The following is a 57,671-nucleotide window of genomic DNA, read 5'->3' as shown; positions in this document are numbered from 1 at the left end:
GATTCTTTGACGGTATCGGCTACCGCTACAATACCCCCGTACCCTTTCTCGATGGCAACGAGCATCGCGGTTTTGCCCGCTTCCTCCAGCTGCGCCATCGCGGTGAAAGCTTCTTCCGGCACGGAGATGCCTTGCTGTTCCATCAAGCGCCGCGTGCCGACCAGCAGCGCCTTCCCTTCGATAACGGCCTGGATGCCATAGCCGGGAATCGCTTCGAAAGATGCCGCCTCCGGCAGCTCCAAGCCTCTCGCTCGGGCGCCGGCGACGATCGCTTCCGCGAGCGGATGCTCCGAACCCCGTTCCGCCGCGCCTACCAGTCGCAGGAATTCCGCTTCCGAGGCGCCGCTAGCCGCTACGATCACATCCGTGAGCTCGGGCTTCCCTTTTGTAATCGTGCCCGTTTTATCCAAAATCATCGCATCAATCTTATGCGTCTGCTCCAAGTGCTCACCGCCCTTGAACAGGATGCCCAGCTCCGCGGCGCGGCCGGAACCCGCCATGATGGACGTCGGCGTCGCCAGACCGAGTGCGCAAGGGCACGCGATGACGAGGATCGCGATCGCTTTCTCCAACGCTCCGGCAAAATCCCCCGGTGTCACAAGGAAATACCACACCAGAAAAGCGACGAGGGCAATCCCGACGACAATCGGGACAAAAATGCCCGAAATCACGTCCGCCACCCGCTGAATCGGCGCTTTGGAGCCCTGCGCTTCTTCCACGACTTTGATGATTTGCGCCAGCGCGGTGTCTTTACCGACCTTTGTCGCGCGGAAGCGCAGGCGGCCGTTGCGGTTGACCGTCGCGCCGATCACGGCATCGCCGGGGCGCTTCGACACCGGCAGACTCTCGCCCGTGAGCATCGACTCGTCGACGGAGGATTCGCCTTCGAGCACCTCGCCGTCGACCGGGATTTTCTCGCCGGGACGGACGATGACGATGTCGCCGGTGTGTACGGTCTCGACCGGAACACTGAGCTCCTCACCGTCACGGATGACTAGCGCTGTTTTCGCCTGCAAGCCCATCAGCGATTTGATCGCTTCGGACGTGCGGCCTTTCGCCAGCGACTCCAGCAGTTTCCCCATCACAACCAGCGTGATCAGGATCGCGCTGGTTTCATAATAGAGCTCAGGCGCGCCATGATGCATGCTGCTCCCCTCCGCGTACCAATCCAACGTCTGGTATAGGCTGTAAAAGAACGCCGCCGACGTGCCGAGCGCCACGAGCACATCCATATTCGCGCTGCCGTTCCGCAGCGCTTTGTACGCGCCGACGTAGAACTGGCGGCCAATGTAAAACTGCACCGGCGCGGCCAGCACGAGCTGGAACCACGGGTTCATGAACAGCTCCGGCGTCCACAGCCACGAGGTAAAAGAAAAGTGCCCCGCCATCGCCCACAACAGCGGGAGTGACAGCACTGCGGACAGCAGCAGCTTGCGCTTATGCCGCTTCAGTTCCAGCTCGCGGCGCTCGGACGCATCCGCGCCCTGCTCTTGCTTCAGCGCCGCGCCGTAGCCGAGCTTTTCCACCCGCGCGATCATGTCGGCGGGCGTGACTTCCGCCGGATTGTACGTCACACGCGCGGCTTCCGTTGTTAAGTTCACTGCAGCGGTTTCCACGCCCGGCAGCTTATTCAGCACCTTCTCGATCTTCGCTGAGCAGGCCGCACAGGTCATGCCCGTCAGCGTCAGATCGACCGCTTCCTTGACGGTGTCGTAGCCCAGCTTCTGCACCGTCTGCTCCATTTTCGCAACATCGATGCGGCTAGGATCGTACAGAACCGTCGCGCGCTCCAGCGCGAAGTTGACATTGGCTTCGGCGACGCCGTCGAGCCGGTTCAGGCCTTTTTCAATGCGTGTTGCACATGCGGCGCACGTCATGCCGGTCAACTGCAGCGATGTCGTCTTCGTGCTGACTGTTTCCGCGTTTCTCAGTTCCATACGAGCCTCACCTCACTTTTTATACATCGTAGCCTTGCTCTTCAATCGCTTCCTTGATCGTGTCGACCGCCAGCTTCGTTTCGTCAAAATCCACCGTCACCGTACCGCCGGCCAGATCGACCTTTCCTGTCGCGCCTAGCGCTTTAACCGCGCCCTCCACAGAACTTACACAGTGACCGCAGGACATTCCGCTAACTTTTAAAGTAATTTGTTGCATGATATATCGCTCCTTGAAATGGGATGATGTTTTCTTGATTTTTAGTATACCCCCCTACCCTATATAACGTCAAGCTTATTTCTAAAATTTTATATTCCCCTGACTAGGCAGGTTTCAACCACAAGCATAGCTAGGCTCGAAAACTAGCGGTGTGCAAGAAGCATGAGGTTCAGCCGGGTGTCATTGGAGATACATCCGACTTGAACCCGTCACGTTGCCTTACGCAACAAGCTACCGGAGGGGCGGCATAGACGACGGTTTCTCCCTTTTCCGATTGCAAAAGCTGCAAAAAGGCAGGCATTGGGACGATTTTCTTGCGCTTTCAAGAAATACCTGCGTATCGGCAGGCATTTTCTGAGAAACGCCCCGCCTGGAGCATAAATGAAGGAAAAAACTGCTTATTTGCAGGCTCCCCCCCGTTTTTCCGTCAAAATGAGGAAATTCCTGCTCTTTTGCAGGCTTCGGTTTATTCGAAGAACTTGCACCGGCTGTACAGGCTTTAGCCGAGCTTTTAACAAGCTTTTAACAAGCATCCCTCCGCATGACAAAAAAGACCCAACCCCTCACAGGCCAGATCTTACTTCATCAGCTTATTAATCGTTGTCAGCAGTTCCGTAATCACATCTTCATCGCCTTCGTGAATGCGTTCGATGACGCAGCTTTTCATATGGTGCTCCAGCAGCTGCTTGCTCACGCCGTTCAGCGCCGATTGAATAGAGGAAATCTGGTTCAGGACGTCGTCACAATACGTGTCCTTCTCAATCAATCCCTTCACCCCGCGAATCTGCCCTTCAATGCGGTTCAATCGCGTGATCAGATTGCTCTTCGCCTTGTCGGAGTGGTGGCTCTTGCGTTCGCTCGGGTTTGCACACGATTCATGGCCGCACGCTTCAGTTTCAGACATCGCGATCCCTCCTTCCTGTTTGCATTGTAACATAGCCCCCTCCCCTATGGAAAGGGGACGTCGTCACACTATCCAAGGATCATCGGTTCCCATGCGTCATTCACCATCTATGGCTCCTGAGTATCTATTTGCAGGAGGTGGGGCGGAGTTTCTTTCATAAACTCCTCCATATCCCGGTCCGCCTTCGATTGATTGCAAAGCATGCAGGCGCAGACGCAGTTATCCGGGGTCGTATGCCCTCCTTTAGCGCGAGGCAGCATGTGGTCGATCGTGTCGCCATATTGTCCGCAAAACCGGCACGTATAATTATCCCGCTCCAAAATCAACTGGCGGAACTCCTTGTTGCTGTACAAGCGGCGGATCGTATAGCGGTTCACCACAACGGCCGCCCGCTCCTTGACGAGCGTCAAAGCCAGCTCCGGATCGACCTCTTGATGCCACTTGCGGCCGTTGTCCGTTTTGCCGCGCATGCGGATGAACCCATTGCGATTCGGCAGCAAGCCCACGGCTTTCAGTTCCCGAATCGGCACTGGTTTCTTCTCTGGCGTCTTCTTCTCTTGGACGGCCACTGGCATCGCATGCGGCGCAGCCGTCACAGGGATTACAGCTCCCTTCGCCTTCTTCTTGCGCCGGCGTCTTCGCTTCTTCTTGCCTTTCACTTCTTCCGCATTGCCCGCTGCTGCCGCATTGCCTTCATCCAATTCTGCCGAACTCGCCAGAAACGTCTCGTCCACACCGTCCACGATTACCGCCGGCTCCAGACGTTTCTCCCGGCAGTCTCTGCAAGCGCCCCGGCGCGACGTGGCCCCGCGGCGTTTGCCCGTCCTCCGCTTGAACGCAGCCAACGGTTGGGATAGCCCGCAGTAGGCGCACAGCTTTTCCCGTGCGACAGCCTTGTCCGCGTTCGGCAAAGCATCGAGCGAAGTCCCTCTCTCTCCTGCGCCGCTTATCTCTTGATGTCTCCCTTGATGGGCTCCATGCTCATCTTCCTCGCCGCTGCGCACTTTCCCGTCAATCTCCATTCTGCCTTGTCAGCTCCGCTCCCATATGTTGTCTCTATCGTATCACATTCCAGGCTGTCGGGAAAACCCGGATTGCCCTTCCTGAACTTTAGCGGTTTTTCCCACAAGAAAAGCAGCCTCTCCACATAAGAGAGACTGCTTTGGTTCTACCGACTATTTCGCGAGTTTGGCTTCAAACTGGTTGACAAAGATGGAGCCTCCCCCTAAGATGTTACGAAAATCGAATTCGAGAGACTGCGCATATTTGCTGGTTCCTGTAATTGCTAACAGCATAGGCATGGGAGCGTGGCCTTCCGGCTTCCATGTCGCGGATATTTTGTAGCGACCTAGCGGGATGTTATCCACGCCGTGACCGCCTGTTTCAAGTGCTTCTGCATTTGCCGTTATCGTTTTGCCGGCGCTTCCGTCAAATAATTGGCCAACAGGCGTGAGCGTAATTTCCAAGTCGGTCGTGTCGAATTGCGGCATATCGTCGTCAAACGAAAAGAAATCAGGGTGGATTTCAATATGCCCTACGACATCCTTCAGGGTAAAATTGCGAATGGCCCCTGCACTCCCAGCGAACGATTTATCGCCGTCAGCCTGTAACCAAAAATCGAGCTTTTTGCCGTTATAATCGAGGGAGAATCTTGTCGTCATGCGCCAGGTTGCAGGAATAGGAGCCAATTCAATCCGATAGTATCCGTTTTCGTCCGTTTCCCCTTGCATATTGCTGTCATAGAGCAATAAGTTATCCGCATTGATCGTAACGCCCGAAATCGGCTGTCCGTGCTCGTTGAGCAGGTAGCCTTTCACGACGTAGGGTTCAACTTCCCCGGCAGACGGTACGGGTATCGGTTCCGGTGTTGGCGTTGGGTCAGGCGTCGGTGTCGGTACTGGCGTCGGTTGCGGATTTGTGCCAGGGACGGCATCCTCAATTTGAATCGTCCACACATTGCCGCTGCTTGAGAATCCCACATCGTAGCCGCTGCTTTCCGATACAAATCGGAGAGGCACCATGGTGCGGCCGTCAATGATTTGAGCCGGTACGTCCAGAACGACCGTCTTGCCATTCACACTCGCATTGACGCTTTGAATCGTGAGCTCAATCGATAATCCATCTTTGGTGCCAATTGCTTTTTGCACCGAGCCTTCTTCGACCCACTTTACGGTGAAACCAAGCGTTTCAAATAATTGACGGAATGGAACGAGTGTTCTCCCATCCTTCACGACAGGCTGTGCGTCTGCAAAGTGAAGCTCATTTCCTTTGAAGAAAACACGGATGTCCATATCCTTATCTCCCGCCGCAGGAGCTGGAACAGGTGCAGGTGCAGGTGAAGTCGTAGGCGATGGAACCGTTGGCGTAGAGGATGGCGACGGGGAAGGACTCGATGCCGGCGCAGGCGTCCCCTCCACGATCATTGGCTTCTTGTACTTAATGGGCTTCGAAACCACAGTGCCCTGCGGCGTCTCGATCTCCAATACATAGGATTGTGTCTCCTTAATCGTGCCGTTATTGCTTGCATATAAATCCAAGGTAAGATTGCCTTCAAATTCCCCCACAGGTTCTTTGACATCCTTCTGAAAACCCGGATTGATAATGTTACTTTCATGGGTAACGCCGGTTTCCGTTGTTATGAGCTTATCTTGCACAATACCGAGCAGCCAGCCGGTGGTTGCCCGATTGGTCCGCCATACGCCTTGATAGTTATCCTTCCCGTAATCGTCTGTAGAACGCAGCACGACTGCGTTAATGGTTGTTTTCTTGTTCAAACCGAGCTGCAGTCTGAAATGACCGTCCTTATTGCCCTCCGGCGTAAAATCCGCTGAACCGACGATATCGGACGACGTGTCCAGCAAACTGAATTCCTTTATGGTCACACCTTCAGGTACCGTTTCACCGAATGCCCCAGCAATACCGGAAATCGCAAGACTGCCTGCAAGCAATAGCGCTGCTCCTGTCAATTTGATTCCTTTACCCATTCTGATCATGATTCCGTAACACTCCTTTTTATCCATGTTAGCGAAGTGCCGGCTTTCACAGCTTAACTGTCACTGTGCCCCGAATCATTCGCGCCTTAGCATCTTTATCTTATCGCGGCGCCGATTGGGTTGCATGAGTCATGGACGGGAAATGCGATGGGAAGCTTTTAGGATGATTTTGGGAATTATTCAGGAAGCTGTCGTCTAGCGACGGCGAACGATGGGTTCAGTTGCCGCCTTGGACCCGATACTCACTCGGCGCCACTCCATACGCCCGCTTGAACATCCGTGTAAAATGTAGTTGGTTCAAATACCCCACTGAGTAGGCAATCTCCTTAATCGACAGCGAGGTGTCCGTCAGCAATTCACACGCCTTGCGAAGCCGCAATTCACCCAGGTACTGCTGCGGCGGTGTGCCCGTTACGGCTTTGAACAGGCCTGCCATGTATTTGCGGTTCAGCCCCAGGCTGTGTGCCATTTCCTCAATGGTCATCGTCCGCATGTAGTTGTTTTGCAGAAAGGAAATTACCTGCGCCACATACGCGTCCTTCATGCTCCCGTTTAACGCGGGCGAGGGCTCTTTTCGCGCCGTTTCCAGCACAAGCGCGAGAAACGCGTACAGGGCCGACGTCATCTGCAGCGGCTTGCTGTAGTAGCGCTGATTCGCATCAAACAGCTGATTGAAGCACTCCCTGATCTCTTGCTCCCGATCGCAAGTAATGACGGGAGAAGACGGCGTGAAGCCCGCCTGTTCCAGATAGCTTTTGACAATGCCGCCGTTAAAAGCCACCCACGAAAAGCTCCACGGCTCCTCCAGATCCGCCTGAAAAAAAGACACCACATACGGAGATATGAGAAAGACGTGCCCTCTACCGAGCCTAAATGTCTCTTCCCCGACACGATAGATGCCTTTTCCGCTATGTATAAAAAAGATTTTGTAATGGTCCTTGATCGCCGGCCCCCAAGCGTGCCCCGGAACGCACTGTTCCGTACCTGTGTAGTAGAACTGAATGTCCTGCTGAGCCTGAATCCGGTGCTGCGCGATGGTATGCTGCGCCATATGCCGCTCCCTCCTATCCGCTTTTCCCGTGCACCGCACAGAAAGAAAAATGACATTATGCTATATACTCCTGCCATTCTAGTATAGCTGGGCCGCCGAAATTAGACTAGAATGAAATCATTAAACAAGACATTACAAGCGAAAGAGGCGATCCTTTCCATGGAATATAACTACTTAGGCCGATCCGGCCTCCGCGTCAGCAAACTGTGTCTGGGTACGATGAATTTTGGCGTCGATACCGATCAGGCGGAAGCGTTTCGCATCATGGACACCGCGCTCGATGCGGGGATCCAGTTCTTCGATACAGCGGACATTTACGGCTGGGGGCAAAACTCCGGCACCACCGAAACGATCATCGGCAACTGGTTCGCGCAGGGCGGCAACCGTCGTGAGCGCGTCGTGCTGGCGACCAAGGTGTACGAGAAGCTCCATAATTCTCTCTATGGTCCGAACGACGAGAGGGGGCTCTCTACCTACAAAATCCGCCGCCATCTGGAAAATTCACTCCGCCGCCTGCAGACGGACCACGTCGAGCTGTACCAGATGCATCACATCGACCGCCGCACGACGTGGGAGGAGATTTGGGGCGCTTTTGAAGGGCTGGTGAATCAGGGCAAAATCGACTACATCGGCTCCAGCAATTTTGCCGGCTGGCATTTGGTGAAGGCGCAGGCAGCCGCCAAAGAGCGCCATTTCCTCGGGCTCGTAAGCGAGCAGCACAAATATCATCTGCTTAATCGCCTGCCCGAGCTGGAAGTGCTGCCGGCCGCGCAGGATCTCGGCCTCGGCGTCATCGTCTGGAGCCCGCTGGCGGGCGGGCTGCTCGGCGGCCATGCGCTCTCGGCGGACAAGGGCACACGCCGGAGCCGCCAAAGCGAAACGGTAGTTGCGAAGCACCGCGAGCAGCTTGAAGCATTCGCCGCCCTGTGCGGCGAGCTGGGCGAAAAGCCCGCCCACGTCGCGCTCGCCTGGCTGCTGGCAAATCCGACCGTGACGGCGCCGATTATCGGGCCGCGTACGGTCGAGCAGCTGCAGGACACGCTCCGCGCCGTCGAGATTAAGCTGGACGCGGCGACACTCGCCGAGTTGGACCGCATTTTCCCGGGACCGGGCGGTGCGGCGCCGGAAGCGTATGCGTGGTAAGCCGTCATCCCCAACCTTCACGGCATTAATCTTTTACCTCATCAAAGAAAAAGAAGAGGAGCATGCGATATGAACGATATTCGCTGGGCGTTGGTCACCGGCGCCGACCGCGGGCTTGGCCTTGCGCTGACGCAAGGCTTACTGGATCAAGGCTTCCACGTATGGGCAGGCCAATACGCCGAGACGAGCCCCGCTCTCCAAGAGCTTGCGGCCGCCCATGGAGATCGGCTCCGCCCGCTTCGCCTGGACATCAGCAATGCCGAAAGCATAGCGGCGGCGCTGAATGCCGTCAAAGCGGAGACCGATCGGCTCGAACTGCTCATCAATAACGGTGCAATTCTGGGCAACATCACCGCGACCGTGCAGGATGAACTGGATTTTGAAGAGATGGACCAGGTGTTCCGCGTGAACACACTTGGCGCGCTGCGCATGACGAACGGGCTCATCGATCCCATTCTGAACAGCACCGGCAAGCTGATCGTGAACATCTCCTCCGAGGCGGGGAGTATCAGGGCGTGCAAGCGTACCGCCTGGTTCGCGTACTGCATGTCCAAATCAGCGCTGAACATGCAATCGCAGTTGATTCACAACCAGATTGCCCCGCTGGGCGGCAAAGTGCTGGTCGTCCATCCGGGCCATGTGCAGACCTACATGCAGGGCAAGCTGGATACGTCCGGCAGGCTCACCCCGGCGCAATCGGCGCAGCATATTCTCGGGCTTGTGGAGCAGCGGCTCAGCCCCGACTGGTCGGATGAGCAGCTCGCACTGATCGACTACCAAGGAGAGCGTTGGCCGTGGTAGAGCCACAACGGCACCCCTGCTTACCGAAAGGAGATGTTTTGAAATGACTTCTACAATCCCCACCCTGCTGCTCGGCAATAACGACGATGCGCCGTACCATCCCCTCCGGGCTGTGCAGGAGCGAATCATCGCGATTCTCGGGGCCGGCTATGACGTAACGGCGGCAGAGGGCACCTCCCATTTGCGGCCCGAGACTTTGAAGCCATATTCGCTGGTCATTTCCTACCTCGACATCTGGAAAAAAGTGCCCGCACCCGCCGAAGTCGCTGGCCTGCTGCACTATGTCGCCGGCGGCGGGGGCCTGCTCGTCGTCCACAACGGCATCTCCGTCCAGGGCAGTCCGGAGCTGAGCCAATTGATCGGCGCCCGTTTCACTGGGCACCCGGCTTACACGACGCTGCCGTTCGCGCTCGCGGGCGGCGACCATCCCCTCACGGCCAGCCTCCAGCCGTTCGTGATGGACGAAGAGCCGTACCGCTTCGAGCTGGACCCGCTCGCGCAGATCGACGTGCTGCTGACCTACGCGCACGAAGGTCAGGACTGGCCGGCCGCCTGGGTGCGGCCGTACGGGCTCGGCCGGGTGGCCTATCTGGCCCCGGGGCACCACCTGCCCTCCTTCCAGTCCGAGGCGTACGCTGACTGGATCCGCGCCGCCGCCAAGTGGGCGAGCGGCACCGGCCTCGCCTAAACGCCGCGAAAACCTCCGCCGTCCTTTTGGACGGGGAGGCTTTCGTTTTGCCTATCTCCGTTGGTTCTTGGCTGAGCGCTAGGTACATCCCAATGTGCTGAACGCTGCCCTATGGCAGCCTCCCCCTCGCAACCTGCAGAACGTACAGCTAATTAGTCGCTAAAAGCCCACATTGAAAGGAAATCCTGTATTTCCTACAGCAAAATTCGGGGCAACTTAGGTCGAAAGCCCTTACATTTCATTTCTCGCCTATTTTATCTGTACATTTTGCAGGTCATTGCGTAGATTTCGCCTATATTGTGAATTTAGCTGTACATTCTGCAGGTTCTTGTGGGAGCTTTCGCTGCAATCGCGAAATTACCTTTGCATTGGGCAGGCTCTCCCTCCAGTCCACGCCTCTCCGACTTCATCCTCTCAGCGTACAGGTAAAGAGCCCACACCAAGACACAATAACGTCTCATGGCGGAGCTCTCTCGATTATTCACCTGTACACACACGCCTACTTCTCAACTCACTCTGCGTGCCTTTACGCTCATTTTCTCTTAAGCAACTCCGCACTCCCACACACCTAATACTCATTGAACTCACTCCGCGTACCCTTACGCTCATTTCCTCTTACTCAGCCCTACGCACCCATACACTCATCTCGCCCTCGCCACGGTTCCCCCATAAATAGTAGGGAATCGCCTTCCAGGTGAACGGCTCAGCGGCGCCGCCGGCTTCAACCGGTCGATAGAGCCGCTCATCTTCGACTGCCCCGCGATCAGCAAACCCTTCGCCGTGAATCGTAGTCGCGCCGCCCGGCAGTTCGTTGTCCATCTGCTCCGACAGCCTGCCGTTTACCGACACGGCCAACGACGTCAGAGGACTCCGGTTGTCGGCTGCTTCCAAGCAGTAGACGAGCGGCCCGCGCTGCAGTGCCACTTTACCGCTACCCGCGCGCACGGACGGATGTGCAGCGATCCACGCCGGCCTCATCGCCAGCGTCCAAGTCACGCTGTCCCCTGCCTGCCAGTCGCGTGTCACGCGGGCATAGCCGTCGCGCGTTTCATACACTGCCGGCTGTCCGTTCACAGCCAGTTGCGCCTGACCGCCGCACCAGTCCGGGATGCGCAGCGCCAGCGTGCTCTCTCCGGCGGTATTGCCGCGAATGTCGAGCTGCACACGGCCTTCCCATGGCAGCGCAGCGCTCATCTGCATGGACAGCTCACCATCGCCCAGCCCGAACGACGCTTCGCTCCCGATGAACAAATGTGCATACACTGTGCGCTGCTTTGCATCCGTCGTGTAGATGTAATCGTTCAGCGAGCTCAACAGTCTCGCCACGTTCGGCGGACAGCAGGAGCAGCCGAACCACGGCTGCCGGACCGCTTTGACGTGGTGGCGGCCAGGGTTTTTCCGGCTGGCTTCCGGCCATACCTCCAACGGATTAACGTAGAAGTAGTGCTTGCCATCCTGCGACATGCTGCCAATGACGTTATTGTACAGCGCCCGCTCCATCACATCCGCATACTCACTGCGAGCCTCAAGGCGAAGCATGCGCTGCGCGAAGAAGATCAGCCCGATTGAAGCGCACGTTTCCGCATACACGGTATCGTTCGGCAGGTCGTAATCGAACGAGAATGCTTCGCCATGATGCGTCGAGCCGATGCCGCCGGTGATGTACATCTGCCTGCGGGTGATATTTCCCCACAACGTCCTGCATGCGGCTGCCAGCCCCTCATCCTCGTTCAACCGCGCCAGATCGGCCATCGCCGTATACATGTACACGGCCCGCACCGCATGGCCGACCGCTTCCGTCTGCTGCCGCACCGGCAGATGAGACTGCGTGTACGCAAGATCCGGCTGACGCGTTTTCACGCCGGGCTGCCAGTAGCCCATTCGGCCCCTGCGCTCCCACTCTTCTATGAAATAAGAAGGCTCCTGCCCCCGCTGATCGATAAAATAGGTACTGAGCTTCAAGTATCTCGGCTCGCCGGTCACCTCGTACATTTTCACCAAAGCCAATTCAATCTCCTGGTGCCCGCAATAGCCCTGCATTTTCCCTTCTTCCGTACCAAATAGGCTGTCAATATAATCGGCGAATTGGCACATCATATCGAGCAGTCTGCGTTTGCCCGTTCCCTGATAGTACGCCACGGCGGCCTCCATCATATGCCCGGCGCAGTACAGCTCGTGGCAATCGTGCAGATTCGTCCATGCTTTCCCCGGCTCCTTGATCGTATAGAACGTATTCAAATAGCCGCTCTCCTGCTGCGCCTGAGCAATCAGCTCAATCGCCTCATCCGCGACTCGCTCCAGCTCCGGGTCGGGGTGCGCAGCAAGCGAATGTCCTACCGCTTCGAGCCATTTGGCCAGATCGCTGTCTTGAAATACAAATCCACCAAACTCGCCCTCCGCCAGCCCCGCCGCTATCCGAAAATTGCGTATGGCATAGCTCGGCTCCGCACCTTCCACTCGATCATTTAGAGCTTCCCATTGATAGGGAATCACCGTCCCTCGCACCAACGTCGTATACCGATTCCAAAAGTCGTCGCGAACTCGAACCTGCCCCATCCATCTCGCCTCCAAAATATCAGAAATAAAACCTTCATCTTCGACAGTATATCTTTTAAAATAAAGATGGAGAACGAAGAAAATCACCTATATTTTATAAATTCACACACAAACGAAGGAGGTCTGTTAACGATGGAGAATCAACAGCATTACGCGTTTGAACTGCCGCCCGCTCCTTATTATTTGGGCTGCGGCAAGTCCGACTACTCGCCCGGGGAGCAGCATCCGAACCGTCGGCATTTGGGAATTTTCGATTTGCTGTTGGTCGTCAAAGGCACGCTGCTCATAGGCGAGAACGGCCGCTCTTGGGAACTCGCCGAAGGCCATATGCTGCTTCTGAGCCCGGATGGCCACCACTATCCCACTGGGCCGTGCACGTCGGAGACCGTGTTTTATTGGCTGCATTTTGAAAACGCTGGTCCCTGGACGCTTCCGGAGGAGACGACGACCCTCTATCCGCCGAGCGGGCAGCCTTTCGCGAATCGATACACGCTGCGCATTCCACAAGCTGCTGGGCTGGCTCAGGTAACGGCAGCATGTCGCATCTTCGACGAATTGCTGGGGCTTGCCGCCGTTCAGCGCTCGAGCTCCTTCTGGCAGGAGATGACATTGTTCATGCAGCTCTTGCAATTGCTGGAACAGGAAGGCCGTCCCCACCACTCTTCCCCCGTTCGCCAATTAGCTGAGAAGACGGAAGCATTCATTAAGCAAAATTACCAGAAGGAGCTGACGAATGAGACGCTTTCCGCTGCGCTGCACTTTCATAGCAATTACATTGTACGCTGCATGAAGGACGTCTACGGCTGTACGCCGATGGAATATCTTCACGACTACCGGATCGATCAGGCGAAGCGGCTTCTCATTAACACCGCTTGGCCGATTGCCCAGATTGCGGAGCACGTCGGGTTCGCGTATACGCCTTACTTCTCCTCCTGCTTCCATCGAAAAATCGGTGTATCTCCGCTGCGTTATCGCAAGCAGTATGTGCATTGACGATTTTCCATCTCGGCGTTTTATTTAATTTTAAAAATAGCAACGGATTGTTGGAGATCTTCCGCCAACTGGGCCAAAGACTGAGCTGTGGCTGCTGTTTCTTCACTGCTGGCCGCCGATTCTTCTGTTACTGTTGAAATGCTTTCAACCGAGATTAATACCGTAGAGGTTTGAGCAGACTGCTCTTCACTTGCAGCAGCAATCTCGGTTACCTTTTGTCCAGCTTCATTGACCATCAAGGCAATTTGCTCAAAAGATTCGCCGGTTTTCTTGGATAAATCTGAACTTTCCTGAACGGCAGCGACGCTTTGCCGTGTATTTTCCTGCATCCCTTTAATGATTGTTGTAATTTGTTTAGTTGCTTCTCCGCTTCTTTCAGCAAGTTTGCGAACCTCATCAGCCACAACGGCAAACCCGCGTCCTTGTTCACCCGCTCTTGCTGCCTCAATTGCGGCATTTAACGCGAGTAAGTTTGTTTGATCAGCGATATCTTCAATGACCTCAATGATATCTCCCACTTTTTGTGAATCACTCTCCAACCGGGACATCTGAGTACTAACCGCATTCATACTTCTCATGGAGGATTGAATAACTTCGCTGCCGACCTTGGCTACTTGAATGGTATTGTTAGAAAGCTCGGATGCTTCTTCTGTATTCTGCGCCACATTATGGATAACGATGGATAACTCTCTAAATAATTCACTGATGGTTTGTGCAGCGTTTGCCTGACTTGCGCTTCCACTTGCGATCTCTTGTGTCGTGGCGGAAATTTGCTCAGCTGCTGCGGCTACGCTTTGGGATGAATTCAAAATATTTCCGATTGTGCTGCGTAAGTTTTCAATCATGTGATTAATAGAAGAAGCCAGCAAGCCAACTTCATCCTTCGTATTGATGTCGATGTGATCACTCAGATCGCCTTTCGCCACTTTGGAGACGAGAGACACCACACGGTTAAGCGGTCTGGCAATGAGCTCTGAGATAAAGTAGCCTAATCCAATGCTTAGGAGTATCGCAATTACGATAACGGCAATCGTAATCGTTTGTGCATTTTTATACATAATGTGGCTATCGTTACTGGCAATATCTGCATCTTTTAAATTCGCTGCCACAATATTATTCAGTACATCCCGTACTGCATCTCCTTGCGTGAGCAAATCACCTTTAATCAGTGCGAGAACCTGGTCATTATGCTGAGCTAAACTGGCTTCAATTGCTTTTTCATACGTTTTTTTATACACAGACCATGTTGAATCGAAGGGTTGAAGCGCTTCTTTGTCAATATCCGTTAATTCACTTGCTCTAAATTTGGCAATTGCTGACTCAATCGATGTCTTGGTCTCTTGATAGGATTCAGCAAGTTTTTTCTTTTCATCTAATGTTTCAGCAATATATAAATCTCGAATAGCAACTCTCATTCGCGTATAACTTACCTGAGCATTCAATACATCATTAATCGGAATTGCAATCCCGTCATACATGTAATCTATGCGTTCGTTCATTTTATTCAAGTTGCTCAATCCATAGTATCCGACAAACCCCATTATGACTGCGATTAACATAAAGGCTGAAATTAATTTTGTTTTTGTTTTTAAATTTCTATACATCCCCATGGCTATTGCCCCCTAGCTTATTTAGCATTCGTGTGACCATTCACTAATTTCATTATGCCGCCGACCTCAAGTATTAAGGCGACTCGACCATCGCCAAGAATCGTCGCTCCGGATATGCCATCCAAATTCCCGATATATGTACCCAATGATTTTATAACAACCTCTTGATTCCCCAGCAATTCATCTACAGCGATCGCCAGGCGCTTTTCCGCTCTTCCTATAATGACAATCGGCACATATTTCGTTGTTTTATGCGTTCTGGAGTATCCAAAATAATCGTGCAGCCATATGACTGGAATAATTTGGTTCCTAATCGTAATTACAGGAAGCCCTTTTACCTTTTGCAGGCTTGAAGGCTCCACACGAACAATTTCCGTTACATTGCTCATCGGCAGAATAAATGTCCTACTCCCGATATTCACTAACAAACCGGTAATAATCGCCAACGTCAACGGCAGCTTAATTTTAAACGTAGTTCCTTTTCCCAATTCCGTTTCAATGTCGATAAGGCCGTTCAGCCGCTCAACATCCGTCCTTACAATATCCATGCCGACACCGCGACCTGATATATCACTGAGTTGGGAAGCTGTGGAGAAACCTGGATGAAAAATCAAATGAATCGCATCCTGATCGGATAGTTGCTTTGCCTTCTCTTCACTTAATACGCCTTTACTCACAGCCGCACGGCGAATTTTGTTAGGATCGATACCCGCACCATCATCCGATACGGTAATGGCGATCTGGTTGTCCTCATGCGCAGCCTGAATACGAATTGTCCCTTTGTCCGGTTTCCCGGACGCTCTCCGAATTTCGGGTGTTTCAATGCCATGATCGATCGCGTTTCGAATCAAATGAATCAAAGGGTCGCCAATTTCTTCAATCAGCGTCCGATCTAGCTCGGTTTCCCTTCCCTCCAACACAAGTTCAACCTCTTTATGAAGGGATTGGGACAAGTCCCGAATCATCCTTGAGAAGCGGCTAAACAACTGATCAATTGGAAGCATGCGCACTTTCATAACATTTTCCTGGAGCTCCCCGACAATCCTTGTCAAATGGTCAGAAATATCCCCAAGCTCTTCAACGGATTTCTCCGAGCCGAATCTCTGACGAAATTGCTTTTCCACTTGCTGAATCCGCGTCTGCTCAATAACCAACTCCCCTACAAAATTCATTAATTGTTCAAGCCGTTCAACATTGACGCGAATTGTACTGGATTTATATTTTTCTACCTGTTCTAACGCCGCCGGCTCCGGATTATCAGCAGCATAAGGCTGGGCAGGTTCTGAACCTTGTGCAGCCGGTAGATGGTCAAATTGAAACCCTTCAATTTCAACGTCTTGTACATCCATTAGGGATGCCACAACCCGCTTGATTTCTTCCTGCTCACATTGCGATGAGATCAGCCAGTATGCATTCAGGATCTGTTCATCATCCAGTTCACTGCCGATATCGGGGTCTCTCCAGTACACCGTACCAAGATTCGTGAATTTCGCGTTGATCACGTTCAGCCTAGCCAGCCTCATCACGGCTTCATCTGACAAGCGGACACGAATCAATAGATGCTCTTGCCCATCCGCCTGCTGCAAAGTGTTGAGAACTTCCTCCGGTATTTGCGGCTTCTTGTCAGAGTCACGCTGCTTGGATCCGGAAACCGTATGCAGCGCTTGCAGCTTGCTTAGCAGATCTGCGATATCGGACTGCTCCCTGTGATGCTCAACAATCTCGGCTTGTAGATTTTTCATTCTATCCAAACAAGCGAAAAACAAATTAATCAGGTCAGACGTTACCGAAGCCGTCCGATTTCTGATTTTATCCAAAAAATGTTCCATTTCATGCGTGAGCGACTTCATTTTATCGAAGCCCATTGCAGCAGACGATCCTTTCAAGGTATGAGCCGCCCGAAACATGCGCTGAATCCCCGCATCACTTCCGCCATCCATTTCCAACGACAATATTTCCTGCTCCATCATTTGAAGCTGTTCTTCCAATTCCTCTAAGAAGACTTCACGAAAATCCGATAAATCGAGCATGTGTCCCCCTCCACTCGTTAATTCCGAAGCAGCACTTCATCCAGCTTCAATATACCGACTAATCCCATTGGCGTTATGCCAATCCCTACAAAATAGTCTCCACTAATGCCGCCAATCCGGTCAGGCGGAGGTTGGATATCGGCAAACATGGTGACCTTATTAACTCGGTCCACAATAATCCCGATCGATTCCTCCTGATGATTGACAACAACGATGCGTGTGGACTTAGATTCTGGAGCATCATGTAAGGAGAACAACTTTCTCAAACTTATAATAGGAACAATTCGTCCTCGCAAATTAATAACACCACGGACATAGGGTCTGCTATTAGGTATCTCCGTCATATCCTGAATGCGAATAATCTCCTGAATCTCAGAAATCTTAATCGCATAATCTTCATCTCCGACTCCAAATTCAACATATTGCTCTTGACTCGTGATCTGCATGGATAACCTCCTTTAATCAGATTGTAAATTATATCTTACAGAGCATTAGTTACGGATCCAATCACGCGATTATTATGGAAAGGTTTAACGATAAAATCAATTGCCCCCGCCTCCATGGCTTTTATGATCATTTGTTGTTGTCCCATCGCTGAACACATGATGATCTTTGCTTTTGGATCTAATTCCTTTATCCCTTTCACAGCTTCAATTCCATCCATATCCGGCATTGTAATATCCATTATAACAATGTCCGGTCGATATATTTCGTAAGCATAGATGGCTTCTTTGCCAGTCTGAGCTTCTGCAACCACCTCCAAGTTATTGGCCGTCAAGATCTGTTTTAGTGACAATCTCATAAATGCTGCATCATCGACAATCATTATTCGCGCCATTTTGGATACTCCTCGTCTCTTTAAAATATTTGTAACAATTTATTGCAATTTGTCGAATTATAGTCCTATTTTACTACGTAATTCCATATATGTACATGGAAATAGTTTTAATTACCTATTCGATACCTATACACTAGGAATCGGCCTCCTAATTAATGTTCTATCCTCTGGTCAGCACCTCCTTCAATTAGGAATATAAGCACACCGTTGCCTAGTCCGCTGCGTTATCGCAAGCAGTATGTGCACTGACGATTTTTCATCTCGACTGCCTTTTTTTCACACGACCTCTTGAAGCTTAAGAAAATCCCATCCATGTGAAAAAGAGAGCGTATCCGCCCTCCGCAAGCTCGGGCTACAATAGGAACCGGAAGCCAATAGCCGCTATCCGGCGCGTGGCAGAAGAAAGGGGGAGCGATGGCGCGAACAACCTGGCGCACGGCTTCATCCCGCAAAGGGAAAGCGTTTCCATTTTAGAAATCTCAGTTTATGAGGAGGTAATGGTGTGCGTTTTAAAAAGAAACTGAAAGTCACTGTTCCACTTGCCCTGCTGACACTGTTGACGGCTCAAGCGTTCGGTGGAGCGACGGCGGCACTCGCTGCCGAGAAATTCCCCACGTATGTTCAGAATGGGCCCGTTCCGAACCTGTCCGCCGGCACGGCCGATATTGCCGCTTCGGCCTTCGTCGATAAGGACGGCGATTTCCACTGGATGTATTCGCTGGCGAACTACGAGCAGGCGGACAACGGCGGCTCCTGGATCAAGTACAATACGAACACCGATCTGGGCAAGCTGAATACGAACTGGGGAACGACGACGGTGTACAATTCGTACTGGAACCGATCGGGCACCATCAATTACAAAATCGATCAAACGTACGGCATCCCTACGCCGTATCAGGATGATCACAACGACGGCATCGGCGTCTGGATCGACCCGGACACAGGCTACTGGTACGCGCTAACCAACGATGAGTATCAATTCTCGCCTTTTGCGACGAACAACCCGACGACCAATCAGCGCATTGCCACAGGCGTTCATAACAACCGTGTCCTGGCGACCTACTCGACGGATAAGGGCGCGACCTGGCAGCTCATCGGGCAAGTGGCGACCTCGCCGTGGAACGACAGCAACGAAGCGGCGACAAGCACGAACTTCCCAGGCACCACCTGGTCATACGGCGTGGCGGGCACCCGCTTCTTCGTCGATAATGTGAACGGTTATTTTTACGTCCTGTACAATAACCACATTAACTGGAAGCCGGGCTACAGCAACATCCTGACGTATTTCAGCCTGGCCCGCTCCCCGATCAGCGCCAAAATGGCGGAAGGCTCCTGGGACGTGTGGTACAACGGCACGTGGACCCGCTCCGCGCTCAAAGGCTACGCCGGCTGGATCGGCAGCCCGATGGGGGCCGGCAGCGACCATAATCTGACCGTCAATTATACGCCGTCGACGGACAGCTTGACGCTGACTGGCACGGGCATGGACGGCTCCTCGCTGAACATCGGCTTCTTGAAGGTGCCGAGCAGCGGCGACTTTACGTTCAAAGACGTTGCAGGCAACACCTATACGGCCAATACGGTCAACGGCACGATCAAAAATGCCGGCGGCACCTCCCTGCCCTCGGTCACCTACTCCGACCCGGCGCTGGATGCGACCATGACCGTCAGCATTCAAAGCAGCCAGGTCGTCATCTCTCAGGAAAACAACGCGACCGGCTACCTGACGACCGTGAAGCCGAGCGCCGGCTCGCCGATTTTCAAAGAGAACACGACAGGGCGGCTGTTCCTGCCGGTCAACACGCAGTACGAGAACGCGTTCTCGTATAACGCCTACAGCGGCAAATACCGCTCCGTCGGCTATGACGGCTACATGTACGAAACGGACGATCTCGGTAAGCCCGACACGTTCAAAGTCGTCGGCAAGCTGCCTGCGACCGTCGGCAGCTACTTGTCCCAGATCGATACCGGCAGCTTGACGAACCAGCAGGTGAGCGGTTACTCGTTCCGCACGATTTCCGACCTGTCCGGCGTGCAAAAGAACTACTCCGCCGCCACGCCAAGCGCGGGTCAGACCTATTACTCGGCGTATAACGCGCCGAAAGATCAGAACGGCACGGCGATTGCGCCGGGAACCGCCTACACGATTTCCATCGGCGGCAATGCGTTGAAAGACGGCACAGCAAGCCAGTGGCAGTTCGTCCCTGTGCCTGACGAGTTCGATCCGACCAAGAACAGCGGCTTTTATCGGCTGCAAAACGTGGCCACAGGCAAGTTCTTGAAGGTGTCCGGCTCCACTGCTTCCGCGACGCGGGCGATGGGCGCTTCCGTCACCACGGGAGCTGCCGACAGCGGCGCGGACCCGACCGGCAATGCGGGCAACGGCTCGGCTGTGGGCAGCGATCAGTGGTACCTGCTGCCGATCGGTGCTGCAACGCCGGCCTATCTCACGCCGTCCTCTTCGTCGACGACGATTGCGGCTGCAACGAACACGAGCCTAAACGGCCTCTCGTCCTACCGCCTCGTGAACCGCACCAGCGCGCTGGGTGTTGAATTTGCGTCCGGCCAGGCCAAAATTCAAAGCATCAAATTCGGCGCAGGCAACGCCCAAGCGATGGCGATCGCACCGGTTGCCGCGAATCCGAATATCCCTGCGGCGCCAACCGGCTTTAACGCGGCAGCGGCGGGGACTTCTCAGATCAACGTGAGCTGGAACAGCGTGTCGGGGGCGACCGGCTATGATTTGCTCGTCGACGGCACACTCGTCAGCGGCGTGAGCAGCCCGTACAGCCACACAGGCTTGGCAACCGGCTCTACGCACACGTATCAGGTGCACGCCAAGAACAGCAATGGCACCAGTATTTGGACGGTGCCGATCAGCGCTACGACATCGACAGGCATTATCTCTACAGGCAAAACGGCGACCGCCAGCTCCTACCAGACCGGCAACGATGTGGCGAACGCGAACGACGGCAATGCCTCGTCGACCCGTTGGGCGGCTGTGACCAACACCTATCCGCAGTGGTGGAAAGTCGACCTTGGCAGCGCGATGAACGTCACCAAGCTGGATAGCTATTGGTACAACAGCACAACCTATCCGCGCTACTATCCGTACAAGATCGAGGGCAGCAACGACGATGCCACGTATACAACCATTGTGGATAAGTCCAGCAATACGACGCAGGGATTGACCACCGATACACTGACCGGGACATACCGCTATATCCGGGTGACGGTTACCGGCTCCAGCTACAGCGGCGGCAGCGCTTCGGCTTATGAGTTCAACGTCTATGGGGATGCCAACCCGACAGGCCAACTGGTCTCACAAGGCAAAACGTCGACCGCCAGCTCGGTTCAAACCGGCAACGACGTAGCGAAAGCTAACGACGGCAACACGACGTCGACCCGCTGGGCCGCTGTCACCAACACCTATCCACAATGGTGGAAGGTGGATCTCGGCAGCGCGACGAGCGTCAGCAAGCTGGAGAGCTACTGGTACAACAGCACGACGTATCCGCGCTACTACCAGTACATCATTGAGGGCAGCAACGACGACGTCACGTATACGACGATTCTGGATCGTACCAGCAACACGACGCAGGGGCTCACGACGGACACCTTCACAGGGACTTACCGCTACATTCGGGTGACGGTGACCGGCTCCAACTACAGCGGCGGCAGCGCTTCGGCGTATGAATTCAAGGTGTATAATTAACTATCAGCCTAATTTCTGCGATTGTGAGTTTTCTCACATCGGGAACTTTTGCCAAGTGGTACAGTTAAGTCATCAAGGAAACAACAAAAACTTGGCAGGAGATGATGACTTATGTTCATCAATTGGGTAAGAACTAACAAGTATGCAGGCATTGCGCTTCTGATCATTCGGCTGTATTTGGGCTTCCAATGGTTCATTCACGGCTGGGATAAACTTCGCGACGGCTTCGACGCCAAAGGCTTTCTCACCAACGCCGTGACGAAGCCTGTCATGGATAAAGCGACGAACGAACTTGTCTATCCGACCTTCACGAAATTCGTCGAGCATTTCGCTGTGCCGAACGTGAAGCTGATTAACCTCTTGATTCCGCTCGGCGAGTTCCTCGTCGGACTTGGACTGATCTTGGGCGCTCTGACAACCGCCGCCGCCTTCTTCGGACTGCTGATGAACTTCATGTTCATGTTCGCCGGCACCGTAAGCACGAACCCTTGGTTCATTCTCGTGGGCGTCGTCCTCTTCATCGGCGGTGCGAACACCGGCCGCTTCGGCGCCGACTACTACTTGCTGCCGCTGATCCGCAATTGGGTCTTCCGCAAGAAAGACCCTGCTGCTCCGAAAACGGGGCCAGGCGCAGGCGCGGCGCATCTCCACTAGGTAAATTTAAAAGAACGCCCCGCGAGTTGACTCGCTAGGCGTTCTTTTTTGCAATAGGCTGCCGCTGAGAAGATGCGTAGCGGTTGCCACAGGGCTAATTTAGCTTAAAATGCGTCATTTCAAATTGTAACGGTTGCTGCAACGCTTATTTGCTAAAAAACGAACGAAATCTGGCCGATTTGACCTCAATAGCCACTGCTGTGAGACTGTCGATTAATTGTGGACAGTTTTATCCGTGAACGGACACGCGTAGAGAATGTGTATGATTTTTCGAATACATATTCAAAATCAGGCCTCAAATCACGAAATGTGTATGATTTTTCGAATAGAATTGATTGATTTTATGTGAATGCAGCACATTATACATGATTTTTCGTATACATTTTGTGTTCTCTCGCAGATTGCCAAAGTATAAACAATTAATCGACAGTCTCGCTGTAACCGTTAGCCTTGGAAAAGTGGCGTTTGGCACCAAATAAGCGCCAGGGCAACCGTTAGCGGTGGGATGTATCCCAACCGAATTTCATTTTCCGGAACACCGCGGGGCAGGCATGGACATTTGCGCCCTTTAGCGACAATAACGCGCCGTCATTCTCCCCACGGAGCCGCCGCTCCGTGCTCACGTTGCTGACACCCCCGTCACCCCTACGCCTTCCGAATCTGCAGCGTCACCGTCGTTCCGACGCCGGCTTCCGACTGCAGCGAGAATCGGGCGCCGATACTCTTGGCCCGCTCCTCCATCGCGAACAAGCCGACGCCTTTCCCTGCTGTCTCACGATCAAAGCCCTTGCCTTTATCCTCGATGCGTACTTTCACGCCATCTGCCTCATCCAGCACGAACACGCCGGCTTCCGACACATCGGCATACTTGGCGATATTGGTCAAGGCTTCCTGGATGACCCGGTAGATCACTGTTTCTTCCAGCGCACCGAGCCGTCTCCGCAGGGTACCGGTCAGCTTCACGTGGATGCCATAATACTCCGTGTAATTCTCGATATAGGTGCGAATCGCGGGCAGAACGCCGAGATCGTCCAGCACGGACGGCCGGATCTGCCAGGCCAGACTCCGCACCTCTTCGATGATGCCCGAGGTCATCTCCCGCAGCCGCACAATCTCCTCGCTGCCGTCCTCTCCGATCAGGCGGTCCATCTGAATCAGCAGCGAGAATAGGCTTTGGCCGATGCCGTCATGCAGCTCGCGCGAAAACTTCCGCCGCTCCTCCTCCTGAATCTGCAGCACCTGCGACATCATGAGCTGCAGCTCTTCTTCCACCTTTTTGAGCCGCGTCACTTCGTTCCGAATCGCCAAATATTGATAGGGCTTCCCTTCCTCATTCACAAAAGGAACGATCGTCGTATCCACCCAGTAATAGGAGCCGTCTTTCGCCTTGTTCCTGATCTCGCCGTGCCACACTTGGCCGGAGGCAATGGTGTTCCACAGCTGCGCCATGAAATCCTTGCCATGATAGCCGGAATTGATAATCCGGTGGTCCCTCCCCAGCAGCTCTTCGCGTGAATATTGGGAAATGGAACAGAACTTGTCGTTCACATAGACGATTCTGCCTTTATCGTCGGTCACCGCCAGGATGGACGATTCGTCCAGCGCGAACTTCACGTTCGACAACTGCTTCAAGGTCAGCCCCAGGCTTTGCCGGTACTCGGGGTCCGTCACATGTTCGCCGATGCGGGCGATCAGCCCCTCTACATGCTGCCCGATCACTTCCGGATAGGCGCGCCGATCGTTTTTACTCAAAGGTCAGCCACCCCTTCTGGGCCGCATATTTGACAAGCTCCGGCCGCGTTTTCAGTCCAAGCTTCTCCATCGCATTGCTTTTGTGGGTTTCGACGGTCTTGACGGAGATGATCAGCTGTTCAGCAATCTCTTTATTGGAAAAGCCTTTGGCAAGCAGCGCGATGACTTCCTTCTCCCGCTCGGAGAGTGTCTCGTACGTGCCTGTCGGCTCCCCGGTCTTCAAACGTTCCATATATTCATGCATCAACCGTTTGGTTGCTGTCGGGTATAAGTAAGCTTGTCCCCTGGACACCGATTGGATCGCAAGCAGCAGCTCCTCATGAGGCGCGCTCTTGAGCACATACCCCGAGGCCCCGGCGTGAATCGCCTGAAACAAATATTCGTCGTCATCATGCATCGTGAGCACCAGCACCTCTACCTCCGGCATCAGCCGCTTCAGCTCAGCCGTCGCCTTCAGACCATCCATGCCCGGCATATTCAAATCCATCAGCACCACATCGGGCTTCAGCATCAGTGCGGCTTGAATGCCCTCTTCCCCATTCGTCGCTTCACCGATCACCTCATTGCCATGCTTGCCGCTGAGCAGACTCATCAAGCCCGAACGAACGACCGCGTGATCGTCCACCACCACAATTTTAGGCATCGCCATCCTCCTTCCACAACCGCAGATCAACGGTATTACTATCCCGATCCCCTTTATCATACGCAAAAAAAATGAATTCCGCGAATGGAACTCATTTCGATATGTGCTGCTGATTTACCTTTAAAATGCAAGCAAACTCGGGCAAAATCGCCTCGATCTTCGCTACATCGTTCGGCGTATAACTGTCCGCCTGCCTTCTCCCTACATAGACCAAGCCGAGTGGCTGAGCCGATCCTCCCGGATCAGGGATGGGGAACACCGCAGCAGCAAGCAGCTGCTCCGCCAGCATCAAAGGGCACCGCAGCAGCTGACCCGCCGCGAGAGCGCCACCTTCGTCCAGCTTCGCCCATTTGCCGTGGCGCAGCACTTCGCCGGCTAAGCCTTGGCCCGCTTTTACAACCATGTGCGCATAGCGTTCATTGCGATTGCCGGCTGCCATCTTCCATTGAATGCGCGGCTGCCCGCCCGTTATCGGCGCCAAGGCGGCGAAATCGCTCGCAGCGGCACGCTGCACGCTTTGCAGCGCCTCCATAAGCGTTGATGTCTGATGCTCTGACATACCTGATAGCCACCTCCACTTGCTTGGCGCCAGAGTGAAACATGCTCTACTGCTATTGTAAACGGTCCAGCCCCGTTTGTAAGTCAGGGAATTCCCTGATTTTTCGCTCAGGTTAGAGGCGCTGCCGCTCCTCGGGGATGAGAGGGAATCAGGATTTTCTCCCCCCATAATCAGTGAATCTCCCGATAACCGAAAACCGTTAAACGCTCTACAATAAACATATCAAGTATTGAACGAGGAGCTGGTACGGATGATCAAGCAATGCCCCACCACCACACAAGGAATTCGGCAATTTTTTTCTGAGGGAAATTTTCATAGATTAGAAAGTATCATGTACAGCAAACAAGCGAAAAAAGGGGATTTCCTCTTCCGTGAAGGGGATCCCGCCGAGCGTCTGTATTATATCGTAAAAGGCAGCGTCCGCATCACCAAGCTGTCAGATACCGGCAAAAGCTTCGTCCTTTATCTGCATCAAACCGGCGACCTTTTCGGCCAGATGGACCCGTTCCAGGATTCGATGCAAAGCTTCAGCGCGGAAGTAACGGAAGATACGACGATCGGCGTAATACAGCGCAAGGATCTCGAAATTCTCCTGTGGCAGCACGGCGACCTGGCTGTTGAATTTATGAAATGGATGGGTCTTATGCACCGCATGACGGAATCCAAGTTCCGCGATCTGATGATGTACGGCAAGCCTGGCGCGCTCTGCTCCCTGCTGATCCGGCTCAGCAATTCGTACGGCGTTCCGAAAGAGGATCATACGCTGATCACCTACAAGCTGAACAATACCGAGATGGCGGAAATGATCGGAACGACACGGGAAAGCGTCAATCGCATGCTGCATGAGATGAAAAAAGAAGACGCCATCGACTTCCGCGACGGTCACATTATGATTAAGGACGCTAATTATTTGCGCGACATTTGTCACTGCGAGAATTGCCCCAAAGAAATCTGCCGCATGTAGCGCCGGAACGCGTCCACCACGGCTGTACAGACGGCCTTTCTGCCCGTGTGGGAGAAGGGCCGTTTTTGCGTCATTGCAGGGCGGTTCATGCGGTTCTCATTCTCGTTCTCGTTCACCCTCGGTCCCTTCAGCCGCGCTCCGCTAAAACGTTACGCCTGCCGCCCGTCTCTCCTCTGCAGCAGACGGTCTGCAATCGGAAGCAGCATCTCCCCTTCCGATGTCAAATGCTCGGTCAGCATACTGCAAGCCACGTCCAGCAGCGAAATCGCCTTGATCATACGCACCCGATCCGGCCCCTCCTCAGCGCTAGCCTGCTCCAGAAAAGCGCGCAGCATTCTCCCCGCCTGCTTATGATCTTCCTCAATGATCCATCCCGCCATCGTGAATCCAGGCTCCATGTCGCTATGTGCAAGCCCGGCAAAGAACGGGAAGGCTTCCTGCTCTTCCCAAGCTTCGTGCGCCTCCAACTGCGCCATAAAATCGCACGCCTCCTGAAGAAGCGACTGAAAGACGTCTTCTGCGTCCACCTCCGTCCCGCTTAGCGTCACCAACAGATGACTCATGCGCTCAAGCAGGTGCTGCAATCGCTGCTGCAAAATGCGATGCTCCTCTTTCAAACGTTCCACGATACGTGCCAACTCCTCGGCATGCGCATGTTCCAACGAATAGGAATTACCCATCATGCTCTCCTCCTTATTGCCCTGTCTATATCTATGAAAAAAAGTAATCGAGATCGGTCAACACTTGCTCCGTGATCGGGTACACCAACTGCTCCTCCATCGTCAAGTGGTCGTTCAAAATCAGGCACGCCTGAATCAGGTTGGCCACAGCCTCCTCCAGGAGCGGCTTTGCAAAGGGCGAGATCGCCTTCGCCGCAGCCTCACGGAACGATTGCAGGAACAGCAGCGCCAGCTGGTAATCTTTTTCCAGCACCCAGAATGAGGGCACAATTGACGGCACGGCATATCGATGATGATAAGCGAGGAGAAAAGGGAACAGCTCTCTCTCTTCCCACCCGGCGTGGCGATCCAGTTCTTCCTCTAAGACCGACGCCTGCTCCAACAGCTCGCGAAGCGCCGTAACGCCGCTCGCCGCCGCGTGCAGCTGCTTGGCTTCCTTGGCCTTCGCTTCAAGCGTTTTTAGCTGCAGCCGCAGCCAATCATGCTCCACCCTCAGGCGATCCGTCGCAAAAACAAGCTCGGCTGGATTAGCCGAAGCTAATCCTAGTTGGCCTCCCATATTGCTTAACATCGTCATACGAATCCTCTCCTTCCAAATCGCCGCAGCGCCCCCTGACGCAGCCCTCGTCCGCCCGACAATCGGGCTGCGCCGCCAGGTGTTACCATGTCACGAACCCCCGGGACCCCGCCCCCGGATTCATCATCATATCCATGAGCGGAATCGTATACGCAATCAGAATCAGAATGGCCGACAAGCTGATCCAGACGCCCCAGCGCTCCAGATAAGCCGGCGTCGCCTCGGCATTTTCCATCGTTTCGCCGATCGGATACGCGGTCTTGCCCTTTGGCGCCATCAACAGCGCGACCACGTTATACACCATGAGCAGCACGCCGATAAACAGCACTGTACCGCCAACCGCCATGAAGACGTAATACGGCATCCAGCTCAGCGCATCGGGATTCGACTCATAGGTCGTATACGCCGTTCTGCGCGGCGCGCCGAACAAGCCAACCAGATGCATCGCGCCGGACATCAGGAACATCCCGACGCACCAGAGAATGGTCTGCACGATGCCAAGCTTGTTCATTTTCGGCGTCAGTACGCGGCCCGTCACGGTCGGAATGAGCCAGTAGGTGATACCGAAGAACGTCAGCGCCACGCTGGTCGCCACCGTCAGGTGAAAATGCCCCGTTACCCAGAGCGTATTGTGTACCACGGCGTTCATTTGATTACTGGCATTAATTAATCCGCCCGCTCCAGCAGGGATGAAAATCAGCATCCCCATGAAAGGCGCGAAGAAACGCACGTCTTTCCAGGGCAGCATTTTGAACCAGCCAAACAAGCCCTTCGCTCCCCGCGCCCGGCCGTACAGTTCAAACGTCGCGAAGAGAGAGAACGCCGTCATCAGCGAAGGCACGACGACCATGAACGTCAGGACGACCTGAAGATATTTCCAAAAAGGACTGATGCCCGGCTCCATCAATTGATGGTGAAACCCGACCGGAATCGAGAACAGAAGCAGCAGGATAAACGCGAGACGCGCAAGGGCGTCGCTGTAGATTTTGCCTCCGATAATCTTCGGAATGACGACGTACCAGCACATATACGCAGGCATCAGCCAGAAATACACCAACGGATGGCCGAAATACCAGAACAAGGTGCGGCTCAGCATGACGTTAATCGTCTCCACCCAGCCGAACGACCATGGGATGAGCTGAATCAATACTTCGGCGGCCACGCCCAGTGTCGCGATCTGCCACATCAGGAATGTGATGACGCCCATGAAGGCGAATAGCGGGGAGATTTTGCCGGTATGCGTCTTTTTCCAGAACTTCAGCTGATAGAACAGCCCCCAGCCGCTCACCCAACTGCCAACCACGAGCAGCGCCAACCCAATATAGAAATACGGAGACGCCTTCATCGGCGCATAAAAGGTATACAGCACGCTCGCCTTGCCGGTCAGCACCATCGCCACACCAAGCGCGGTTCCGGCGGTCATGAGGGCGAAGCCTAGCCAGCCTGCGCGGCTAACACTCGGCAGCAGTTTACCCCCCAGGGTATGCGATACGCCCGAGTAGATAAAACCGATAATAAAAAACGTCGTAAACACGATCGCCATCAATACGCCGTGCGCGGTGAGCAGCTCGTAGTACCCCATACCGTAAGGCAGCTTGATTGAGCCGCTTTTCACCATCGTTTGCAGCAGTCCCGCAATGCCGCCGATCAGCAGCGCCGCGAACGCGACAATCAGATACGCGATAACGAGCTTCGCATCCTTGGGATCGAAGGGATGATGCTCCTGCTCACCCTGCTGCGCAGCCGCGTATATAGTCAATTTCCTATTCATATCCGTGTCCTCCTCTTTCCTCTGACGAACGTTACTTCACGATCAGCGTCGTTTTCATAAATTCATGGGCACCGCCGCAGTATTCGTTGCAGAGAATCAAGTAAGTCCCCGGCTGCGTAAACGTGTGACTGACATGGCTGACTTCTCCCGGCACGAGCATCATATTGACGTTCGTCCCCGGAATCTCAAAGCCGTGCACCACGTCCTGACTAGTCACCATAAAATCAACCGTCGACCCCACCGGCACTTCCATCGCATCCGGCGCATACCCGAACGTAAACGCGGTCATGACGGCCTCGTAGCGCTTCTCCCCGGTTTGATGAAGCCCTGGCTTATCGAATGGTGCCGTCTCCTTCACCTTGGCGGGATCGATCTGGTGATGATGCTCGCTCGGCGGCTTCACCCCCATGGCGAATGCCGAAACGCCCAGCACCGCCAGAAAAACAAACAGCATTGCAATGCCGATGGTCAGCCAAATCTTTTCAAGTTTGTGAATGTGCATCGTGCAACCCCCTTCTCGTGCTTAACCCAACTACTGTCGATGCAGAAACAGAAAAAATACCGCCAGCCAGCTCGACACGAGCATCGCCATCATGATCAGCACCGCGGCAAACGTCCCCCTCAGCGCCTGTTCCGTCGGGTTCTGACGGGCATCGCCCGGCTTCTCTATGTTCTTCTCTGTGATTTTCTCTGTCATCTTCATTACGGCTTCGCCTCCAACGTCCTTGTTCACTGTCTACTCCCATTATAAAAAAGGAGACCCGCTGCACACTGTGAGGAATATCACAGGAATCGTGAACATTGTGTCACACGCCTGTTTGACACAGCCGCAGCAGCCGTTCGTAGTCGGCTGGCGTTTTGATGCTCGCGACGGCATCCAGCGCGATGCCGTGCTCCCGCAGGCGAGCCTCCGGCAGCGCCTGCCAGCGGAGACGGCGCAGCAGCGCGGCCGGATCCGCCTCGCGCGCTTCGAGCAGCGGCTGCAGCTTCGCCACCGCGTGCCGGCGGTAAATGCCGTGCAGCGGATGCGCCGCGCCGCCGATCCACGGCAGGATCGCATCTGCGCCGTCCTGCAGGCTGCGCTGCATCAGCAGCGCGGCTTCGCTGGAGATCAGCGGCATATCGCAGCCGACTGCCCAAACCTCGGCGTGCCGCGCGAGCGACAGCGCCGCGTGCAAGCCGCCGACGATGCCGCAGCCGGCGTAGTAGTCCGTAATAATCCGTACGGAACGATCCAGTACGGGAAGAAATGGTGCCGGATGGTTGGTGACAACAATCAGTTCACTGCACACCGTCCGCATCCGTTCAAGCTGCCGGGCGATCAGGGGCTGCCCCTCAAACGGGAGCAGCGCCTTGACCTGCCCGTTCATCCGGCGGCTCTCGCCGCCGGCCAATATGACGCCTGTGAGCATAGCGTCCGCACTTCCTTTCACAGCGGTATAGCTCCACTGTACCTCGCGCACGGCGGGCTGTAAGTGAGGAATGTCACAGTTCGGACGCATGAGGCGGCGCGAGAAGTATGGCAGACAGTCCTTTGGCCGAAAACAGGCTGATGGCCTCCGACGTCATCCACAACGATCACTGTTTACGCCAGGAGGCAAGCAGGCAAGTCCCCATTTGCGCCCCTTCAATCACTTCCTGCAAAACCTACAGTTTTTTCGTCTGAACAAGACGAAATTGGCATAACATCCTGCATTTTATACATGACGTTGCGGCGATCCCTCGAATGAAAACCCTTTCAAGTGAGAAATCGCCAATTTTACCTGTAGCTTTTGCAGGTTAGCGTGGGAATTTTGCCGAAATCCCCAAATTGCCTGCACATTTTGCAGGTTCTAGAGGCTTTGGGAGCTCTTCGCCTTGCAGATATGCCGCCACGCCAAAAAGGCCTTCCTTCAGGAAGACCTCATCCACCATATATGCGGCCATGCAGCGTAATGCGGGATCTATCTGCTACTCCAAGCCCACGAAAGCAAAATAACCGCCGCCGATAAGTGCTGCCGCAACCGTGATGATAGCGAACCACTTCGTAATCCGCAGCGTCAAGTTATTGCCCTGCCACCACAGCGATCCGTACACCACCATCCCCAAAAGCAAAAGACTGACAAATGCGATTATCCCGTCCTGCATATGCACGCTATTCAGCCCCCTGTGTTCAAGCTTCGTTCTACTCTTGAATGTAAGGGATTAGCCGCATTCTGACCATACCTTTCGACAATTATTTCCTCTGACCGTCCCCCGGTTTCTCCCACGCCAACACGTACCTGTAGTAAAACCGCCGCCGCACAGTCACCCCCGGCAGCAACTCTCGCGCAGCCTGACGGATTTCGCGCAGCGATTCCTTGGGCTCAGCGATTCGCACCCCAATATCCTGCATGCCGCCATGCAGCCGGTCCATAAGGCGAATCGGGAGCACAGCTGCGGTCGCGATCGCAAGATCCAGCAGCGATTTGTCCGCTGCTAGGCCGACCACCAGCAGCCTGCCCCCGGGTGCGAGCAGGTCCCGCATTTGGACCAGCGCTTCCTTTAAGGGCATATGATGCAGCGCCGCTACACAGGTAATGGTGTCGTAGCGCTCCGCCTCCGCCGGAACCGGCAGCTGGAGGAAATCGCCGCTCACCAGTGCGGCATTCGGTACGCCACTTAGCCGCTCGCGCGCGCGGGCGATCGCGGTTTCATCAGGATCAATCCCCACGGTCTGTTGGACGAAAGGCGCCAGACGCTGAAGCAGCAAGCCGTCCCCGCAGCCGATATCCAGCACGCGTCCGCCGCGCAGCCGTGCGTCAGCTACCAATTCGTCGTGAAACGCCGTGTTGTGGTTCCAATAAGTTTCCATGGCTCAGCCTCCATTTGTCCTAAACATTCGTCTGTTAAATCAGACGTGCCAGCAGCAAAGGAGGTTGAACATCCCCGCCGATCTGTTCTCCGATGGCAAAAAAGCCTTTGGCGCATGACCAAAGACTTCTTGCCTGACAGTGACAATCATCACAGAACGCCTCTCCCGGAATTTGATACCATGAGCGTATCACCACACCGGAAGGAGCGGATTGCTATGAAAAAAGAAGTTACTGTCTACTTTAAAATCATCCATCGCGACAAAACTACCCTGCTAAGAGGGATTCTTTACCTGGAGGAACACCAGCAGCCCACCTTGCATGACTATCAGCAATGTCTGGAGGATTGCGGGCATCAGGTCGTATTGACGGATCCCGAACATATTATTTTCAAAGCATCCAAGCCAGGTGAACAGTATCTGATCCACATCCAGGATGAGAAAACAGACAGCCTCCGCGATGTCGTTGTCGAGCAGCTTGCCAAAAACTTGATGAGAACCGATTATTAATGCGATCGAAACTTATCGTTCCTTACACGCTTATCGCCTTCAGCATCACATGGTGAACTTCATTATAGCGAATCCGCTGTGTCACAATGCCTTGGCAATATCTATGGCTATGAAATCCTCCTAACCTCCGTCAGCATCAGAATCGTCAACGCTTGACCGTAGGTCATGGGACAAAGTTCGATTGTACGGTACGCCTCCAGCGTCTCGCCCATCCCGGTTCCATACGATACTTGCTGTACGGTGCCGTCCTCGGAAATTTGAGCGATCACGGCCTGCGCCGCCCTGCGTCCCATACTGAGATAGCAGGCGTCCAGATAGCCTCGGCGAACTGCTTTTAATATCCCGTAAGCAAACCCGGCCGTAGCGGACGCTTCCACGTAGGAGTCGGCATCATCCAGCAAGGTATGCCACATGCCGCCTTCGTGCTGCAGCTTCTCTAAAGCAGCCACCTGCGCCTGCAGCGCATCGAGCAGGAATAACTTCACGCCAGGATCGAGATCATCGACAATATTCAGATAGTCGACGACTCCGGCTGTATACCAGCAATTGCCCCGCGCCCAAAGCGCTTCGGCAAAATGATGGCGCCCCTCGAAGCTCCAGCCATGATACCAAAGCCCTGTCTTGCGATCAGCCAGATACTTGATGTGTACAAGAAATTGACGGACCGATTCCGCCAAATAGTCCTCACGGCCGAACATTTTGCCTGCCCGTGCCAAGAACAGTACCGTCATGAACAAGGTATCATCCCACAGTTGGCCTTTATTGACGTTACCGGACACAATATGCTGCAAGCCACTTTCTGTCGTACGCGGCATCGCCTCCATCACCCATTGCGCCCATTCCGCGCAAAGACTGCGGAAATCCTCACGGCCTGTTTCTTCTGCCAGATAGCTTAACGTCAGCATGGGACACAACGTGTTAACATTTTTCTCCGGTAGCCCCTTGCAAAGGTTATGATCATACCAATCTACTAGAAAGTCCAGCACCCTTGCCTCGCCCGTTTCACGGTAGTACGTGTACAAACCATATAAACCAACACCCTGGGCCCATTCCCACGTATCCATCGCAATAATGCTGATGGGACACTCTTCCTGTAATCCCGTTTCGTTACCCAGATGTTGCATCTTGTTGGCAACTTTATCGATTAGTGCACTGACGGCGGCTTTATCCATCGAATCTTCCTCCTTGGCCGTGTTATCATTTTTCATTATAAGGAAGGCTCACGCTGCCGTTCATGCATTATCGGACGAGTTTCATGCATTTTTGTGATATAATTGACGGACGGAAAGCATAAGGAATAGGGATTTTGCGGGAAGCTGGTGACATGACGCGATGGGATATAAGAAAGTTAAAAATACCTATACAGAGAATGTGAGGCTAGAACATAATTTCGGGGCCGACTGGCGCATGGACTATTATCACTTTCATAATGTTTACGAGGTGTATCTGGCTGTAACGGAAGGAGCGGAGTTCTGGGTAGGGGACCGCCAATATTTGCTGGCCCCGAACGATCTGCTTCTGCTGAGCACCAACGATCTCCACCGTTCCATTATCCATGATCGGACAAATTACGAACGCTACATCCTATATTTCAATCCTTTCTATATAAGTGCGATGAATACACCCAAGACGAATCTATTGGAATGCTTTGCCCGCAATAGCCGCTCACAGAACCACAGAATCCGGTTGAGCGGCGGCGAGGCCGATACACTTATCGGCTTGCTGCAAGCTTTCGACCCCCTTCTGGTGCAAAACGGCTTCGCGGCTGATGTCAAAGTAAGGATGCATTTGGCAAGCATCCTGATTTATTTGGAGGAAGTGACACGGCCAGAGCAAGCCAGGCCCGAGGGGAACGACATCCCTCATGCCGCTTACCCGCTAATCCGGCCCATTATGGAGTACATGAATGCCCACTTTGCCGAGCAACTTACGACCGATTGCATCGCCGATCAGTTTCATTTTAACCGCCATCGGCTCAACGAAATTTTCCGGGAAGTGACCGGGCTGTCCTTCCATCAATATTTGGTGCAGCTTCGGATTATCAAAGCGAAGGATCTGCTCGAAAAGGGGGATGTTTCCACCACACAAGCTTGTTATGAGAGTGGATTCAACGATTATTCCCACTTTATTCGCACGTTTCGCACTTTGGTCGGAGTCCCGCCAGGCAAATACGCCAAGCAGGCTGTAGAAAGTAATTTTCAGATGGGGACCAAATGAACTGGAGCTTTTCCAGTTGGTGGAACGCAAAGGTACTTAACTTGCTTGACGTCGTCTGCTCTCTTGTTGTCGGTTGTCGGTTAAGCAAATAGCCTGCCAACTTAACCTGACAACATCGAGCTCCTCCCCCTCACCCGAGGTAGTCCTCCATCCTAGGCGGACGAAAAACAGCTGATCTTCCCGAGAAGAGCAGCTGTTTTTGCATGTACCTATATCAGTCGCCGTGCCCTAGCCGGGACGGCGCGTCGCCATGGCGCTCACTTGACCAACGGTGATGACCCCGTTGGCACGTGAGACCACCTCCGCGCCCCCCTCGGCCGTCACGCGCTGCGGCATCACCGCCGGCCGCACCTCGGCGCGAAGGTACGGCTGCCCTCGCAGCGCGACTGACACTTCTGCCGGGCTTAGCTTCAGACAAGCCGTCGCTCTCGACATCGAAGCGAATAGCGTATGCCCGCTGTGACGGAGCACGCTTCCGTAGCCGATGAAACAGCGCTCGACGCTCGTCCAGTCCTCTTCGCCAGCGCCTTCAGGTCGGGTGACGGCAACCAGATAAGCATCTGTCTCCCAGCCATTCAGCAAGCGGATGCAGTTCTGATGCATAATCCGGCCATCCGCCCGGAGGTTCAAATACACATCTGTCAGCTTGCCACCTGACCGAATGCGTAAACCGAGCATTTCGTGTCCTTCCAGAGGCGTCACTTCGGGAAGCGGCTGCCCATCGTCGACCGGAATCACAGCGGTAATAAATTTAGCCTCGTTAACTAATTCGCCACTTTCAAATGACAAATACGTCACCTTTGTATCTGGCGCGTGATCGGCCAAGCCCTCTTTTTCCTGAATCGTCAGGTTCTGCGGAAACAGATGCTTCACGATGACACTGGCATCGCTGTTTGTTACCCGCACGGATCCGTGATGATCCGCGATGTCAGTCTCCCCTTCATAGTGAAGCAACCACTGCAGGCTGCCCTTCTCGTGCGCCCGCACATCGTCAATGATGACAATGACCCCGTCGACCCAGAGGAAATGACGGAAATTCCGCGAGAAATGCGGCGACATCGGGCCAGTTGCATCCGCATACACATAGCGAAGACCGGCATGATCGACCAGGTGGAATATCTGCCCGGGTTCCTTCACGCCTCGTGGAACATCCGACCGCAGCTGCCCTTCGCCATTAAACAGCACCACATTATGCGCTTCGCTCTGCACATAATAGTGGAGATACTCCGGTCTGTCGTACGAGCAATTGCCGGAGTCGATGAGCAGCGGCCGCCCCTTATGATACAGGACAAAAGAGCCCGCATCCGCATGCGCATGATTCCAAGAGAAGCCGGACTTCACAGCGAGCAGCGTGCGATCCTTCTCCCAGCCATCGCGCATTGCTGCCCAGCCGATATCTCCATAGATCACCGAAGTCTCGGCTTCGGACGGAGGGTTCGAGCCCCCCTGCCAAATCCGCTCCTGCTGGATAAAATCATAAAACCCGTACTCCGCCTGCCATTCCTTCAAGTACCAGCGCAGCCGCGGATCGTCAAGACCGTTCGCCAGCAGCAGCTTTGCGGCATGAATGGTACCTCGATACAAATGGCCGTCGCCGAAATTGATAGTCATCGCCTGCTCGGAAGCCGGATAAGTCATATGCAGGAGGAAGTCGCCGGCCTTGGCGAGCACAGGAATGTCCGAAAAATCGGTATACCCGAACGAAGCTTGGTAAGCCAATCGGAATACCAGATATTCAGACAGCCCGTAATCGGCATAATTCACACTTTCGTAGAAGGCGCCCGCTTCGTCGTAATTCAAGCTCTTATTGCCCAGCACGCTGCCTTTATAAAAGAAATACTCCGGAAAAATACGGACAATTTCATCCAGCCATGCATGCGCTTCAGGCTCCTCGTTCAGAACGGCGAGCACACCGACGCCCGCCAGCCCGGTCATCACCGCCCACCAATTGTGGCCCATGGAATCGAGGGCATGGATACGGGTGTCGGCGAAAACCCAATCCTGCAGTGTCGGCAGGACGCCGAGCTCCAGCAGCCCGCGACGAACGGTCGTCCGCTCTTCGACACTCAGCAGATCGTAAATGCAGTCATACCCAACGGCAAACCCGTGGCAGAACCGGGACGTATTCAATTCCGAATGCCACGGCGGATCGTTGCGCAGCAGCCCTTTGCCATACCATTTCTGATAGCCACTGTAATGAAGGAGCGCGTCCCTAAGCTTCCCGCCATAGTGGCGCTCCCCCGTTACCTGGTACACGAGACCAAGGATGGTGCCCATCTTGGCCACCTGCTCGCTCGGCGGTCCGTAGCGGCCATGCTGGGAATCCTCTCCGTCCGCCTCCGCTTCATCGGTAAACGATTCCTCCAGCATCTCATCCGCCTTCGCCACATAAGCCTGCCATTCCCGCGCCAGATGCGCATCCTGCTGAAGCTGCAGCCGGAACCGCTCGACCCACTCCCGATCAAAATATACATACGGATGCGGCTTCCCATTCATCTCAGCCATGATCCACTCTGCCTCCGATCGTTACGATTTCTGCAGGTCGAACCACAATCGCGTGCGGCGCCTCAATCTCGGCCCCTTCTTCTTCCAAAACATTGCTCACATACAGCGCTCCATGGGAGCCGTATACGTGCTCGATTTGCAGCCTCGCCGGCTGATTCGTCATATTGAACCACCGCATCACGAAGGCGTCGGAGGTATCGTTCATTTTAACGGCAGAGAGCGCAAGCCCTTCCCCCGACCAGCGTATGAATTGATGCTCCGCCGGGAGAACGCCCGATTGCAGCGGCGTCTGCACCGCCGTCCAAGGCACTTGGGCCTGATACGCTGCGGCAAATGAGCGTTCTGCATCCAGCTTTGCCCCGTGAGGAATGATGCCGTATTCAAACGTATGCTCGCCCAAGCATTGCGCCTCCGGCGTCGGGAAGACGCCCCAGTCCCCAAGCTCCTGCACAGCGCGCAGCAGAGTCACAGCGATCGTGCCTCGCTCATCGCGCAGTACCTCGTATTCGTTCAATCCCAGGTTATAGACTGTGAGACCATGGGAATCCTTGCGTACGTTCACAAACGCCTGCTGATGCTGACAGTTGCTCGGATTCGTCCATTCCGGGGCGGGAACCGTCGCTCTTTCCGCAACCTCAAAGATCGAATCGACGTAATGCGCATCTTCTAGAATATCCGTCGGGAACAGGACTCGCACGCGATGATCTTTGGCTTCATTTTTCAAACTCGTCTTAACCTTAAGCATGGCAGCCCCATGTTCCAGCGTAAGGCGAGTTGTAATCGTTAAAGTCACCGTTTCCTTACTGCGCTGCGCTTCCCGCTCAAGGAACGGCACGAACTCCTGAATTTCCTGGTTCAGTCGTTCATCGGCGCTGGCAGGAACCTCCCATTGATGAACGATCGCTACAACAGTGTGATAGGAAGTCTGCTCTTCTACGAAGATGCGGGCAGGCAAGCCGCGCGTGGTAAGCGGAATGTCCCCCTCAGGCGATCTGAAAATGTACTCATTTCCGATGTCCCCAACATTCTCGTAAGCCCCTAAACCGGTAAACGCCACGCCGCTGCGCTTATCGACGATGTCATACGTCCCGTCATTCGCGATGTGCACGGTCAGGAATTCATTGTCCATGCTGTGTGCATCCGCCGATGCAACAGATGGAGCCGATGCAAGCTCCGCTTGATCACGGCTTAGCGCGTAGGTGCTATACCCCATGGCCGGAACACCTTGCGCCAAGAAGTGCACTCGTACGGAACGCGCCATATATGGCTGACGGAATTTATCTTTGGGCAGCTCATAGCCGAATGTCACGCCCCGATCTTCAATCTTGGCGTCGAGCTTCTCTCCCTTGGCGTTCACAACGGCATAACCTTCCAAGCTTAGCTCCTTTAACTGCTCCACAATTTCTCGGTGATCACCGCTTCCAAACGCGATGCGTTTCACGTCCACATCGATGCTAACCACCCCTGAACGGTCCCAGCCGGTTGTATTGAACACGGTAAATGGAATCGCTGTCGTCTCGAAAGCCGCTTGCGTATTGATCTGCCCGATGATCGCCTGCATGCTGTCGGCTGCAATCTGTTCGGCGACCTGCTGGCTTTTGTCGAACCGGTTCATCATCTCACGGTGCACTTCATCCACGCTGCAGCCACAAATGCTGTCATGCGGGTGGTTTTGCATCAGCGTTTTCCAGGCATAGGTAAACAGATGGTTGGGGTAGGCGTGCCCCAGCCCATGCGCGAATGTCGCCATCGGCTCAGCCACCTTTTCCAGATAGGCTTGAACTTGCTGATTTTTCTGTTTGATATACACTCTCGCCGAAGCCGTATTGACAAGCGTCCACCAACCGTCCGTCCGCTGGCTTCTTAATTCGCCTTGAATAACCGATAAATTCTCAGGCAGGTTCTCTTTGACGCTAGTTATGTAGTCATTAAAATTGGAATGGATAAAAGCCACGTCCGGATACAAGTCCCGCGCCGTCTGCAGCGCTGCCGACAGATCGGTCTGAACCGGCTGATGATCGCAGCCATTCATGAACAGCAGATGCGGGGTGGAGGCAAAACGCTCCGCATCCTTCAGCTTCCTCTCCCAGTACTCGGTAGCCTCGTCCGGATTCACCGGAATTTCCATGCCATTGTGATACCAATTGGCGAACAGAATGCCAAGCACGGTCGAGCCGTCCGGCGACTGCCACTTCATCTCCGAGAAGGCGGATTCATAATCGCCTTTCGCCTCGTTGTTGAATCCGACCGGCTTCACCCCTCTGCCGAAAACAGCCGTATCCATCCCGGCCTGCAGCAAAATTTGCGGCGCTTGCCCCATATTGCCGAAGGAATCCGGGAAATAGCCCAGCTTGCAGACCGTCCCATATTCTCTAGCATCCTGATGCCCGATTAATAAATTGCGGATATTCGCTTCGCTGCTGGTCAGAAACTCATCCTGCAGGATGTACCAAGGGCCGATGATCAGCTTCCCCTCTTGCACCATGCGCGTAAGGATCGCTTTCTTCTCAGGCCTGATTTGCAAATAATCTTCCAAAACAATCGTCTGTCCATCCAGATGGAAGCTTTGAAAGTTGGGATCCGTCTCGAACAACGTAATCAGGGTATCCATCAATTCAACCAGAAGCACCCGGTGCTTCTCGAAAGGCATATACCACTCCCGATCCCAGTGGGAATGTGAAACGACGTGCACGGTTTTTTGTGCCATAACTTGCACTCCTTTACGAATACAGAAATAAGTTGTATATTTGTTATAAACATAATACAAGGGGAAATGAAACGTATGTCCAGCACGCCGGCAAGGATTCCCATGTACATCCAATTAAAAACATATATGATGAACCAGATTCAGCAAGGCATCTGGAAGCCCGGGGACAAACTGCCCTCGGAAAATGAGCTGGCCGAGCAGTTTGACGTCAGCCGCATTACGGTCAAAAACGCGATGGCCGATATCGTGGAACAAGGCTTGATCTACCGCATTCAAGGAAAAGGCTCCTTTATCGCCGACAGCGCATCGCCGCCCTTCCTAACGTACGAGCCTCGGGAAAACGTCGGCTCCTGCGTAGCCTTTCTTATGCCTCGTCTTGACAACTTGTTTACCGCCAACTTAATGACCGGCATCGAACAGGAACTGGCTGAGCATGGCTATCACCTCGTCTTCCGGCTTACCCATGATAAGCAGGAGCTTGAAATCCAACTGCTGAAAGAGCTCACCCAACTCGGGATGAAAGGCATTATTATTTACCCGGTGGAGGGAGAAACTTTTAATAATGAAATCCTGAAGTTGACCTTAGGCGATTATCCCCTGGTCATCGTTGACCGCTATTTGCGCGGGCTGGACGCCAATTGCGTAAGCTCCGACAACTTTGCCGGCGCATATGAAGCGGCCAAGCATTTGACAAGTCTCGGTCACACGAAGATCAGCTTTCTCAGTACCGCGATCACAGGCACAACGAGCATTGAAGATCGACTGCGCGGCTATGAGCAGGCTCTGAGTGACGCCGGGCTGTTCATCGACTATCGGCTGCGCCTGATCCTAAACAGCGGTCTACCCATCTACGAGCAGATCAAGCAGTACATCATGGACAATCCCGATGTTACCGCCATCGTAACGACGACTTCGACGATCGGTCTGTTCGCCATGAAAGCCGCTAGAGAATTAGGTCTCGCCGTTCCGCAGGATCTGTCGATTGTCTGTTTCGACGACCACGAGAAGTCCGAACTGTCAGAAGTTCCGCTGACCTATGTCAATCAAAATGAGAAGCAGATGGGCCGCGAGGCCGCGAAGCTGGTGCTCTCCCAGATCCAGAACCCCGGACAGGAGCGACGCAACCTTGGCCTTCCCAGCGATCTCGTTGTCCGCGCATCGACGACAAGTCCGAATCCCGCTCGATCCTAGCGCGCAATGGCCAGAGGCTGAGCGCCATCCATGCCTCCTTGTGTGCATTATAACATCCAAGTCATCACCGGTAAATATATTGTATATACATTTATATCATTCAACCTTTGTCAGCGGAGGTGATTTCAATCAAAGCGAAGATCCATTATCAATTTTTTATCTACTATTTGTTTCTTTCTGTCATTCCGCTCTTGGCGCTTTCCTACTACTCGTACTACAACATCAAAACCAACGCTCAAAAAGAGCTGGTCAATACGATTTCATTTGATATGCGGCAAAGCCAATCTTCCCTCGACGATCTGTACGCAAGGTTTCAGAAGTACATGGACATCCTTTCGAATTCGACTACCTTCTATACCTTTGTGCTTACCGCGTTAGGCGATATTAAGCATGGGGATGTCCAGCATGCCAAATACGTCGGTACCATGAGCCTTGATCCGCAATTTAAAAGTCTATTTGCAACCGACGATGTCGTTGCTGCCGCCTTGGTCGTGATTGACGGACGCGTCGTGTACAGCTACAAATCGTTCGTCTCCGTTACGAATGACTTCAAGAATAATCCGATCATTGCCAGCACGGAAGCCAGCCCCAATATGCGCTGGTTCAGCAATCAGTTCGCTCCGTTTGGTGCATTTGAAGGGAAATATTCGGTCATTACCAAAAATATTTATAACATTATGGGCAATAATCCATCCGAGAGCCTTTGCCAAATCATTCTCTTGGTCAATCAGCAAACGATGAACGATCTCTTGAGCAACCAGATTCGATTCCCCGACAGCATCGTTCGTGTCTTGGATACGGACAATACGGTCATTGCCGGGAACGACCATGTTTTCCCGATTAGTGATCATCGCATCGCGTCCATGACCCAGCAGCTTCCCCTGACTCAGACTTTAGACAATATCTCGTATATCGATAACTTTTTTGTTTTGCAGAACATGTCGAATGTGACCAATTGGCGCATCGTTCAGCTGTCCTCATCAAAGCATGTAACCGAAGCTTCTTCAGGAATTATTCTTTTTTCCACCATTCTCGTCATCGCTTTGCTAATGCTTATGATTCTGTTTTCGTTTTTTATTTCGAAAGAGATTCTGCTCCCCATCAAGCGTCTGGCCAATGCCATGAAAAAGGTCGGCGAAATGAATATTAAAATGGCCGTCGTGCCCAATTCCAAAAACGAAATCTCCCAGATCGCAAGCGGCTTCAACCAAATGGTGGAGCGCATCGACAACTTATTTCGGCAGACGATTGACATCGAACGCCAGAAACGCAAGTCCGAAATTGATATGCTAAAATATCAAATCAACCCGCATTTTTTATATAACACGATTAACTCCATCCGCTTTTCCGCGATGAAGCATAAGGATGAGGTTACAGCCCAAATGCTGGTCACGTTAAGCCGGCTGCTGCGCAATACCCTAAGCCACCCAAGCAATGTGATTGCGCTGAGGGAGGAAATGCAGAACATTCAAGACTATATTGCGCTGCAACAGCTACGGTATGATAGCCAGCTGCATGTTGAATACCAGATTGAGGAGCACACCTCGCATTTGCTGGTGCCGCATATGATTTTGCAGCCTATTGTGGAAAACGCCATCATGCACGGCTTGAATCACAATTTGAATACGGGCGCCAAAGCCAGCATCATCTTATCCTCTTATCTCAAAAATAATACGACGCTCGTTCTCTCTGTTCATGACAACGGGATTGGTATTGCAAGCTCGGCCATTGATCATCTGCTTGACCATCCATCCAGCATGAATTCCGAATCGCTGCGCATCGGGTTCGTCAATATTCACAAAAGAATCCGACTCCAGTACGGAGAGCCTTATGGCATCGAGATTGAGAGCGAGGCAGGCTCGTACACAAATGTGCAGATCATTTTGCCGGTACTCAACAATATGGAAGACGCCGATGCTCACTTCATTGGCGAAGGAGGTGCAAGCGAACGATGAAGGCCATTATCGTTGACGACGAGCCCTATGTCCGCCAGATGCTAAAAAATATGATCAACTGGGAGGATCTCTCCCTTGAATTGACAGGCGAGTTCTTCAATGGCCAGGATGCCTACCAGCGCATGAAGGAAGACGACCAGATCGACTTGGTCATTACGGATTTGCGAATGCCGATGATGGACGGCCTGCAGTTGATCAAGGAGACGTTAGCCATCAGACCCACGGTCACCTTTCTTGTCATCAGTGCTTTCAACGAGTTTCATTTGGTTAAAGAAGCCTTCTTGCTGGGCGCCAAAGATTATTTGTTGAAGTCCGAAATGACGGAAGAGCATATTCACCATACGCTGGCCAATCTGCGGTTAAACGATCGCCCTCAGTTAGCGGCCCCCTCTAGCAAAGATCTGATGAAGGAAACGCTGTTAAGCCGCCTGGCGGCGGAAAATATTACGGCAGCCGATCTTGGCACCTTGAAAGATTTGCTGTGCAATCAGGAAAAAAAGCGCGTCACGCTGCTGCTCTTACGCTTGAATAAACTTGACGCGCACGCATCCACGCCTGAGGCCACCATGAAGGAGACGATTGCCCAGTGCCTCTCTCCTGACGAAGACGCAGAGATTCTCGCCTTCAGCAGCCAAACGCAGGTTGAAATGATTCAAACGTCGCCATTCGAGTATTTAATCCTTGCGCTCTATGCCTGGCAGGAATCCGAGGCTTGCATTATGAAGCATTTAAGACATGCCTTCGGCACCTTTCGTCCGAAAGGATTCCGGATTAATCTCGGCGTTAGCCGCATTTCTTGCGACTTCTCCTCGCTGCCGCAGCTGCTTCATGAGGCGAGACTGTCCGTCGATTACTGTTTTGTTGCGGGTAACGGTTCGATCATTCCCTATTCGGCACAGTTTGAAGAGCTGAAGCCGCTTGCCATCGACAGCCGACAACAAGTTGCCGTCTTGAAGGATCAATTGAGTGCCATCCTTTTTGACAAGCGCAAACCGGACATTTCTAAGATCAGCATTGCGCCGCAATCCGTGAGTGCCAGCCATATTCGGGCGATCAAAGAGCTTTATATGAAATATCATTTTATTCTCATGGATTTTGCGCAGCAGAATGGACTTTACGGCGAATTACGCGAGCTCAGTAAGCAGTATGAAGAGCATTTAAAATTTTACGGCGATCTGGACTCGTTAAATAAATGGTTAGCCTCCGTCATTGACATCGTGAAAGCCCACAATAGCGAGAATTCAATGATTAACCAGGTTAAACACTATGTGGAAGAGAATTATATGCACGATATTAGCCTGCAATCGGTTGCCAACAAGTTCAATATCAACAGCAGCTATCTGAGCCGTCTGTTCTCAGAAAAAGGCGATACCACGTTCACCGATTATTTGGCCCACACGCGCATTACCAAAGCGATTGAGTTCATTAAGTTGTCCAACCTGAAAATTTATGAAATTTGTGAAAAAGTGGGCTATACGTCCCCTGAACATTTCAGCCGCACGTTCAAAAAAATGACCGGCAAGAGCCCCAAACAATTCATGGACGGCCGGGAATAAGAATAGCCAGCTTCATTAAAAAAATCTGCCGTGCAATCTCGGCAGATTTTTTTAGTGTTGCATTACTTATGCATAGCTAATTTTAAGTGTTTTAATTTCAAAAGGCTTGAAGCTCAGTGCGATCTCGTTCATCGTTTCCAACGGCTCGATGTCTTCCTCCAGCATATTGGTGAGCGTGGCCTGGGTCATCTCGTCCGCAAACGTCAGAATCGAATTGGTATACGTTCCCTCCGCTTCGTACAACCTAACGATATAGGCCTTCTCGTGATCTTCGCATGGCTTGATCGCTTCAATGATCACGTTAGGCTCGCTTACGCGTATGAACGAGTCAAAGCTGCATACGCCCGGCACGATAATCGGCTTATAATTGAACGCATAGGCCGGCTTGATGACGGCATCTGCATCGAAGCCGCTATGGTGCGGCAGGAAGGCGTAGGAGCAGCTGTGCTCGCCCTTGTCGCCTCTGACATCCGGCCGGCAGCCGCCTTTATGCAGCGTCAGCCCCAGCTGGGATTGGTGGACGGAGATGCCGTATTTGCAATCATTTAACAGGGCAACGCCGTACTTGTTTTCCGACAAATCGGTATATTTATGATTGCATACTTCAAATTTTGCCTTTTCAATATCCGTATTGCGCGTCGTCGGCCGCTTGATATACCCGAACTGCAGCTCCTGCCTCGCAAAATCCGCAAAAACACTCGTATCGAACACCGTCTTTAACAGGCGGTGATCATCCTGCCAATTCATCAGCGTCTCAAATTTCACTTGCTTGCTGTCACTGTAGAAAATGACATCCTGTTGCAAGCTCGATTTGGCGGTCAGCTGGTAGTGATTGCGGATTCGGAATTCCACAAGCCCATCGGAGACGATTTCGCTCGAGAGCAGCTCGGCACTGTCCTTGAACTTTAGCTCAACATCCGCATCAATGTCCCAGCTGTCCCAAGCCGTTGGCACATCCTCTGCCATGAGCAGCGTATTTAAGGCATAGCCCTGCCCTCTAAGCTCCCGATTCAAGCTTTTATCGATCAGCGACTTGATATAGCTCTTCTCGTCAAAAACCACGGTGTAGAACGGCGTATCCAGCGTATGGTTCTCGTAATGGAAGCAGGAGCCTTGACCAGGTTCCCCTTCCACCCGCTCCAGCACTACAGACGACAACGCTTTTATCGTAACACCGGCGACGGCCAACTGCTTGTTCCCCCACAGGTCGGTGACACGCTGCTGCGCGTAATCTCCTTGAATCACGCAGCCGTCAACAGCCTCCACATAAATGGGTTCGCTGCGGTCGAACGATAAGGTGTTCATCACGGAAATGGTATGATCTGCCGCTTGGGCAGCGACTACCTGTTGAATGAGCTGATCCGCTTGCTGAATCAGGTGCGTCGTTTCCCTTATGCTTCGATCATGCACGTCCGGAATCGAGGTGCCCGGCAAAATATCATGGAACTGATTAATCAGCAGCGTCTCCACCAGCGGCTTAATCTCGGTATCGCGGCATATCTCATCCCGGCTAACGGCATCTCTCACCGTGAGATATTCCAAGTCATGCACACGAATCTCGGACAAGCGATTGTTGCGCTTGATCGTATGCTGATTCGTCAGCGTGCCTCGATGCAGCTCGAGATACAGCTCCCCCGCATACACGGGCGGGTTCGTCAGTGATTGCTCCAGTCGCTGCATGAAATCGCCAACGAACATCGTCTCTACGCGCGGACAGCCTTCCAGATCGCGGCTTCTGCGCGCCATTTCAATCATTTCAAATTGCGGACCGCCGCCGCCATCGCCATACCCATAAGCAAGCAGGCGCATATTGGACACGCTTTTATCCGTGATGGCATCCTTGGAACGATGTCCGTCCATGACGGAATCAATGCAGGTTTCCGGATCTGGCCACAGATGCGTTTTGTTCAAATGCGATAACACTCTCGTGCCGTCCAGCCCTTGCCAGTAGAAGGTGTCGTACGGGAACTTATTCGTATCGTTCCACGACATCTTCGTCGTCAGGAAGTAGTCGACCCCGCACCCCTTCATGATCTGCGGAATGGATGGACTGTAGCCGAACGTATCCGGCAGCCAGAAGCAGTTCGACGTATAGTCGAAATGCTCCCGTGTGAACCGCTGCCCCCAGACGAACTGGCGCATCATCATTTCCCCGCCGACCAGATTGCCGTCGCATTCGATCCAGACCGCGCCATTCGGTTCGTACCGGCCGGCTTTGACCGCAGCCTTGATGCGCTCAAACAATTCGGGATAGTGCTCCAACATCATTTTTCCGTGATAGGCAGAACTTTGCACGAACATATACTCCGGATACTGCTCCATTAAGCTGAGCTGATTGGCGTAAGTGCGTGCGCACTTCTTCACAGTCTCTTCAATCGTCCAGCGCCAGGCCGTGTCCATGTGAGAGTGCCCGATGACCGCCGCAATCGGCGCCAGCGACGTATTCTTGTATTCGTACAACGGTTTGATAAGCAGGCTGGCTTGCCTCACAGCTTCTTCAAACAGCTCCGGCGCAATATTATCGGGAGAATAATAGAGAACCTCGTGAATTTGCGTCAACGTCCTGATGATATTGGCACGGACGAAACTGTTCTTATCCAGTGCGCCAGCCATCTGGTTGAACGTCTTCAGGTCGAAGTAAAAGTCGGCCATGGCATGGTTTTTCACACAAATCTCCACCGACTCGTACTTGTGCATAAAGTCAGAGCGCGGAGATTCGGCCAAAGGCTGGCTTGCCGCAGAGAAATGCCCCGCATAGGACTCCAGCGCGATCTCAATGACCTCACCGGCTTGAACGGTCGTCTTGAGCAAATCGCAGTAATGATTGCCATGGCTTAATGTAAACGTCCCATAAGGCGCCCCGTTGACCCAGAGCATCGTCTCATGGCCTCCGACATGCGGCTTCAGGAATAGGGTCTGTTGGTCCAGCTCCGGCTTGACCGTGTAGGTTCCCTTCAGCCAGCAGTACTGGCTCTCGCCGCCCCAGACATCGCCTGGGCTTGCCTGAACGAACAGCTGGCTCTCCGGGATGCGATGGAGCCGTTCCGGCGTTCTGTAGATGCCGACATCCAACGTATCCACTTTCGTAAAGATGTACGGCTCGATCGTTTTCTCAAATCGCTTGAGCTTGCCCAGCATGCGTTCTGTCTGTTTATCATTCAGCATAGCGTTCAACGTTCTCCTTACTTCTTGTTGTATAATCGGTTAGCATTTTTCACTAACTCATCGCCCAGTTGTTTTCTCCAATCGGCAATAAACGCATCGAAATCTGTAATCGACTTCTCGCCAACGATAACGGATGTGTACATCGTGTTCCATTGCGTCGCATAGGTTTGGTTTTTGCCGTCCAAATTCTCGCCGGACTCGGAAGTTATCGGACCTTCAACCGTCGGTTTATCCGTGGTCACGAGGTAATCAATGTTTTTCTTGCTGTACAATCCGTTGTCATCAAACAACAGCTTCTGTCTGTTCTCTTTCACAAAGGTAGGAAGAATTTTCGCATTGACGTCATCCGTGGCATCGAAACCGCCGTTAAATGGCCAACCGAAGCCTTCTTTGGCTTTGGCATCATTCGTCGAGAATTCCTGTTTGGTCACAGGAGCGCCGTTAACCAGCGTATAGTGCGTATCTTTCAAGCCATACTTGGCAAGTGTAAACAGCTCTGGATCGCTGAAAATTTTATCCCATGCCGTCATGATTTTATGCAGCTTATCCCGATCTTTCTCCAGCTTCTTGTTGAAGAAGACGATATTGGTAAACATCGGCGCATTGGCAACGACTGGCTTGCTGCCATCGCCCAGCGTCGGCAGCGGTGCCCAGTCCAGCTTGGCATTCGGATATTTCGCCGTTAGCTTGGCCCCAATGCTTCCCTCATCGAAAGGCGGATTGATCTGAAGCGTCGTATTGTAATATTGGTAAAAGAGCGCGTTATTGTTGACAAATTCATCAGCTGGTGCCGATGTATTCTGATACATCGTGTAGTACTCCGGATTGATGTAGCCGGCTTTATACCATTTGTTAAGCTGGATCAGCGCTTCTCTCATGCCAGGCATGAAGGGCGCATATTGAATCTGGTTATCCTTATAGATCCAGGCATCTCGGCGCACCCCAAAAGCGGACAAGAAATAATACATCGCCTGCGCTTCTCCGCCGTTCTGAACCGTGATCGGGTAATTGTTCGGATATTTCTCCTTATACTTCTTCAGCACAATATCCCAATCGGCAATCGTTTTGGGCATACTGACCCCAAGCTCTTTCAAAATGTCGGAACGGATGGCGACGCCATAAGGCAAAGAGTTGCCTAAAGCTCCATTATTAAAGCCCTTCAGCTTGCCGTCTCTGGACCAAAGGTCGAGGATATGGCTCTTTTGATTGCCCACTCTGCTGATGAACGAGGCATAGATGTTAGGTGCGTATTGCTTCACTTCGTCCTCCGTCAAGCTTGCGGCCGAGTCAAATAGCGCTTTGCTGCTTGTCACGTAGCCGCCGTACACATCCGGCATTTCCCCGGACGCCACGAACAGGTTTAGCTTGGTGTCATAGTCCGCATCGGGCACCGCCGTGATTTTCAAATCAACGCCCAGCTTTTCATTCAACTGCCGAATGACCTCCGAATTAGGGTTCGGCTGAATGCGGTTTGTAAAGATATTGATCGTCGGTCTTTCCGTCGTCTCTTTCTTGGTGTCCGTGCTCGATGTTGAACAACCTGCAAGTACAGCAACAGCAGCCGTGGTTAAAACAAGTGAGGCAGAAACACTTTTGACAAATTTCATCGACAATTTCCCCTTTACCTTCATCCTATATTTGGACTAGCCTTTGAAACCTATATTAACCTTTCACAGCACCGATCATAATGCCCTTCACAAAATATTTCTGCAAGAAGGGATATACCATAATGATCGGGATCGTGGTGACAAGCAGGATGGCTGCCTTGACCGATTCAGCGGTATATCGTTGACCGGACATATCGACATTTTCGATCCCCATGACGTTGGCCAGCGCTGCATCCTGGGCATTATTCAGCACATCTCGCAAAATAATTTGCAGCACTTTAATTTCACCATTCGAGATATAGATCATGGCATCGAACCAGGAATTCCATTGACCGACCATCGACCACAACGTCACGGTTGCAATGATGGGAGTGGACAGCGGCAGTACGATGGTGAAAAAGATCGAAAAATCATTCGCCCCATCCATGTAGGCGCTCTCCTCCACTTCAACAGGAAGCGATGTGAAGAAGTTCCTAATAATCACAATCGTATACGCACTGCATAAGCCAGGGATGACTAAGGACCAAACCGTATTGAGCATATGCAGCTCTTTGACCAGCAAATACGTCGGAATTAATCCCCCACCGAAAAACATCGTAAATAGGATAAGGCCCATCCACATTTTTCTGCCTAGCAGATGTCGTTTGGATAGCGGATAGGCCAGCATCGCGGAGACCACCACCGTAAGAACGGTTCCCAAGACCGTACGCAGAATCGTCCAGTAATAGGATTCAAGCAAAGAGCCGGTCGCAAAAATCTGCTTATAGGCATCGAACGTCGGATTGCTCGTGAACAGATGGAGCCCGACTTTGCTCGCTTCATTCGGAGGGCTGACTGAAATCACAATCTGCTGCAGGAACGGGAACACAATCGTTAAGCAGATAAATACCATGATCCCGATATTAACAACATTAAATATCCTTTCACCTGCGCTTTTTTTCATGGGTACGCTCTTTCCTTTCTGATCAGAAAACTGTGTAGTTCGAAAGCTTGCCCACAATCCAATTGGAAAACAGCACAAGGATGAGCGCGATCACGCTTTTCGCAATACCAACGGCTGTGGAGAAGCTGTATTGCATATCGACCAAACCTACCCGGTACACAAATGTATCGATAATATCCGCGGTTGGCATCACCATGGAATTGTACAAGTTAAAAATTTGATCAAAGCCGCCATCGAGAATACCGCCAAGCCCTAGGACAAAGAGCATGCAAATGGTTGGCAAAATACTTGGAATCGTGATGTACCAGCACTGTTTGAACCTCCCCGCGCCGTCAATCACCGCCGATTCGTACATGTCGGAATTGATGCCGGCAATCGCGGCCAAATAAATGATACTGCCGTAGCCGATTTCCTTCCATACGTTCGAAAGCAGCAGGATTTGGAGGAACGACTGCCCGTTTCCTAATAGAATGCGGGGCTGCCAACCCAACGCTTCGCAGATCAAGCCGTATAAACCGTAGCTTGGGGAAACGAGTTGGAAGATCAGACCGGCGACGATGACCCACGAAAGGAAATGCGGGAGGTATGAAATCGTTTGCACAATTCTTCTAAATTTATTAGAGACCAGCTCATTCAGCAATAAAGCAAAAATAATCGGCGCTGGGAAGCCTATGGCAATCTTCAAGATGCTGATTTTCAACGTATTGACCGTGACGGTCCAAAAATATTTCATTTCCAGCATCTCGCGGAAATATTTGAAGCCTACCCACGGGCTGGCGAACACGCCGTCTTGCGGGCTGTAATCCTTGAACGCGATTAGGATGCCGTACATCGGGCCGTATTTAAAGACCAAAAAGTAGATCATGCCGGGCAGTAATAACAAGAATAGAAACTTCTGCTTCATTAACTTAGGAAGGAAGCTGGCTTTCTTGCGCGGTTGACGAATGCCCACGCCTACCTGCTCATTCACAACGCTCATCATTCATCTCCTGCTTTCTTTCGTTTGTAGGACACACTCTCGACGAATGCGCTTTCTTTCTCTCGCTTGTTGGTTGGCATGCCCTTATTGTAGCGCTTATATTTTTGAAAATTAATGATGTATCTTTACAAATCCTGACGGATTTTTACTGTCACAGGCAGGCTTATTGGGCGCTGCCTATTTTATTGGCATTTGTGATCCCCCTCACATTCAGGTCGCCGTATCTCTATTATCATGGTAGGCATCGGCCAATCAAAATTGAAAGGGGTGGTAAGCATGGAAGCTGCTTTAACGAAGCCCCGCAACTACCATGAATACCCGTTTATTGTGATCTGGGAGGTGACACGCTCCTGTGCTTTGAAATGCTTGCATTGTCGGGCGGAGGCACAGTACAAAGCAGATCCCAGACAGTTGACCTTGGAGGAAGGGAAACAACTGATCGATCAGATCGCCGACATGCAGCATCCGCTGTTCGTATTCACGGGCGGCGATCCCTTAATGCGAAACGATTTGTTTGAGCTTGCTGATTATGCCATTCGTGAGAAGCAGCTTCCCATCTCCATGACGCCAAGCGCGACGCCCAAAGTGACCAGGGAAGCCGTTATGAAAGCGAAAGCAGTCGGTCTCTCGCGCTGGGCATTCAGCCTGGACGGCTCCACCGCTGACATTCATGATCATTTCCGCGGAACCAAAGGTTCCTACGAAATGACCATGCGGGGCATCTCGTATTTGCATGAACAGCAAATTCCGATCCAGATCAACACCACCGTCTCCAATTACAACTTGCATGATCTTGCTGCAACGGCTGAAAAGGTGAAAGAAATGGGCGCTGTCCTCTGGAGCTTGTTCTTTCTCGTGCCCACAGGCCGCGGTATGCACAAGGATATGATCACACCTGAGCAGCATGAGAAGGTCATGCAGTGGCTGTACCGCCTAGGCCCCCAGATGCCATTCGGCATCAAAACAACCGAGGCGCCTCACTATCGGAGGGTAATCGCGCAAGAGAAAAGCCTGGAAAGCCTTCTGTCCGCTCACCATGGGACTGCCCCTAAACACGTCGACCGCTTGGGACGGGCTCCCAAGGGCGTGAACGACGGAGACGGCTTTGTCTTCATCAGTCACACGGGGGATGTATACCCCAGCGGCTTTCTTCCCCTCTCCTGCGGCAACGTCAGGCAGACGCCGCTGCTCGATATTTATCGCAATTCGCCCATCATGCGGGAACTTCGTGATAAGTCGCTGCTGAAGGGCAAATGCGGCGTATGCGAATTCAAGAACATCTGCGGCGGTTCCAGAGCCCGGGCTTACGCAGTAACCGGCGATTATCTGGAGAGCGACCCTGCATGTTCGTATGTGCCCCAATCATTTGTCCCCTGCTGAAGGAGGGCTTTTCATGCCAAAGAGTTGGGTTCGCTATCCGATTCTCTACTTTCTATTCACAGCCGCAGCCGGGGTCGTATTGCGAGGGATGGCCTTCCTGCCGGCATGTTCATCGCCTTCTATGTACAAGGCTATGGTCTTTTCTCTATTCTCTTTTCTACCGTTCACATCTTCTTATCGTACAGCCTTGCTGCCTGGATGTGGCGAAAGCTTCGAAGCACTCGATATACCGGGATATCGGTTCGCTTTGCCAAGGCGAGCTTGCTGTTCATGGTGTTGTCCTCACTGGGCCCCTGGAGCTTAGCCTTTCTAAGCGCCAGGCATCTCACCGAAAGCCCCTGGTACCATGCCGCGCTCTACTTTTATCTGCATTGTCAATATAACGGTTGGTTTACGCTGGGTCTATTCGCCTTACTGTATTCGCTGTTGGAGCAAAAGAAGGTTAGTCTGCCTGCTAAACTTACGAGCTGGCATTATAGGGGCTACACGATCACGTTATTGCCTTCTTTTATCCTCTCCTTACTGTGGATGAAGCTGTCCGCGGTTTGGACGGTCATTGGCGTTGTCTCCGGACTCTTGCAATGCGTCGCCGTAGGTGCGTTTTTCCTGCTATGGTTTGGTAAACGGCGGTTCTCGCCTCTCGGATTATCCGGATGGCCGCATATCTTCCTTAATTTCGCGCTCGCAACGCTATTTCTCAAAATGCTACTGGAACTCGGCTCCGCCATTCCCATTCTGGAACCGCTTGTATTTGCTACGCGAAATATCGTTATCGGCTATCTCCATCTCGTTCTGCTGGGCTTCGTTAGCTTCATGCTCCTTACTCTCCTGCTGCAAATGAACCTGCTTAAGGTTAGCGGAAAGAGCCTGCAATTCGCCGGCCTCTTCGCGATAGCGGGCTTTATCTTGAACGAGGCTGCGCTCTTCTTAGACGGTCTTCTAGACTGGACCCTCTCGTCGGGCTTTCCATACAGGTCAATGTGGCTGCTCGTTGCCAGTCTGCTCATGTTTATCGGAATCGGCATCATCTGTTATTGGCAATATTCAAGACATAAACAAACAAGCTAATTTCCAAAATGGAGATTAGCTTGTTTGCCTCATGTTCGCAATAGTTTCTTTCATTCGCTGCTGCACACCTTCGACAATATCCGCGATTTCCTTTTTCGTCGCATCCTCCAAATGAATGCCCATAACTACGGTGACCGTTCGATTCAGGAGACTGGCTGCAACTTCAGCGATTTCCGTCGCCAAGCGATCCTCGCGATGGCCTGGTATGGTGACGGTTTGCATCAGCATTTCCTTCTTGGCAGGATAAGCTGTTGCCACAGCTCCAATATGAGCCCTCCCGCCACTGATCAGAAACACCCAATCATGGCCCATCGGGTACAGCTGAATATCAATGTGATAATCTAGCCCTAACTGTCTCTCCAATGCCGAAGCGCCTCCAAATCATGAACAACAAAGCCCATCCGGTCTGTTTCCACAATACCATCCTTGCGAAGCTGATTCAGCATCCGGTTCACCGTTTCCCTCGTCGTTCCGATCGCATTGGCGATATCCTGGTGCGTCATCGGAATTTCGATGCGCAGCCTTCCATTCTTCATTCTGCCATTCGTCTCGGCAAGCTTCAGTAAAAACAGTTGACCCCGGTTTTGCACATCTTGACCGGTCAATTCCTGAATCTTTTCCTGCAATTCAATCATCTTCTGACTCATCACCCTCAAAATTTTAACGGCGATGCTCGGCGTGCTGCTTAACAGAGACTCGAACGGTCTGATGGGCATGGCAAGGAGAATCGTCGGAACAATGGTTTCCGCTGTAGCTGGGTAACAAGCGGCATGAAATAACCCCGTATGCGGAAACATATCTCCCGTTTTCAGAATAGAGACGATTTGTTGATGACCATTTTCATCCGTCTTGTACGTTTTGACCAACCCACTCTGAATAAAATAGACCGCTTCTTTCTCGCTGCCTTCCGAGAACACGATAGCTTTCTTCCGGAATGTGCGTTGGATCATGATTGTGCACAGGCCCTCCAGCTCCTCATTGGATAAATCCCGAAACAACGGAACCTGACGAAGCAGACGCTCAGTACCTATTCGTTCATCCGGCATGTTCACCCCTCCACCTCAGCTTCAAAAATAGTCCAGTTGCTCTTTCGCTGCCTCTGACATCTTCTCCGGCGTCCATCGCGGCTCCCATACAACATCGACATGAACCTTCACCGAACCGGACATTTCCTCGAGCGCCCGATGAACCCCGCCAACGATCGTATCGTGCATCGGGCAGCCCGGCGTCGTCAAGGTCATGCGAATATGAACCTGATCATCCATAAGCTCGATCTCATAGATAAGTCCTAGATCTACAATATTCACGCCAAGCTCCGGATCAAATACTTGTTTAAGCTGCTCACGAACTTGCGCAATGGTTACGTTTGTCCCCATCCCTGCTCACTCCCAATCGTTATAATGAACTGCCGGTTTTTTCAATGGTTACCTTGGCTGAACCGTCCGGCTGGCGATCCACCTCATACGGGTAGCCCAAGCGCTGCAATTCCTCGATCAGAAACATCGGGAGGCGATCATTGTGTATCTTCACTTGATCTCCGACCTGGCTTTCCTCTAACGCTTGAAGGGTGCGCATCATAGGCTCAGGAGGCTCTAAACCGCGATTATCCAGCTCTCTCACGTTACGGCTCATCATGAGCCACCTCCTCCTCTTCGTCCCGCTTCTTGAATTGACTTAATTCCAAATGCCCCCATTGAACATGGACTTCCCGAGCAAAGGCAACGATCCAATATCCCGCTTCTATCTGCTCTTCCCTGTGCGAATACCCTTTAACCTTCATGACACCGAACAGCGGCGTTGGCTTAAACGGAGCATGCAGAATAAAAAGATCCTCCGGCTCCAAGGCGGTCACCGCATCCATAATGAGCTTGAAAGGCTCCAGCTTCTTCTTTAAATGCGGGCGGACATCCAATTCAACCACTCGCTCATGCTTATTCATCAAGCTCACCTCGCTTTCGCTAAGTAGCCGCAGGCCAGATCATACAAGCCATACATGCCCCCGTACAGCGAATAAAAGAAAGAATCCGGTGCGTTCATGCTAAAAGATAAATAGACTTTGGGATCGATCCCGAGCATCCGTTCAAACAAGGCGGCCGTATCGTAGGCGTAGAAACAGAAATAGGTGTAATCAAACTCCGGCATCTTATCACAGATCGTGATAACCTCTTCAGCAAAATCCTCCAAATGCGCAGCTGCGTCTTTAACCATTGATAAAGCGTCCTCCAGCGTTGCCGTAATTTGAAGCGTCGTCGGATTGACAATCTCCACATGTGCCATCAATAATCTTCCTCTCAGAACATCATTTTCAATCACAGCTCCATTATACGAGAATGGCCAAAGCCACAATGTGATGGATATCACGTTTATACACAAATACAAAAAAGTGATGTACATCACTTTCAGTCCTCCATGCCAATGGTACATTGGTTAAAAACACATGAAGGCAGGCGTGCAAGTTTATGTGCCAAAAAACCAAACACATCGCAGTCATTGGCGGAGGGATTACAGGACTGACCGCTGCTTATGAATTGCACAAGCGTTATGCTGCGGAGGAACAATCCATTCAAATCACCCTGTTGGAAGAGAGCAATGCCCTCGGCGGGGCTATTCAAACGTTACGAAGAGACGGCTTTATTATCGAGAAAGGCCCTGACTCCTTCTTATCCCGAAAGCCCGCTGTACTCAGATTGACGAAGGACCTTGGCCTGGTCCCGGAGCTAGTCGGACTTTCCCCCGGGGCCTCCAAGAGTTTTATTTATTTAAAAGGAAAGCTTCACCCAACGCCCGCAGGCTTGGCCATGGGCATCCCCACCCAAATCAAGCCTTTTGCAGGTACTCGCTTACTGTCACTGCCCGGGAAAATTCGGGCAGCTTTTGATTTGCTTTTACCCCGCAAAGGCACCTCCGAGGATGAATCCCTGGGAAGCCTAATTGAGCGAAGACTAGGCGCACAGGTTGCCGACCGTTTGGTCGGGCCCATCCTGGCAGGCATCTATGCCGGTGACCTGCACGAGTTAAGTACGGCTGCGACGTTCCCGCAACTGCTGGATATGGAGAACGAGAACCGCAGTCTAATTCTGGGCATGCTCGCCTCGAGGAAAATGCACAAAACAAAAGCCTCAACGCCCGATGGATTTGAGTTGCCACCAAGTATCCGTGGAAGCATGTTCCTCTCGTACAGTGGGGGACTTTGCACGTTAGTTGATCGCTTAAAAGAGGCGCTGATGAGCGCCGGTGTCCTGATCCGTCTCAACCAGTCCGTTCAAGCTGTAACACGGCATCAGGAAACGTATCATATTCACCTTTCGGATCAATCGGTGGTAGACGTAGACGGCATCATCATGGCCGTACCTGCGGAGCAAGCCTCGAACCTCCTTCAGGGCAGCGCTCATCAGATAACCAATTGCTTGACACACATCCCCAGTGTTTCTGTAGCTAATGTCGTCCTGGCTTTCGATCACGATCCATTCAAACAACCTTTGCAAGGTTCCGGCTTCGTCGTCCCTAGACAGGAAGGCCTGCTCCTCACCGCCTGCACCTGGACATCGTCCAAATGGCGCCATACCGCTCCCCCCGGCAAAGTGCTCATACGGGCTTACGTTGGTCATTGGGGAGATCAGTCTCACCAATACTTGACGGACAGGGAACTCGTGCAGCGGGTACAGAAAGATTTGTTTGCCATTCTGGGAGAACGGGCAGTGTCCCAATTTACGGAGGTTACCAGACACCCCTCAGCGATGTCGCAATATTTAGTCGGCCATACGGCCCGGTTAAAGGACTTGGAAGAGGAACTGCGCGTGCGTTATCCCCATTTGATTGTCGCCGGAAGATCGTACCGGGGCGTCGGCATACCGGATTGCATTGCGCAAGGCGCGGAGTCGGCGGAACGGTTGTTTCAACAATTAAGAAGATAAGTGATTCTGTCATTTGACCAGAATGACAAAAAGGACCCCACGGCACTGCAATGTCATTAAGATAAGGC

The 57,671-nt window shown here is 52.8% G+C and carries 50 protein-coding genes (1 of these 50 running past the window's edge); 15 read left to right on the top strand and 35 right to left on the bottom strand.

Going from position 1 to position 57,671, the window contains the following annotated elements; genetic code table 11:
- The 6 genes from ABE504_RS20805 to ABE504_RS20780 all read right to left on the bottom strand — a co-directional run.
- On the bottom strand, positions 1-1,937 hold the 5' portion of the coding sequence (locus ABE504_RS20805; protein ID WP_430092214.1) for a heavy metal translocating P-type ATPase. It extends 526 nt beyond the left edge of the window; 1,937 of the gene's 2,463 nt are visible here — the first part of the coding sequence; its start codon is at positions 1,935-1,937; its stop codon lies off the left edge, out of view.
- 19 nt (positions 1,938-1,956) lie between these two features.
- Positions 1,957-2,154, bottom strand: coding sequence for a cation transporter (locus ABE504_RS20800; RefSeq protein WP_430092212.1), 198 nt, complete (start codon positions 2,152-2,154; stop codon positions 1,957-1,959).
- 577 nt (positions 2,155-2,731) lie between these two features.
- On the bottom strand, positions 2,732-3,058 hold the full coding sequence (locus ABE504_RS20795; protein WP_430082172.1) for a metal-sensitive transcriptional regulator: 327 nt from the start codon (positions 3,056-3,058) through the stop codon (positions 2,732-2,734).
- Positions 3,059-3,165: 107 nt separating this feature from the next.
- The gene (locus tag ABE504_RS20790) at positions 3,166-4,080 is read right to left on the bottom strand and encodes an HNH endonuclease (protein ID WP_430092210.1); all 915 of its coding nucleotides are present in this window, start codon (positions 4,078-4,080) and stop codon (positions 3,166-3,168) included.
- Positions 4,081-4,233: 153 nt separating this feature from the next.
- Positions 4,234-6,051: a copper amine oxidase N-terminal domain-containing protein gene (locus ABE504_RS20785; protein ID WP_430092208.1), complete on the bottom strand. Its 1,818-nt coding sequence runs from the start codon at positions 6,049-6,051 to the stop codon at positions 4,234-4,236.
- A 217-nt stretch (positions 6,052-6,268) separates the two neighbouring features.
- Positions 6,269-7,102, bottom strand: coding sequence for an AraC family transcriptional regulator (locus ABE504_RS20780; protein WP_430092206.1), 834 nt, complete (start codon positions 7,100-7,102; stop codon positions 6,269-6,271).
- 159 nt (positions 7,103-7,261) lie between these two features.
- On the opposite strand from ABE504_RS20780, the gene ABE504_RS20775 reads away from it, so the two are divergent.
- The 3 genes from ABE504_RS20775 (at position 7,262) to ABE504_RS20765 (ending at position 9,734) form a co-directional block, all read left to right on the top strand.
- The gene (locus ABE504_RS20775; RefSeq protein WP_430092763.1) at positions 7,262-8,245 is read left to right on the top strand and encodes an aldo/keto reductase; all 984 of its coding nucleotides are present in this window, start codon (positions 7,262-7,264) and stop codon (positions 8,243-8,245) included.
- 69 nt (positions 8,246-8,314) lie between these two features.
- Positions 8,315-9,046 (top strand): SDR family NAD(P)-dependent oxidoreductase, encoded by a 732-nt coding sequence (locus ABE504_RS20770; protein ID WP_430092204.1) that lies wholly within the window; start codon positions 8,315-8,317, stop codon positions 9,044-9,046.
- Positions 9,047-9,089: 43 nt separating this feature from the next.
- Entirely contained in the window at positions 9,090-9,734 is a 645-nt protein-coding gene (locus ABE504_RS20765; protein WP_430092202.1) for a ThuA domain-containing protein, read from the top strand.
- A gap of 615 nt (positions 9,735-10,349) precedes the next feature.
- Here the strand turns inward: ABE504_RS20765 and ABE504_RS20760 are convergent.
- Positions 10,350-12,290 (bottom strand): glycoside hydrolase family 127 protein, encoded by a 1,941-nt coding sequence (locus tag ABE504_RS20760; RefSeq protein WP_430092200.1) that lies wholly within the window; start codon positions 12,288-12,290, stop codon positions 10,350-10,352.
- A 132-nt stretch (positions 12,291-12,422) separates the two neighbouring features.
- On the opposite strand from ABE504_RS20760, the gene ABE504_RS20755 reads away from it, so the two are divergent.
- Positions 12,423-13,283 (top strand): AraC family transcriptional regulator, encoded by an 861-nt coding sequence (locus tag ABE504_RS20755; RefSeq protein ID WP_430092198.1) that lies wholly within the window; start codon positions 12,423-12,425, stop codon positions 13,281-13,283.
- Between the two features lie 20 nt (positions 13,284-13,303).
- On the opposite strand, the gene ABE504_RS20750 is transcribed toward ABE504_RS20755, so the two are convergent.
- From ABE504_RS20750 to ABE504_RS20735, 4 genes are read right to left on the bottom strand one after another with little or no spacing between them, the layout of a single operon-like run.
- The gene (locus ABE504_RS20750) at positions 13,304-14,893 is read right to left on the bottom strand and encodes a methyl-accepting chemotaxis protein (RefSeq protein WP_430092196.1); all 1,590 of its coding nucleotides are present in this window, start codon (positions 14,891-14,893) and stop codon (positions 13,304-13,306) included.
- 17 nt (positions 14,894-14,910) lie between these two features.
- Positions 14,911-16,923 (bottom strand): chemotaxis protein CheW, encoded by a 2,013-nt coding sequence (locus tag ABE504_RS20745; RefSeq protein WP_430092194.1) that lies wholly within the window; start codon positions 16,921-16,923, stop codon positions 14,911-14,913.
- A gap of 17 nt (positions 16,924-16,940) precedes the next feature.
- Positions 16,941-17,369: a chemotaxis protein CheW gene (locus tag ABE504_RS20740; RefSeq protein ID WP_430092192.1), complete on the bottom strand. Its 429-nt coding sequence runs from the start codon at positions 17,367-17,369 to the stop codon at positions 16,941-16,943.
- Between the two features lie 35 nt (positions 17,370-17,404).
- On the bottom strand, positions 17,405-17,761 hold the full coding sequence (locus tag ABE504_RS20735) for a response regulator (protein ID WP_430092190.1): 357 nt from the start codon (positions 17,759-17,761) through the stop codon (positions 17,405-17,407).
- A gap of 502 nt (positions 17,762-18,263) precedes the next feature.
- On the opposite strand from ABE504_RS20735, the gene ABE504_RS20730 reads away from it, so the two are divergent.
- Positions 18,264-21,476: a discoidin domain-containing protein gene (locus ABE504_RS20730; protein WP_430092188.1), complete on the top strand. Its 3,213-nt coding sequence runs from the start codon at positions 18,264-18,266 to the stop codon at positions 21,474-21,476.
- Between the two features lie 111 nt (positions 21,477-21,587).
- A complete protein-coding gene (locus ABE504_RS20725; protein ID WP_430092186.1) occupies positions 21,588-22,130 on the top strand; it encodes a DoxX family protein in 543 nt (180 codons plus the stop codon).
- 645 nt (positions 22,131-22,775) lie between these two features.
- On the opposite strand, the gene ABE504_RS20720 is transcribed toward ABE504_RS20725, so the two are convergent.
- From ABE504_RS20720 to ABE504_RS20710, 3 genes are all read right to left on the bottom strand, one after another.
- Positions 22,776-23,882, bottom strand: a complete 1,107-nt coding sequence (locus ABE504_RS20720) for a PAS domain-containing sensor histidine kinase (protein WP_430092184.1) — start codon at positions 23,880-23,882, stop codon at positions 22,776-22,778.
- Positions 23,875-24,525: a response regulator gene (locus ABE504_RS20715; RefSeq protein WP_430092182.1), complete on the bottom strand. Its 651-nt coding sequence runs from the start codon at positions 24,523-24,525 to the stop codon at positions 23,875-23,877. Before ABE504_RS20715 ends, ABE504_RS20720 begins: the two co-directional genes overlap by 8 nt.
- Before the next feature lie 91 nt (positions 24,526-24,616).
- Positions 24,617-25,084: a hypothetical protein gene (locus ABE504_RS20710; RefSeq protein ID WP_430092180.1), complete on the bottom strand. Its 468-nt coding sequence runs from the start codon at positions 25,082-25,084 to the stop codon at positions 24,617-24,619.
- Positions 25,085-25,415: 331 nt separating this feature from the next.
- Here ABE504_RS20710 and ABE504_RS20705 point away from each other — a divergent pair, with 331 nt between their 5' ends.
- Entirely contained in the window at positions 25,416-26,048 is a 633-nt protein-coding gene (locus ABE504_RS20705) for a Crp/Fnr family transcriptional regulator (protein ID WP_430092178.1), read from the top strand.
- A gap of 149 nt (positions 26,049-26,197) precedes the next feature.
- On the opposite strand, the gene ABE504_RS20700 is transcribed toward ABE504_RS20705, so the two are convergent.
- The 8 genes from ABE504_RS20700 to ABE504_RS20665 form a co-directional block, all read right to left on the bottom strand.
- A complete protein-coding gene (locus tag ABE504_RS20700) occupies positions 26,198-26,728 on the bottom strand; it encodes a hemerythrin domain-containing protein (protein ID WP_430092176.1) in 531 nt (176 codons plus the stop codon).
- Positions 26,729-26,759: 31 nt separating this feature from the next.
- Positions 26,760-27,305 (bottom strand): hemerythrin domain-containing protein, encoded by a 546-nt coding sequence (locus tag ABE504_RS20695; RefSeq protein WP_430092174.1) that lies wholly within the window; start codon positions 27,303-27,305, stop codon positions 26,760-26,762.
- Positions 27,306-27,387: 82 nt separating this feature from the next.
- On the bottom strand, positions 27,388-29,076 hold the full coding sequence (locus tag ABE504_RS20690) for a b(o/a)3-type cytochrome-c oxidase subunit 1 (protein WP_430092172.1): 1,689 nt from the start codon (positions 29,074-29,076) through the stop codon (positions 27,388-27,390).
- 31 nt (positions 29,077-29,107) lie between these two features.
- A complete protein-coding gene (locus tag ABE504_RS20685; RefSeq protein ID WP_430092171.1) occupies positions 29,108-29,578 on the bottom strand; it encodes a cytochrome c oxidase subunit II in 471 nt (156 codons plus the stop codon).
- A gap of 30 nt (positions 29,579-29,608) precedes the next feature.
- Positions 29,609-29,779 (bottom strand): cytochrome c oxidase subunit 2A, encoded by a 171-nt coding sequence (locus ABE504_RS20680; RefSeq protein WP_430092169.1) that lies wholly within the window; start codon positions 29,777-29,779, stop codon positions 29,609-29,611.
- 103 nt (positions 29,780-29,882) lie between these two features.
- Complete coding sequence (gene mobA, locus ABE504_RS20675; RefSeq protein ID WP_430092761.1) at positions 29,883-30,446, bottom strand: molybdenum cofactor guanylyltransferase; 564 nt, start codon at positions 30,444-30,446, stop codon at positions 29,883-29,885.
- 580 nt (positions 30,447-31,026) lie between these two features.
- Entirely contained in the window at positions 31,027-31,209 is a 183-nt protein-coding gene (locus ABE504_RS20670; RefSeq protein WP_430092168.1) for a hypothetical protein, read from the bottom strand.
- A gap of 82 nt (positions 31,210-31,291) precedes the next feature.
- Positions 31,292-31,909: a class I SAM-dependent methyltransferase gene (locus ABE504_RS20665; RefSeq protein WP_430092166.1), complete on the bottom strand. Its 618-nt coding sequence runs from the start codon at positions 31,907-31,909 to the stop codon at positions 31,292-31,294.
- A 216-nt stretch (positions 31,910-32,125) separates the two neighbouring features.
- Here ABE504_RS20665 and ABE504_RS20660 point away from each other — a divergent pair, with 216 nt between their 5' ends.
- A complete protein-coding gene (locus tag ABE504_RS20660; RefSeq protein WP_430092165.1) occupies positions 32,126-32,416 on the top strand; it encodes a hypothetical protein in 291 nt (96 codons plus the stop codon).
- Positions 32,417-32,523: 107 nt separating this feature from the next.
- On the opposite strand, the gene ABE504_RS20655 is transcribed toward ABE504_RS20660, so the two are convergent.
- Positions 32,524-33,588, bottom strand: coding sequence for a glycoside hydrolase family 88/105 protein (locus tag ABE504_RS20655; protein WP_430092163.1), 1,065 nt, complete (start codon positions 33,586-33,588; stop codon positions 32,524-32,526).
- Between the two features lie 160 nt (positions 33,589-33,748).
- Here ABE504_RS20655 and ABE504_RS20650 point away from each other — a divergent pair, with 160 nt between their 5' ends.
- Positions 33,749-34,633, top strand: coding sequence for a helix-turn-helix domain-containing protein (locus ABE504_RS20650; RefSeq protein ID WP_430092162.1), 885 nt, complete (start codon positions 33,749-33,751; stop codon positions 34,631-34,633).
- 228 nt (positions 34,634-34,861) lie between these two features.
- Here ABE504_RS20650 and ABE504_RS20645 read toward each other — a convergent pair whose 3' ends face one another.
- Both ABE504_RS20645 and ABE504_RS20640 read right to left on the bottom strand, forming a co-directional pair.
- Positions 34,862-37,138: a heparinase II/III domain-containing protein gene (locus tag ABE504_RS20645; protein ID WP_430092160.1), complete on the bottom strand. Its 2,277-nt coding sequence runs from the start codon at positions 37,136-37,138 to the stop codon at positions 34,862-34,864.
- Complete coding sequence (locus tag ABE504_RS20640; RefSeq protein WP_430092158.1) at positions 37,131-39,845, bottom strand: alpha-mannosidase; 2,715 nt, start codon at positions 39,843-39,845, stop codon at positions 37,131-37,133. The genes ABE504_RS20645 and ABE504_RS20640 overlap by 8 nt, the downstream gene beginning before the upstream one ends.
- A 75-nt stretch (positions 39,846-39,920) precedes the next feature.
- Here ABE504_RS20640 and ABE504_RS20635 point away from each other — a divergent pair, with 75 nt between their 5' ends.
- The 3 genes from ABE504_RS20635 (at position 39,921) to ABE504_RS20625 (ending at position 44,547) form a co-directional block, all read left to right on the top strand.
- Positions 39,921-41,036, top strand: coding sequence for a GntR family transcriptional regulator (locus ABE504_RS20635; protein WP_430092156.1), 1,116 nt, complete (start codon positions 39,921-39,923; stop codon positions 41,034-41,036).
- Positions 41,037-41,155: 119 nt separating this feature from the next.
- Entirely contained in the window at positions 41,156-42,991 is a 1,836-nt protein-coding gene (locus tag ABE504_RS20630) for a sensor histidine kinase (RefSeq protein ID WP_430092155.1), read from the top strand.
- Complete coding sequence (locus tag ABE504_RS20625) at positions 42,988-44,547, top strand: response regulator transcription factor (protein ID WP_430092154.1); 1,560 nt, start codon at positions 42,988-42,990, stop codon at positions 44,545-44,547. Before ABE504_RS20630 ends, ABE504_RS20625 begins: the two co-directional genes overlap by 4 nt.
- 66 nt (positions 44,548-44,613) lie before the next feature.
- Here ABE504_RS20625 and ABE504_RS20620 read toward each other — a convergent pair whose 3' ends face one another.
- Genes ABE504_RS20620 through ABE504_RS20605 form a run of 4 tightly spaced genes read right to left on the bottom strand, consistent with a single transcriptional unit; the run spans position 44,614 to position 51,241 of the window.
- Positions 44,614-47,712: an alpha-mannosidase gene (locus ABE504_RS20620; RefSeq protein ID WP_430092152.1), complete on the bottom strand. Its 3,099-nt coding sequence runs from the start codon at positions 47,710-47,712 to the stop codon at positions 44,614-44,616.
- 17 nt (positions 47,713-47,729) lie between these two features.
- Positions 47,730-49,319, bottom strand: coding sequence for a hypothetical protein (locus ABE504_RS20615; RefSeq protein ID WP_430092151.1), 1,590 nt, complete (start codon positions 49,317-49,319; stop codon positions 47,730-47,732).
- Between the two features lie 55 nt (positions 49,320-49,374).
- On the bottom strand, positions 49,375-50,262 hold the full coding sequence (locus ABE504_RS20610; protein WP_430092149.1) for a carbohydrate ABC transporter permease: 888 nt from the start codon (positions 50,260-50,262) through the stop codon (positions 49,375-49,377).
- Positions 50,263-50,284: 22 nt separating this feature from the next.
- Complete coding sequence (locus tag ABE504_RS20605; protein WP_430092148.1) at positions 50,285-51,241, bottom strand: ABC transporter permease; 957 nt, start codon at positions 51,239-51,241, stop codon at positions 50,285-50,287.
- 276 nt (positions 51,242-51,517) lie between these two features.
- On the opposite strand from ABE504_RS20605, the gene ABE504_RS20600 reads away from it, so the two are divergent.
- Positions 51,518-52,621 carry a TIGR04053 family radical SAM/SPASM domain-containing protein gene (locus ABE504_RS20600; protein ID WP_430092146.1) on the top strand — a complete coding sequence of 368 codons (1,104 nt, stop codon included), beginning with the start codon at positions 51,518-51,520 and terminating at the stop codon, positions 52,619-52,621.
- Between the two features lie 270 nt (positions 52,622-52,891).
- Positions 52,892-53,689 (top strand): hypothetical protein, encoded by a 798-nt coding sequence (locus ABE504_RS20595; protein WP_430092144.1) that lies wholly within the window; start codon positions 52,892-52,894, stop codon positions 53,687-53,689.
- 15 nt (positions 53,690-53,704) lie between these two features.
- Here the strand turns inward: ABE504_RS20595 and ABE504_RS20590 are convergent, their stop codons facing one another.
- The 6 genes from ABE504_RS20590 to ABE504_RS20565 are packed head-to-tail and all read right to left on the bottom strand — an operon-like array spanning position 53,705 to position 55,966.
- Positions 53,705-54,052 (bottom strand): hypothetical protein, encoded by a 348-nt coding sequence (locus ABE504_RS20590; protein WP_430092142.1) that lies wholly within the window; start codon positions 54,050-54,052, stop codon positions 53,705-53,707.
- A complete protein-coding gene (locus ABE504_RS20585) occupies positions 54,037-54,735 on the bottom strand; it encodes a Crp/Fnr family transcriptional regulator (RefSeq protein ID WP_430092140.1) in 699 nt (232 codons plus the stop codon). The genes ABE504_RS20590 and ABE504_RS20585 overlap by 16 nt, the downstream gene beginning before the upstream one ends.
- A 21-nt stretch (positions 54,736-54,756) precedes the next feature.
- Complete coding sequence (locus ABE504_RS20580; RefSeq protein WP_430092138.1) at positions 54,757-55,065, bottom strand: metal-sulfur cluster assembly factor; 309 nt, start codon at positions 55,063-55,065, stop codon at positions 54,757-54,759.
- Positions 55,066-55,084: 19 nt separating this feature from the next.
- Positions 55,085-55,321 (bottom strand): DUF2249 domain-containing protein, encoded by a 237-nt coding sequence (locus ABE504_RS20575; RefSeq protein WP_430092136.1) that lies wholly within the window; start codon positions 55,319-55,321, stop codon positions 55,085-55,087.
- Positions 55,311-55,628, bottom strand: coding sequence for a DUF2249 domain-containing protein (locus ABE504_RS20570; RefSeq protein WP_430092134.1), 318 nt, complete (start codon positions 55,626-55,628; stop codon positions 55,311-55,313). The genes ABE504_RS20575 and ABE504_RS20570 overlap by 11 nt, the downstream gene beginning before the upstream one ends.
- Positions 55,629-55,633: 5 nt before the next feature.
- Positions 55,634-55,966 carry a hypothetical protein gene (locus ABE504_RS20565; protein WP_430092132.1) on the bottom strand — a complete coding sequence of 111 codons (333 nt, stop codon included), beginning with the start codon at positions 55,964-55,966 and terminating at the stop codon, positions 55,634-55,636.
- A gap of 182 nt (positions 55,967-56,148) precedes the next feature.
- Between ABE504_RS20565 and hemG the strand changes: the two genes are divergently transcribed.
- Complete coding sequence (gene hemG / locus ABE504_RS20560; protein ID WP_430092130.1) at positions 56,149-57,603, top strand: protoporphyrinogen oxidase; 1,455 nt, start codon at positions 56,149-56,151, stop codon at positions 57,601-57,603.
- Positions 57,604-57,671: the final 68 nt, after the last annotated feature.

Source organism: Paenibacillus oryzisoli, assembly GCF_050467285.1.
Classification (GTDB): Bacteria; Bacillota; Bacilli; order Paenibacillales; family NBRC-103111; genus Paenibacillus_E; species Paenibacillus_E oryzisoli_A.
This window is presented reverse-complemented; position numbering and strand designations above follow the sequence as displayed.

What these genes read in the sequence shown, in the direction of transcription:
- ABE504_RS20740 (WP_430092192.1), bottom strand. Translation starts at nt 17,369, where the DNA reads ATGCAGATCACGAGTCAAGAGCAATATGTTGAATTTGGAGTCGGAGAT.
- ABE504_RS20595 (WP_430092144.1), top strand. Translation starts at nt 52,892, where the DNA reads ATGGTGTTGTCCTCACTGGGCCCCTGGAGCTTAGCCTTTCTAAGCGCC.
- ABE504_RS20570 (WP_430092134.1), bottom strand. Translation starts at nt 55,628, where the DNA reads ATGAATAAGCATGAGCGAGTGGTTGAATTGGATGTCCGCCCGCATTTA.
- ABE504_RS20645 (WP_430092160.1), bottom strand. Translation starts at nt 37,138, where the DNA reads ATGGCTGAGATGAATGGGAAGCCGCATCCGTATGTATATTTTGATCGG.
- mobA (WP_430092761.1), bottom strand. Translation starts at nt 30,446, where the DNA reads ATGAACGGGCAGGTCAAGGCGCTGCTCCCGTTTGAGGGGCAGCCCCTG.
- ABE504_RS20770 (WP_430092204.1), top strand. Translation starts at nt 8,315, where the DNA reads ATGAACGATATTCGCTGGGCGTTGGTCACCGGCGCCGACCGCGGGCTT.
- ABE504_RS20615 (WP_430092151.1), bottom strand. Translation starts at nt 49,319, where the DNA reads ATGAAATTTGTCAAAAGTGTTTCTGCCTCACTTGTTTTAACCACGGCT.
- ABE504_RS20760 (WP_430092200.1), bottom strand. Translation starts at nt 12,290, where the DNA reads ATGGGGCAGGTTCGAGTTCGCGACGACTTTTGGAATCGGTATACGACG.
- ABE504_RS20600 (WP_430092146.1), top strand. Translation starts at nt 51,518, where the DNA reads ATGGAAGCTGCTTTAACGAAGCCCCGCAACTACCATGAATACCCGTTT.
- ABE504_RS20580 (WP_430092138.1), bottom strand. Translation starts at nt 55,065, where the DNA reads ATGGGGACAAACGTAACCATTGCGCAAGTTCGTGAGCAGCTTAAACAA.
- ABE504_RS20695 (WP_430092174.1), bottom strand. Translation starts at nt 27,305, where the DNA reads ATGACGATGTTAAGCAATATGGGAGGCCAACTAGGATTAGCTTCGGCT.
- ABE504_RS20715 (WP_430092182.1), bottom strand. Translation starts at nt 24,525, where the DNA reads ATGCCTAAAATTGTGGTGGTGGACGATCACGCGGTCGTTCGTTCGGGC.
- ABE504_RS20665 (WP_430092166.1), bottom strand. Translation starts at nt 31,909, where the DNA reads ATGGAAACTTATTGGAACCACAACACGGCGTTTCACGACGAATTGGTA.
- ABE504_RS20620 (WP_430092152.1), bottom strand. Translation starts at nt 47,712, where the DNA reads ATGCTGAATGATAAACAGACAGAACGCATGCTGGGCAAGCTCAAGCGA.
- ABE504_RS20795 (WP_430082172.1), bottom strand. Translation starts at nt 3,058, where the DNA reads ATGTCTGAAACTGAAGCGTGCGGCCATGAATCGTGTGCAAACCCGAGC.
- ABE504_RS20655 (WP_430092163.1), bottom strand. Translation starts at nt 33,588, where the DNA reads ATGGATAAAGCCGCCGTCAGTGCACTAATCGATAAAGTTGCCAACAAG.
- ABE504_RS20575 (WP_430092136.1), bottom strand. Translation starts at nt 55,321, where the DNA reads ATGAGCCGTAACGTGAGAGAGCTGGATAATCGCGGTTTAGAGCCTCCT.
- ABE504_RS20755 (WP_430092198.1), top strand. Translation starts at nt 12,423, where the DNA reads ATGGAGAATCAACAGCATTACGCGTTTGAACTGCCGCCCGCTCCTTAT.
- hemG (WP_430092130.1), top strand. Translation starts at nt 56,149, where the DNA reads ATGTGCCAAAAAACCAAACACATCGCAGTCATTGGCGGAGGGATTACA.
- ABE504_RS20775 (WP_430092763.1), top strand. Translation starts at nt 7,262, where the DNA reads ATGGAATATAACTACTTAGGCCGATCCGGCCTCCGCGTCAGCAAACTG.
- ABE504_RS20710 (WP_430092180.1), bottom strand. Translation starts at nt 25,084, where the DNA reads ATGTCAGAGCATCAGACATCAACGCTTATGGAGGCGCTGCAAAGCGTG.
- ABE504_RS20640 (WP_430092158.1), bottom strand. Translation starts at nt 39,845, where the DNA reads ATGGCACAAAAAACCGTGCACGTCGTTTCACATTCCCACTGGGATCGG.
- ABE504_RS20705 (WP_430092178.1), top strand. Translation starts at nt 25,416, where the DNA reads ATGTACAGCAAACAAGCGAAAAAAGGGGATTTCCTCTTCCGTGAAGGG.
- ABE504_RS20690 (WP_430092172.1), bottom strand. Translation starts at nt 29,076, where the DNA reads ATGAATAGGAAATTGACTATATACGCGGCTGCGCAGCAGGGTGAGCAG.
- ABE504_RS20700 (WP_430092176.1), bottom strand. Translation starts at nt 26,728, where the DNA reads ATGGGTAATTCCTATTCGTTGGAACATGCGCATGCCGAGGAGTTGGCA.
- ABE504_RS20745 (WP_430092194.1), bottom strand. Translation starts at nt 16,923, where the DNA reads ATGCTCGATTTATCGGATTTTCGTGAAGTCTTCTTAGAGGAATTGGAA.
- ABE504_RS20650 (WP_430092162.1), top strand. Translation starts at nt 33,749, where the DNA reads ATGGGATATAAGAAAGTTAAAAATACCTATACAGAGAATGTGAGGCTA.
- ABE504_RS20750 (WP_430092196.1), bottom strand. Translation starts at nt 14,893, where the DNA reads ATGGGGATGTATAGAAATTTAAAAACAAAAACAAAATTAATTTCAGCC.
- ABE504_RS20725 (WP_430092186.1), top strand. Translation starts at nt 21,588, where the DNA reads ATGTTCATCAATTGGGTAAGAACTAACAAGTATGCAGGCATTGCGCTT.
- ABE504_RS20790 (WP_430092210.1), bottom strand. Translation starts at nt 4,080, where the DNA reads ATGGAGATTGACGGGAAAGTGCGCAGCGGCGAGGAAGATGAGCATGGA.
- ABE504_RS20610 (WP_430092149.1), bottom strand. Translation starts at nt 50,262, where the DNA reads ATGAAAAAAAGCGCAGGTGAAAGGATATTTAATGTTGTTAATATCGGG.
- ABE504_RS20785 (WP_430092208.1), bottom strand. Translation starts at nt 6,051, where the DNA reads ATGATCAGAATGGGTAAAGGAATCAAATTGACAGGAGCAGCGCTATTG.
- ABE504_RS20660 (WP_430092165.1), top strand. Translation starts at nt 32,126, where the DNA reads ATGAAAAAAGAAGTTACTGTCTACTTTAAAATCATCCATCGCGACAAA.
- ABE504_RS20605 (WP_430092148.1), bottom strand. Translation starts at nt 51,241, where the DNA reads ATGAGCGTTGTGAATGAGCAGGTAGGCGTGGGCATTCGTCAACCGCGC.
- ABE504_RS20635 (WP_430092156.1), top strand. Translation starts at nt 39,921, where the DNA reads ATGTCCAGCACGCCGGCAAGGATTCCCATGTACATCCAATTAAAAACA.
- ABE504_RS20625 (WP_430092154.1), top strand. Translation starts at nt 42,988, where the DNA reads ATGAAGGCCATTATCGTTGACGACGAGCCCTATGTCCGCCAGATGCTA.
- ABE504_RS20685 (WP_430092171.1), bottom strand. Translation starts at nt 29,578, where the DNA reads ATGCACATTCACAAACTTGAAAAGATTTGGCTGACCATCGGCATTGCA.
- ABE504_RS20735 (WP_430092190.1), bottom strand. Translation starts at nt 17,761, where the DNA reads ATGGCGCGAATAATGATTGTCGATGATGCAGCATTTATGAGATTGTCA.
- ABE504_RS20780 (WP_430092206.1), bottom strand. Translation starts at nt 7,102, where the DNA reads ATGGCGCAGCATACCATCGCGCAGCACCGGATTCAGGCTCAGCAGGAC.
- ABE504_RS20565 (WP_430092132.1), bottom strand. Translation starts at nt 55,966, where the DNA reads ATGGCACATGTGGAGATTGTCAATCCGACGACGCTTCAAATTACGGCA.
- ABE504_RS20585 (WP_430092140.1), bottom strand. Translation starts at nt 54,735, where the DNA reads ATGCCGGATGAACGAATAGGTACTGAGCGTCTGCTTCGTCAGGTTCCG.
- ABE504_RS20680 (WP_430092169.1), bottom strand. Translation starts at nt 29,779, where the DNA reads ATGAAGATGACAGAGAAAATCACAGAGAAGAACATAGAGAAGCCGGGC.
- ABE504_RS20765 (WP_430092202.1), top strand. Translation starts at nt 9,090, where the DNA reads ATGACTTCTACAATCCCCACCCTGCTGCTCGGCAATAACGACGATGCG.
- ABE504_RS20800 (WP_430092212.1), bottom strand. Translation starts at nt 2,154, where the DNA reads ATGCAACAAATTACTTTAAAAGTTAGCGGAATGTCCTGCGGTCACTGT.